Here is a 57,671-nt window from a genome sequence, read left to right on the forward strand (position 1 = left end):
ACAGCTTCCAGCCGAGGTCGCGGTGGGGGTCGAGCGTCCAGTTGATGTTCCCGCTGCCGTTGCCGACCTTGGTCGACGGGAAGACATACCAGTTGTAGACATCGCTGCGGTTGGTGGCGACCGTGTTGTAGCGCGGGAGCGTCCCGTAGCCCGCGCAGGGATAGACGCTGTTGGGGTTCGCCGGATCCGCGGCCACGTCGGGATCCACCGGCCCCGCCAACTCCTCCGACGGGTCCGTCTCGCCCGCCTGGTCGCTGGCGTCCAGCGCAGTGCCCGTCTCGGCACGGGTGTCCATGGCGCCGCCGGGCGGGGAATCGGCCGAGGCTGGCGCCAGGGGGATGAGCGCAGCGGCCAACGCGAGCGCCAGGATCCGGCGGAGGGACGGTCGGGGGCGCGTTCCAGGCATGAGGGCCTCCGGGCGGAAGGCGAACAGGGTGTGACGAGGCTAACACCCCCTGTGGGACGGGGCACCAGCCCATGGCCGGTGCCCCGTCCCCTCCCTCCGGGAGGTCCCGGCCTCAGTCCTCCAGCAGCGCGTCCACGAAGCCCTCGGCGTGGAACGGGGCCAGGTCGTCCGGGCCCTCGCCCAGGCCGATGAGCTTGACCGGCACGCCCAGCTGGCGCTGGATGGCGACGACGATGCCGCCCTTGGCGGTGCCGTCCAGCTTGGTCAGGACGATGCCGGTGATGTCCACGACCTCGGCGAAGACCTTGGCCTGGCTCAGCCCGTTCTGCCCGGTGGTGGCGTCCAGCACGAGCAGGACCTCGTCCACGGCGGCCTGCTTCTCGATGACGCGCTTGATCTTGCCCAGCTCGTCCATCAGGTTGGCCTTGTTCTGCAGCCGGCCCGCGGTGTCCACGATGACCACGTCGGCCTCCTGGTCGATGCCGGCGCGCACGGCGTCGAAGGCCACCGAGGCCGGGTCGGCGCCGTCCTCCTCGGAGCGGACGGTGTCCACGCCCACGCGGGCGCCCCACGTGGCCAGCTGCTCGGCGGCCGCGGCGCGGAAGGTGTCCGCGGCGCCGAGCACCACCTGGCGGTCCTCGGCCACGAGCACGCGGGCGATCTTGCCGACCGTGGTGGTCTTGCCCACGCCGTTGACGCCGACCACCATCATCACCGCGGGCCGGCCCTCCTTGCGGCTGGCGCTGAGCCGGCGGTCCATGGCCGGGTCGACCATCCGGACCAGCTCCTCGCGCAGCATGGCGCGCACCCGCTCGGGGTCCCGCGAGCCCTCCACGGTGACCCGCTCGCGCAGCCGGTCCACGAGCTCCATGGTGGGCTCGGTGCCGAGGTCCGCCAGCAGCAGCGTCTCCTCGACCTCGTCCCACACGTCGTCGGTGATGTCGTCCGTGGACAGCAGGGCCAGCAGGCCCTTGCCGAAGACGTTGTTGGACTTGGCCAGGCGGGCACGCAGGCGGGCGAGGCGGCCGGCCACCGGGGCCGGCGTCTCCAGTTCGCGGGCGGGCGCCTCCGGCTCGGCGAGCCCGGGCTCGGCGACGGCCGGACGGTCGGTGTCCAGCAGCTCGGAGTCCGCCGCGGCGACGTCCCCGACGACCGTCTGGTCGCCCGCAGGCTCGGCCTCCGGCCGCTCGAGGACGGCCGTCGACCCCGGGGCGGGATCGTTGGCGTCCCGGGTGGTGGGGTAGGTGCCCCGGGGCAGCTTGGGGCGCCGGTCCAGGAACCCCAGCAGGCTCAGGCCGACGACGAGGATGGCAGCGAGGGAAATCAGAATGATCGGGTCCACCGCTCCAGTCTGTCACAGCGGCGGCATGGGAGGATGGGCCGCATGGCACGCACGACGGTCGACCGGCCCCCCATCCCCCGGGAGATCAGGGTCCTCATCGCGGCCGCGTTCATCATCGCCATCGGCTTCGGGATCATCGCCCCCGTGCTGCCCCAGTACGCCCAGTCCTTCAACGCCTCCGCCACCGCCGTCTCGGCCGTGGTGTCCGCGTTCGGGCTGACCCGGCTGCTCTTCGCCCCCCTCTCCGGCCGGGCCACGAGCCGCTTCGGCGAGACGCCGACGTACATGACCGGGGTGCTCATCGTGGCCGCCTCGATGTTCCTCGTGGCCTTCTCCCAGGACTACTGGCAACTGCTCGTGTTCCGCGGGCTCGGCGGCATCGGGTCCACCCTGTTCACGGTCTCGGCGATGGCCTTCCTGGCCCGGCGGTCCCCGCCGACCATCCGCGGCCGGGTCTCCGGGGCCTACGCCTCGGCCTTCCTCGTGGGCAACATCGCCGGCCCCGTCATCGGCTCCCTGCTGGCCGTGTTCGGCCACCGCGTGCCGTTCCTGATCTACGGGACCTCGCTCGTGCTCGCGGCGGGCCTGGTGTTCGTGCTGCTGCGCGACTCCCGCCTGGCGGACCGCGGCCGTCCCGACGCGCGCCCCGAGATGCGCCTGGCCGAGGCGTGGGACAACCACTCCTACCGGGCCGCGCTGACCTCGTTCTTCGCCAACGGCTGGGCCACGTTCGGCGTCCGCAACTCGCTGACCCCGCTGCTGGCCGCCACCGCCTTCACGGGCGCCGGGCTCTGGCTGGACGGCCCGCAGGTGGCCGGCGCCGCCCTGTCCCTGTTCGCCGCCGGCAACATCGCGGCGGTGACGTTCTCCTCCCGGCTCTCCGACGTGCACGGACGCAAGCCGCTGATCATCACGGGCCTGCTGGTCGCGGCGGCCGGCACGGCCGCGCTCGGCTGGGTGCAGGACGTCTGGGCGTTCCTGGCGCTGTGCGTGCTCGCCGGGGCGGGCACGGGACTGCTCAACGCCCCGCAGCAGGCCGCCGTCACGGACATCGTGGGCCAGGACCGCAAGGCCGGGCCGGTGATGTCCACCGCGCAGATGGCCGCCGACCTCGGGGCCATCTCCGGCCCGCTACTGGCCGGGCTCGTGGTGGACGCCGCCGGCTTCGGGTGGGCTTTCGCGCTGACGGGCGGGATCCTCGCCGTGGGCGCCGCCTCCTGGGCCTTCGCCCCCGAGACGAACCTGCCGGTGCGCCCGGGCGGGCCGCGCACGGGCGCACTGCCGACGGTCAGCCCCGCGCCGCCGCCGGAGCACCGTCCAGGCGCTGGCTGATCACCGCGCTCACGCCGTCGCCGCGCATGGACACCCCGTACAGCGCGTCCGCGACCTCCATGGTCCGCTTCTGGTGCGTGATGATGATCAGCTGGCTGTCCCGCTGCAGCTCGCGGAAGATCTCCAGCAGCCGCCCCAGGTTGGTGTCGTCCAGGGCGGCCTCCACCTCGTCCATGACGTAGAAGGGGCTCGGCCGGGCCTTGAAGATGGCCACGAGCATGGCCACCGCCGCGAGCGAGCGCTCCCCGCCGGAGAGCAGGGACAGCCGCTTGACCTTCTTGCCCGCCGGCCGCGCCTCGACCTCCACGCCGGACTCCAGCAGGTTGTCCGGGTCGGTCAGGAACAGCCGGCCCTCCCCGCCCGGGAACAGGGTGGCGAAGACGTGCTGGAACTGGGCCGCCGTGTCCTCGAAGGCGGAGCGGAACACGCGCTGGACGGTGTCGTCCACGTCCTGGATGATCCGCAGCAGGTCACGGCGGCTGGCGTCGAGGTCCGCCAGCTGGGCGGTGAGGAAGCGGTGGCGCTCCTCCACCGCGGCGTACTCCTCGAGGGCCAGCGGGTTCACCCGTCCGAGCGCGGCCAGTTCCCGCTCGGCCCGGCGCAGGCGCTTCTGCTGCTCGGCGCGGTCGAAGGGCGTGGTCTCGACCGCCGGCTCCCCGCCCGGTCCCCCGTCCGGACCGTCGGCGGATCCGTCGTCCGGGCCGTCGCCCGGCGCCGCGGTGTCCGCGACCTCCGGGGTCCCCGGGGTCCCCGCGGCGCGGGCCCCGGGTTCCTCCGCCGGCGGCGCGAGCGGCACGGGCACGTCCGGGCCGTAGTGCTCCAGCAGGTAGTCCGGCGTCATCCCCAGGTCCTCGCGCGCCTTCGCGTGCAGCTGGTCGAGCCTCAGCTGCTGCTCCTGGCGCGCCATCCGGGCGGCGTGCAGCCGGTCCTTGGCGCGGGCCACCGCGGCGCGGTTCGCGTCGGCGGCCTGCTGGAGCCGCTCGCGCTCGGCGGCCAGCTCCTCGCCCTGCCGGTCCAGCCCGGCGCGGTCCCGGTCGGCCCGGGCGACGGCGGCCTCGAGCCGCTCCAGGCCGCGGGCCAGCGCGGCGGAGACCGCACCGATGCGGGCCAGCCAGGCCCGCCGGGTCCGCTCGGCGCGTTCCCGCTCGCGGTGCGCGAGCGTGGAGGCGGACACCTGCCGCCGCGCCTGCTCGGCGCGGGCGGCGGCCTGCTGCTGCACCGTCTCGGCGGCACGCAGGGCCAGCCGCGCCTCGGTCTCGCGGTGCCGGGCGGCGGCGGCGCGCTCCTCGGCCGCGTCCCGGGCGGCGGGATCGGGCTGCACTGGGGCGTCCGGTGCCGCGGCGCCCGGGCCCCCGGCCGTCGCCGCGCGCCCTGCAGGCTCCCCGTCGGCCGGCTCGCCCTCGGCCCCGGCGGCCTCGGCCTCGCGCGCCGCCCGGGCCCGGTCCTCGGCCTGCGCGACGGCGGCCGTCGCCTCCGCGAGCCGGCCCTCCAGCGCGGTGAGCTCGGCGCGCTGGCGCCGGGCGCCGTCGTCGGCATGGGCGAGTTGCTGGTGCAGGCGGGCCAGGTGCTCCGTGACGGCGGTGAAGTGGGCGTCCGAGGCGTTCAGCGCCTCGAGCGCGGCCGACTCCTCGGCGGCCGCCTCCTCGAGCCGTCCCAGCAGCCCGGAGCGCTGGAAGCGCAGCCGCTCCACCTCGTGGCCGGCCTCGGCGGCCACGCGGCCCGCCTCGTCGGCGGCCGCCTGGCGCTCGAGCCGGCTGCCGGCCCCGGCGCCGCGGGCGTCCGCCCACCCGGCGCCCAGCACGTGCCCCTCGCGGGTCGCCACGCGCAGCGGGGCGCCGTGCAGGAGCTCCGGCAGGCGCCCCGACGCCCGCCAGGCCACGGCGTCCTCCAGGTCCTCCACGAGCACGGTTCCGGCCAGCAGCCGCCGCACGGTCGTGGCGACCCCGGCCAGGTGCTCCGGGGCGTCCAGGCGGACCACCGCCACGGCGTCCACCACGCCCTCGGGCAGCCCGCCCGCCCCCTCACCGTCTCCCGCGCCGTCTCCCGCGCCGTCACCGTCCTCGGCCGCATCCCCGTCGGTCCCCGCCGGGAAGAACAGCCGCGCGTCGCCGGCCCCGGCCCCGGCCAGCCGGCCGGCGGCCTCGGCGGCCGGCCCCGGCCCGGACAGCACGAGCTCGTCCGCGGGGCCGCCGAGCGCCGCCGCGACGGCCGCCTCCCAGCCGCCCTCCACGTGCAGCAGCCCGGCCAGCGCCACGGGGGCCAGGTCCTCGAGCACCGTGACGGCCGCTCCCGGCTCCGGCTCGAGCCCCTCCGCGAGGGCGTCGCGGCGGGCCACCGCCGCCCCGTGCGCCGACTCGGCCACGGCGAGCGCCTCCTCCACGACGCGCAGCCGCTCCCGCAGGTCCTCCGCCACCTCGGCGGCCCGCTCGTAGGCGGCGTCGAGGCGCTCCTCGGAGTCCAGCGACCCGGCGAGCCGGTCCTGCTCGTCGGCGAGCTCGGCCCGCAGGGCGGCCGCGGCCTGCTCGGTCTCCGCCACCCGGGTCCGGGCCCGCTCGAGCTGGGAGCGCAGGGTGCGCGCGGTGGCCTGCGCGGCCTCCACGCGGCCGGCGGCGACGGCGGCCCGCTGGCGGCGGTCGGCGGCCTCCTGCAGCAGCCGGGTGTGGGCCTCGGAGGCCTCGCGGGCCTCGCGCTCGGCCTGCTGGCGGTGCGCGGTCGCCGCGGCGAGCTCGCCGCGGGAGCGCTCGACCTCCTCCGCGGCGGCCCCGGCGTCCGCGGTGGCGCGGTCCGCCAGTTCCGCGGCGGTGTCCGGGTCGGGACCGGCCGGGGGCGGCACCGGCTGGCGCCGGGACCGCTCGCGCTCGGCGGCGACGGCGGCCAGCGACCGGTAGCGCTCGGCCAGCGTGGAGAGCTGGTACCAGTGGTCCCGCGCCGCGGCCGAGGCCCGGGCGGCGGTGGCGGCCCGGGACGCCACGGCGGCGGCGGCCTCCTCGGCGCGCACGACGCCGGCCTCGGCCGCGGCCAGGTCCTCCTCCAGCCCCCGGTCCCCCTCGCCGAGCCGCGCCAGCTCGGCCTCCTGGCGCGCGACGTCGTCGGCCAGCAGCCGCGTGCGGGCGTCCCGGACGTCGAACTGGATCCGCTGGGCCTTGCGGGCGGTGCTGGCCTGCCGGGACAGCGGCCCGAGCTGGCGGCGGACCTCCTCGGAGAGGTCCCGGACGCGGTCCAGGTTGCCGCGCATGGACTCGAGCTTGCGGACGCTGCGCTCCTTGCGCCGGCGGTGCTTGAGCACGCCGGAGGCCTCCTCGATGAAGCCCCGGCGCTCCTCGGGGGTGGCCTGCAGGATCCGGTCCAGCTGCCCCTGCCCCACGATGACGTGCATCTCCCGGCCCAGCCCGGAGTCCGAGAGCAGCTCCTGGATGTCCAGCAGGCGGCACGCGCTGCCGTTGATCGCGTACTCGGAGCCCCCGTTGCGGAACAGGGTCCGGGAGATGGTGACCTCGGAGTACTCGATCGGCAGGGCGCCGTCCGCGTTGTCGATGGTCAGCGAGACCTGCGCCCGGCCCAGCGGGGCCCGGCCCGAGGTGCCGGCGAAGATGACGTCCTCCATCTTGCCGCCGCGCAGGTTCTTGGCCCCCTGCTCGCCCATCACCCACGCCAGGGCGTCCACCACGTTGGACTTGCCGGAGCCGTTGGGGCCGACGACGGCGGTCACGCCGGGCTCGAAGCGGAAGGTGGTGGCCGAGGCGAACGACTTGAAGCCGCGGACGGTGAGGGTCTTCAGGTACATGGACGGGAGGTCACCGGGTCAGGCGGGGATCCAACGGCGCGATAGCCACACATCGGCGACGTAGACCCGCCACAGGTACTTGACGAATTCGAGCCGGGACATCGATGCGGGGGCCTGGACGTGGCCGGCGGCCGCCGGCGTGAGCGCGGCCCACATCTCGGCCGTGAGCAACGAGGCGAACAGCGGTGCGCGATCACTGTCCAGGATCTCCCGCGCCAGTTGAGCCGCCACGACTCCGGAGAACTCCGAAGGACGCGTCGGCAGGTTCCGGTGGGGATCCTCCTCCGCCGGCGGCAACGGCGTGGACCGGGCCTCGTAGTGGGGACCGGAGAACTCCGGATCCGGGCCGGCGGCCTCGAATCGCCAGACCGACCGGTCCAGCGGCAGTTCCATCACCTCGGGCCAGAGTCGAGACAGCGCCCCGAACAGGGCCCGTTCGGACACCTTCTCCGGCATGGTCAGCGCGTCACACACCGCGGCGACCTCCGCATCGGAGATGGGGTAGGCGATCTGGGCCTCTCCCGCGTAGTGGGCGATGTGCGCATGCAGGTAACGACCGGAGCGGAACTCGCGGGCGAAGAGATACAGCTTCTCCAGCTCCGAGGCCGCGTGCACGGAGTTGAACCAGTGCTGCAGGCGGTCATCGAGGGGAGCCCGCGCCCCCTCTCCCACCAGGGATCCACCCTGGTGCATGATCGCAGACTCGATGCCCCCGGCCGGGTAGCGCAGTCGCTTGGCCATGCCACCCTTGGTCAACGGCCACTGCCCCAGCATGATGCCCTCCCCCGCACCCCCTGCGTCCGCTCCGCGGTACCGCGCAGTGTGGGGCTCGGAGGCCGGGATGCCCCCGCTCCCGGCAATCGTCAGGGCGACCTGCCCGGCGAGGTCCGCGGCATCACCCAGCTCGGGGAACCGCACTTCATGGCGCACCCCGGAGCGGTGCGCCAGGAGACGGGCCAGCCGGACATCGGCGTCCCCCTCGCGGCCGAACGTCACCGCACCCACGTCCAGGTCTCGGCCACGCAGCAGTGCCAGCATGACCCGGCTGTCCTTGCCGCCGCTGAGCCGGAGTTGGAGCCTCCGGCCGTCGAGTGCCCGCTCCGTGCGGTCCATCGCCGATGTCAGCGCCGCGGCGAGGGCCTCGGTCCCCTCCTCCAGGGTGTGCCGAGCCGAAAGCGGTCCCGTCAGTCCAGAGGGCACCTCGTGCAGGCTCACCTCCCCACGGTGGACGCACAGGGACCGATCGACGGACAGGGTCCGGACGCCGGTGAAGGGTGTCTGCCCGCTGAGGGAGTATCCGTAGAGCAGGTACTCCGTCAGGTAGTCGGTGGACAGCGACAGCGCCGACCTCGCCCCGGCGGCCATGGCCATGGCCACGAGGAGCGGACGGTTGCCGAGGAACACGTACTCGTCGGTCACCGCGTAGTGGATGGCCTCGAGGGCGGGCACCGTGTTCCAGGCCGTCACCCGGTCGAGGTACCGCTCACCGAACACGGCCGCGTACTGCCCCCAGACCGGGAGGTCATAGACGAGCCGCCCCGCGTGGCGGTACAGGGAGTCCAGGAGCTGCGCGCTCACGGGACTGCCGGCGCTCACGGACCAGTGGTCCCCCGAGGCCTGGACGCGACCGGACTCCCCGCGTCGCACGAAGGACAGGACGGCCAGGGTGCCTCTCGCAGCAGGTTCACTGATCTCCGGCACGGGGTCCAGGTCGGGGCCCAGGAAGGGTGCGTACCCGACGGCGGTTCGCTCCAGGCGCTCCCTGAGCCACGCGCTGGACCGTTTCTCCTCCAACTGGGGACGCCACAGGGTGGGGATGGCGATGACGAACTCTGACAAGGATGTGTCCTTCGATCCGGACGGACGATGTGGGTCAGCTGGAGAAGTCGGGCAGCCGATCCCCGAGACCCAGCAGCTGGCGGATCGCGGCCACGGTCCGCTCGGCCGCGTGGCCGTCGCCGTAGGGGTTGACCGCGTTCGCCATGGCGGCGTAGGCCTGCGGGTCGTCGAGCAGCGTAGACACCTCGGACACCACCCGCTCCTCGTCCGTGCCGATGAGCTTCACGGTCCCGGCGACCACGGCCTCCGGCCGTTCGGTGTTGTCACGCATGACCAGGACGGGCTTGCCGAGGCCGGGGGCCTCCTCCTGGACTCCACCGGAGTCCGTGAGGACCACGTCGCTCAGGGCGATGAGCCGGGTGAACTCCCCGTAGGCCAGCGGCTCGGTGACGATCACGTTCGCGGCACCCTCGACGGCGGGCAGGATGGCCTCCCGCACCACGGGGTTGCGGTGGGCCGGCAGCACGAAATCGACGTCCGGATAGGCGCCCGCCAGCCGGGCCAGCGCCCGGCCCACGCCGCGCATGGCGTCGCCCTGGTTCTCGCGCCGGTGCGTCGTCACCAGGACGAGGCGCCGGTCGTTGGCCGCCAGTTCCTCCAGGACCGGGTCCGAGAACGGCACCTCCTTCTCCACGACCTCGAGCAGGGCATCGATGACGGTGTTCCCCGTGACGGATATCGCCGCCGCCGGCACGGCCTCCCGCAGCAGGTTGTCCCGGCTCGTGGTGGTGGGCGCCAGGTGCAGGCTGGCCACCTGGGAGGTGATCTTCCGGTTGGCCTCCTCCGGGAACGGCGAGAACAGGTTGAAGCTGCGCAGGCCGGCCTCGACGTGGACCACGGGGATGCCGCGATTGAACGCTGCCAGGGCTCCCGCCGTCGAGGTGGTGGTGTCGCCCTGGACCACGACGGCGTCGGGCATCACGGTGTCGAAGAGTGCGTCCAGGCCCTGGATGGTGCGCGTCAGGACGCCGTTGAGGGTCTGCCGGGGCTGGATGATGTTCAGGTCGTGAGCGGGGACGATGCCGAACAGGTCGTTGACCTGGTCCAGCATCTCGCGATGCTGCCCCGTTACCGTCACCACGCAGTCCAGGCCCTCGTCCTCCTCGAGCGCCTTGACGATCGGGGCCATCTTGATGGCCTCGGGCCGGGTGCCGTAGATCGGCATGATGATGGGCATGGACATCCTCACGGGTTGCTGGGGGTCGGACACGTCGAGACGGGACGGTCAGGGGACAGCCCGGCCGCGGACACGGGCGCCATCCCGTCCGGGACGCGTCGACAGGTTCTCTGCGGGACAGACTATCCGACCGCCGTGGCGAGGCCGCGAAGGTCGGCCGAAGGCCATTCCGACGATGCTAGAGTGATCGGCGCCCTGTGGTACATCCTGACCAGTGCGCCCGGGCTGGCGCGGCAATCCGCACCGGTGGACCGGTTCTCCTGTTCCCTCGAGCGAAAGGCACGCCCCATGGCCCAGACAGGCCACCCGGACGACACGTCCACGGCCGGAGTGCGGCGGTACACGGTCGAGCGTGGCGGCCTGATCCCGGTCGGCCGGCGACCCACGCTGGGCCGCTACCTGAAGCAGCTGTGGGACTTCCGGTCCTTCATCCTCTTCGACTCCCAGTCACGCGTGGCCTCCGGCAACACCGAGGAGACCCTCGGCAAGGCCTGGATGGTCCTCAATCCGATCCTCAACGGGGCCACGTACTTCCTGGTCTTCGGCCTGTTGCTCGGCACGGGCCGGGGTGTGGAGAACTTCATCGCCTACCTCATCATCGGCGTCTTCATGTTCCGGTTCACGACCCAGTCGATCCTCAATGGAGCGCGGTCGATCAACAACAACCGCGCCATCGTCCAGGCATTCCACTTCCCCCGGGCCACGCTGCCGATCGCCACGTGCGTGCGCGAGCTGCTCGCCAATGTCCCGGCGTACGTGGTGATGTTCGTCCTCATCCTGGCCATCCCCCCGTTGGAGCCGATCACGTGGAAGTGGCTGCTGTTCATCCCCGCCGTGATCCTGCAGTTCCTGTTCAACATCGGCCTCAGCCTGCTCCTGGCCAGGATCGTCACGCAGGTCAAGGACTTCGCCCACCTCATCTCGTTCGGCACCCGGCTGTGGCTCTACCTCTCGGCGGTCTTCTACGCCGCGGACCGCTTCGCCTCGGTCCCCGTCATGATGGCGTTCATGGAGGCCAACCCGATGTTCTGCCTGCTGGACATCGCCCGCGAGGTGCTGCTCTACGATGCCCTTCCCTCGGCAGAGCGCTGGCTGGTGCTGGGCGCCTGGACCGTGGGGCTGCTGGTGGTCGGCACCGTGGTGTTCTGGAAGGCCGAGGAAGCCTACGGACGGGAGATCTGATGACGCAGAAGGACATCGCCCAGGAGACCTACCTCGACGCCGAGGAGGAGTCGGACGTCGAGGAGCCGGAGCCCACTCCCCCGCGGATCCTCGACGAGATCGCGGTGGTGGTGGACAACGTCTCCATGACATACACCGTGCGCTCCCGCCAGGAGGCCGGCACGAAGAAGACCCTGATGGACCGCGTGCGCGGCGCTTCGGGCACCCACACGGTGGACGTGGAGGCGCTCAAGCCGCTCAGCCTGGTCGTGCACCTTGGTGAGTCGCTGGGGGTGATCGGGACGAACGGTTCGGGCAAGTCCACCCTGATGAAACTCCTGACCGGTCGCATCCTTCCCACGGGCGGGTCCGTCCATGCCTCGAGCACGCCCGTCATGCTGGGCGTCAATGCCGCCCTGGTCCAGCAGATCTCTGGCCGGGACAACATCATCCTCGGCTGCCTGGCCATGGGGATGACCCGCGCCGAGGCGGACGCCAAGTTCGACTCCATCGTCCAGCTCTCCGGCCTGCAGGACGCCCTGCACCTGCCGCTTCGCTCCTACTCATCGGGCATGGCAGCCCGGCTGCAGTTCGCCATCGCCACCAGCGTGGACCCGGAGATCCTCATCATCGACGAGGCCCTGAACACAGGCGATGCCCAATTCCGCGCCCGGACCCGGAAACGACTGGACGTGCTGCGGCAGGAGGCCGGTTGCGTGTTCCTCGTCAGCCACTCCCTGGCCACGATCAAGGAGATGTGCTCGCGAGTCATCTGGCTCGAGAAGGGCGAACTGATCATGGACGGCGACCCCGAGGAGGTCACCGCGAGCTACAACCTCTATACGAAGAAGCTGGCCCAGAACAAGCCCCGTGGCGCCCGCCTGATCCGAGAGGCCCGCCAGCGCGACCTGGTGCAGGCCGACATCGCCTGGACCTGACCCGCCCATGGTGAGGTGGTCGAGCGCGGTGCCCGTCCTGCGCAACCGTGCCCGACAGGCCCGGCACACGGCGCGCGATGCCCTGGCGGTCGCCGCACGGCGCGTTTCGGCACGGCTGGGATCCACGACGGTGCCGGAGTGGGCGTGGCCGGTGCCCGACACTCCGGAGCACGGGTCCACGCCCGGGACGGGGCTGGACACGGAGGCCTTCGCGCCACAGCCGGTGTCCCCCCGGCTGCGCCGCTGGCTGCCCGTGGATCCGGCCGCTCCCCTCGTGGGCCTGCGCGTCGTCTCCGCAGGGGGACCGTCGGCCTCCGCCGAGGTCGGCTTCACCGTGGAGGCCCTGCCGGCACTGCTGGCCCGTTGGCCCGACGCGCGCGGTGCCGTCCGCGGCCATGTACCGGTCCCTGTCCTGGTCGCCGATGCCGACATCGTGCCGACCCTTCGCCGGCTCCTGCACGGCAGGAGTGGCCTGGTCGTCCAGGTGCCCGGTTCGCCGCGGCGGTCCGCACTGCTCAATGCCCTCGCCGCCGTCGTGAAGCCCCCGACCGCCAGTGATGCGTCCGCCTGGGAACTCGAGGCACGCTCCAGTGGCGTGCCGGTGTACGTCCTCGGCCAGGACGTCGATGCCCCGGCCTTGGGGTACCTGATGGCGGACACCGAGCGGCTCGGTGACGAGGGCCGGCGGGCCCGCCTGTCCGTGCTCCGCAGTTCCCCGGCGCGCGACACGGTGGCGGGCACGCCAGCGGCACCACCGCCCGGGCCAGAGTCGCGGGTCACCGTCGAGGTGGAGCCGCGCCGCGTGGTGGTGGCCGGGCACGACCTGAAGTTCGCGCGCGGACTGATCGATCACCTGGCTGGCCTCGGCCACGACGTCCGGCTCGACGAGTGGACCGGCCACCAACGCCACGACCCGGCCCGCAGCCGGCAACTGGCGCGATGGGCCGACTCCGTGCTGTGCGAGTGGGCCCTGGGCAACGCCGTCTGGTACGCCGAGCATGCACCCCCTGGCACCCGCCTGACCACCCGGCTCCACCTCCAGGAGGCGGCCCTCGACTACCCGGGGCTCGTCCGGCGGGGACGCATGGACCGGTTCGTCTTCGTGGCCGACCACGTCCGGCGCCAGGTCATCCGTGACCACCGGATCGATCCCGCGCTCACCACCGTGGTCCCCAACGCGGTGCACGTGCCGCCGCAGCCCCCGGCCCGGGCCGGGAGCGCCACCCGGGCCACCGACCGGGCGTTCACCCTCGGCCTGGTCGGCATGACCCCCGCGCGCAAGGGCCTGCACCGAGCCCTGGACCTGCTTGCCGAGCTACGGGGGCAGGATCGGCGCTTCACGCTGCGGATCAAGGGCCACCTGCCGTCGGACCAGGCCTGGATGGCGGCCCGGACGCACGAGGCGGCGTACTACCGTCGGCACTTCGCCAGGATGGAGGCCGATCCGTCGCTGAGGGGGGCTGTGCACCTCGACGACTTCGGCCATGACATGGATGGGTGGTATGCCGGGATCGGCTTCGCCCTCTCGACCTCCGACTTCGAGTCCTTCCACTTCACGCTGCCGGACGGCGCGGCCCACGGCGCCGTCCCCGTGTCCCTGGCGTGGCCCGGGGCGGACGGGCTGTACCCCGTGGACTGGCTCCATGCCTCGGTCCCTGACATGGCCGGGACCATCCGGCGGCTCGCCGGGGAGCCCGGGGCCCGGGCGGAGGCCTCCGCCCGGGCCCGGGACTGGGTGGAGTCGCACTTCGACGCCCGGCGGGTGCTGCCGGCGCTGGCGCGCGAGGTGCTCGGGGGCTAGGCCTCCGCACCCTCGAGCAGGAACTCCATCCACCGGTCGTTGACGGTGCGCAGGTCCCACTGGACAGCCCGCTGGCGCATGGCCGTGGACTGGGCCTCGAAGACCTCCGGCTGGGCGACGGCGAGGATCTGCTCCGCGGCGGCCGCGGCGTCCCGCACCACGAGGTCCTCGCCGAAGACGTCGGCGGACCCGGGCCGGTCCCACACGATCGGGAACGCCCCGGAGGCCATGCCCTCGGCGGGGGCGAGGTGGAAGCTCTCGTCGGAGCTCGGGGACAGCACGAAGCCGACCTTGCGCAGCCACGAGCCCATGTCCGGCCCGAAGGGCTCGAAGACGACGGCGTCGCGCAGCCGGTCGCTCCGGCCGATGCGGTCGAAGAAGGCCAGGTAGGCCTCCTGCTCGGCCGGCTTCTTCCACACGTGCGGGTACTCCCAGGGCAGGCGCCCGCGCAGGTGCAGGGTGAAGCGCGGGTCCTGGTCCAGCACCGCCTCCAGGGCGTCGAGCGCGCGGTCCGGGCGCTTCAGGAAGGGAACCATGCCCACGAGGCCCAGGCGGCGCGAGGCCCCCGGGAGCTTCGGCCGGGAGAGGTCGCGGGTGTCCACGGCGTTGGGGATGACGTGCACCTTGGCCGCGTCCCAGCCCGTGGCCTCGACGACCCGGCCCACCATGAGGGTGGACACGGTCAGGAGCGCGTCCACGGCCCCGAAGTCGATGTCCTGCAGCCAGGGGGCCCGGACCTCGAAGCCGTGCAGCCGCACGAGCAGCCGCTGGCCGCGCCGCTTGTGGCGCGAGTACCACACCGCGTTGCGGCCGGCCCACTCGCACAGCACCACGTCGGCGCGGGCGACCATCTCGGTGGAGTGCTGCTCGTCGTGCTCGTGCAGCGAGGGCCACTCGTCGAAGAGCAGCTCGATCCCGGCGTCCGCCTGGAGCATCTCGATGAGCTCGCCGGCGAACTTCAGGTCGTGCCCGGCGATCAGCACCCGGACCGGCTCGGCCCCGGGGCGCCGGCGCCGGGACTCGGCCGCGGCGAAGTGGCCCTCCAGGCGCCGGGCGGACTCGGAGAGGGCGTACCAGCGCACGGCGTCCTGGGCCCGGCGGCGGGCGTGCTCGAGGACCTCGGGGGCCCGGCCGAGGACCCGCACCACCTCCTGCACGCTGTCCTCCTCGAGCAGGAACGGATAGTCCTCCCCCAGGAGCGCCGCGTGCGCGGCGGTGCGGTTGAGCAGCGGCGGCGTGCCGACGGCCGCGTACTCGAGGGCCTTGGTGGACACCTCGAGGCTCGCGTCGAGTTCCGGGGAGCGCCAGCCCAGGCCGATGTCGGCCCGGCGGACGTTCTCCAGGGTCTCCTCGCGGGACATCCCCCCGAGCCAGTCCACCGAGGGGCCGCCGAGTGCCTCGCGCATCCGCGGGATCCACTGCGGGTCGTCCTTGGCCCGCTGGAACTTGTCCCCGATCATCCGCACCGTGACGCCGTGGTCCCCGTCCCCGAAGGCCTCGGCCAGCGTGCACATCTCCAGGGTGCGCCAGTCCTTGGCGAACTTGCCGGCGTAGACGAGCTCCAGGGGGCGCCCGGACAGGTCCACGGGGGGCTCGGCGTCGAGGTCCACGAAGAACTCGTCTGGGATCATGGGGTTGAGCAGGATGGTCTTGCCCGCGGCGGCGGGCACCACGGCCTCGAGGTAGGCCCGCGCGTCCTCGGTCTGGGCGAACATGCGCCGGGCCCGCTCCGCCACGAAGCCCAGTTCCGAGACGGCGTGCGTGGTGGCGTGCTCGAGCGGGTACGGCAGGTCGGTGACGTACGCCCACAGCCGCGGCGCGAGCTCCGGGTCCTCGGCCACCTGGCGGCACACGGCGCGGCCGCGGACCACGATCGCGCGCGCGCCCACGGTGGCGTCCACCTCCGCCAGCCGCCGGGCGGCGGCCTCCGGCGAGAGCTCCGCGGGCTGGCCGGCCCACAGCTCCACGGCACCGGGGCCCGCCTCGTGGACGGTCACGTGGTCCAGTCCCTGCAGCCGGCGTAGGAGACGGTCGTTGCGGACCTTGCTCTTGAGCACCACGTGCACCTGGGAACGGGTCTGCGAGAGCGCCTCGGCCATGGACACGAGCCAGATGGCCGAGCCGTCGATCACGTCCAGCACCACGTCCCCGTAGAGCAGGATGGGGCGGCGGTCCGGGTCCGGGTTCGGGGCCAGGTCCGGCCGCGGGGTCGTCTCCGTCACGAGGACACTTCCTCCTTGTGGTGGTCGGTCGGGCCGTGCGGGGCGGTCGCGCCGGTCGACACCCCGACGGGGCCGGGGACGCGGCGCGAGCGCAACGCCCGGATGAGCGGGCGGTCCACGTCCGCACCGTGGGCGGCGGTGCCGGGCAGGGCATCGTCGTCCTCGCCGGGCCGGACCACCAGGGTGGCGCGGCGGCGCAGCGTGGGCGTGGACAGCTCCAGGGTGTCGGAGGCGACCACGTAGACCATGATCGCGTTGCGACGGCACGTGGCGATCAGGTCGAAGACCTGGCGCAGCAGCCCCACTCCGCCCGCCTGGAGGGTGGAGTACCACGCTCCCGTGCGCAGGGCGTCCTCGTGGATGACGAGGGCGGTGGGCTGGGCCGCCTCGAACTCGGCACGCGCCAGCTCGGGGTGCAGGCGGGTCACGGCGAACTCCCGGCCCCACGCCGCGGCCTGCTCGGCCGTGGCGATGGCCGCGATCCTGCGCCTGCCGGCGCCGTCAGCCGCGCCGGCGGAGGACTGGTCGGCCGGCAGGCTGGCCCCGCGGGTGGCCGCGTACAGGCGGAACGAGCGCTGCGGATCGTCCCGGACGGCGGCGGCCTGGCGGCCCTTGGCCGCGGCGTTCACCACGCTCGGCTCTACCACCCCGATGGCGCGCAGCCGGTTGGCGGTCGCGGGATCCGCCGCCGCAACGGGCCGGGACGGGGCCCGGGCCGGCGGGGCGGCGGACATCCCCTGGCGCAGGGAGCGCTCCGTCCGCGCCGCCAGCAGGGCCGCCGTGAAGACCTTGAGCGCGAGGACCGAGGCCGCCGCCCCGAGCAGGCAGATGCCCGCCGCGGCGAGCCACAGTCCGGACAGCACGGCCTGGAGGGCCACGAGGACCGTGCCGAGGACCACGGCCAGGAAGGTGGCCTGGCCGAGACGGGAACCGCTGCGCAGCTTCCGGCCGAGGGTCCCGACGGCGTTCCGCGGCAACCGGGTCACGGAGCTGGGCATGGACGGGTCCTTTCGTGGACGGTCGGTGGGGTCATCGGGGGGCGGGCCTGCCGCCGGGCCGGGGCCGCGGCGCAGCTGCCGGCTCGAGCGCGGGCGGGCTCACGCCCCGGGGCCGCGGTCCACTATATCGACGTGGACGCCGAGGCCGTCATATAGCCGCGCGTAGGTCTCGGCGTTCCGGGCCCAGGTCCGGGTCTCGCGGACCCACTGGCGACCGGCAGCGCCGAACCGTGCGGCCTCGGCGGGATCGTCCAAGAGCCGTCGCAGCGCCCGCGCCAGGTCCTGCTCGCTCTCGGGCTCGAAGAGCAGCCCGGTCCGGCCCTCCTGCACCAGTTCCTCGAGGGCGGGCAGCCGGGAGGCCACGACCGGTCGCCCGACCGCCGAGGCCTCCACGGACTTCATCGGCGTGACGGTGCGGGTCACCGGCAGGTCGCGGCGCGGGACCACGAAGACGTCCAGGGCGGCGTGGTGGACGGGGGCCTCGGAGCGGTCGACGCGGCCCGGGAAGGCGCAGCGGTCCCCGATGCCCAGCTGCCGCGCCAGGACCTCGAGCCGGGGCCGGGAGACCCCGTCGCCCACGACGTGCAGCCGCAGCCGCGGATACGCCGGCGCCAGCCGCGCGACCGCACGCACGAGCAGGTGCAGGCCCTCGTAGTCCACGAGGCTGGACACGGTGCCCACCACGAGGTCCGCCGGATCCAGACCGAGCCGGGCCCGCGCCTCGTCGCGGGGCGTCGGCTCGGCCAGGAACCGCTCGTCCACCGCGTTGGGGCACACGGAGATGCGCGCGGCTTCCACGCCCGCCTCCACCAGCCGCCGGCGCATGCCCTCGCCCAGCGTCACCACCCCGTCCGCGGACCGCGCCACCTCGGCCTCCCGGGCGACGAAGCGCCGGTAGCGCTGGGAGTCCGCGGCCCCGGGGCCGTGCGCGGCCGCCCACGTGTCCGCCAGCTGTCCGCGCACCTCGTAGACCCACGGGATCCCGTAGGCGGCGGCGACGGCCCGGACCACGAGGGCGTTGGTGAAGTGCGTGGTCGTGTGCAGCAGGGCCGGCCGGAACCGCTCGACCTGCTCCGCCAGCAGGGCGGCGTACTGGTCCAGGCGGGCGGCCTGCCCCTGGGCCATCCGCCGGGGCACCAGGCGGACGTAGTCGATGCCGTCGAGGGTGTCCTGCCGGGCGCCCCAGGGGATGCCGACCTGGACGGGGTAGCCGGGGCGCGTCACGGCCCGGACCTCGAACCCGCGGTCGACCAGCGAGCGCAGGATGGCGTGGCTGCGGTGGGCGTAGCCGCTGGCGGTGTGGGGCAGGGAGTTGGTCAGCACGTGCAGCACCCTGCCCGGCACGGGGGCATAGCCGGCCGGCGCGGGGACCACGGGGACGTGGTCGCCGAAGGCGTCCCGCTCCCCCTCCAGGCGCCGGCGCAGCGCGCGGTTGCGCGGATGGACGCCGGCCAGCGCGGCGGCGGCGTCCAGGTCGCCCCGGTAGGCCGCGAGCCGGGCGGCCACGGCGTACCAGTCGGGACCGCGCCGGTCCTCGGGTACGGAACCGAGCAGCCGCTCCGCGGCCTCCGGATCGCCCCAGCCCAGCAGCGCGTCCGCCCGGTGGGCGGTCGCGCGGGCCGAGGGCCGGCGTCGGGCCCCGGCGGCGAGCGCCCGCTCGGCCCGCTCGCGCTCCCCGCGCATCTCGTGCCCGACGGCGGCCAGCACGCCGTTGCCCGGGCGCCCGGCCACGCCCAGGGCGGCGCCCAGGGGGCGCGAGACCGCGTCCGGGACGCGGCGGGAGACCTGCAGGAGCAGCTGGACGGGGTCGTCCACGACGTGCTCGGCGACGGTCTGCGCCGTGAGGCTGGCGTTGCGCGCCCACGGGACCCCCCGCAGCCGTGCGATCCGGTCCGGTACCGTCATGGGCCCCTCGTCCTCTCGTCGTCCGCCGGCCCCGGGATCCCCTGCCCCGGCCGCCGGGCCTGTCGTCCGGAGTCACCCTAGTCCACGCCGCCACGGCGGCCCGGACGGCACGGGCGCGCAGGGGCGGGCGCGGGTCTGCGATCATGAGGGGCATGAATCGTCTTCCGGGGGTCGTCGCGCTGCTCGGGCTGGCCCTCGCCGCCGGGGCCGTGGTGGCCCTCACCGTCACCTCCGCCCGGTGGGTGCTGCTGCTGTCCGCGGCGGGCACGTGGCTGGTCCTGGCCTACCTGGCGTGGACCGCCCGCGGGATCCTGCGGGAGGTGCGCACCCTGCGCGCTGGCGTGGCGGTGGGGCGGGACCGGACCGAGTCGCTCGTCCGGTCCCGGGCCGCCGACCAGCAGGCCCTGCTGGAGGAGGCCCGCGCCGAGGTCCGGGCCCTGGCCGCCCGCGTGGACGAGGCCGCCGCCACGCTCGCCGCCGGCCAGTCCGGGCTCGGGGACGAGGTCCGGGCCGCCGCGGGCGAGCTGCGCTCCGGCGTCGCGGAACTGTCCACGGACGTCGCCGCGATCGCCGGCTCCCCGGTGCTCGCCGAGTCCCCGGCCCTGGCGGCGTGGCGGTGGCTGTCCGGCCGGCGCCGCGAGGGGGTCTGCTGCCTGATGGTGGGGCCGGACGACGCCGCGGCCGTCCTGGCGCTCGCGGACGGCACCGCCGGCCGGCCCGGCGCGGCGGTCGAGGCGTGGGACCCCGCCGCCGGGGCCCCGGCGGGCGCTCCCGCCACGCCCGCGCACGCCGTGGGCGCCGTGCTCGTGGACCTCGACCGGGCGGCCGGGACCGGGGGCCGCGCGCTGGCCACCTTCCTGCGGTGGCTGCGTCCGGAGGTCCCCGTGGCCGGGTTCACCCGGGTGCCCGCACTGCTGCCCCTGCGGGCCGCCCGGCTGGGCGAGCTGGCCGACGGCGTCCTGCTGCCCGTCCCGGTCTCCGCGCACGGCGTCCGGTTCGTCCGGCACTCCGACGTCCCCCGGTCCGGGGACCATGACCACCCGACGACCGCAGGGGGACCCCGAGCAGCATGAGGATCGTCCTCTTCGACGGAATCCAGGAGGCGCACGTCGGCTCGTCCCTGGAGCGGGCCCTCGTCGCCGCCGGCCACGAGGTCTACAACACCGGCCGCTTCGGCAAGGGCTTCCTGTTCCGGGACACCGACGACTTCCTGGCGACCGTCCGACCGCACCTGGACCGCATCGCCGCCTTCCGGCCCGACTGGGTGCTGGTCTTCCGTCCCGGCTCGGCGCCGCTGCCGGTCCTGCGCGAGCTGCGCGGCACCGGGGCCGCGCTCGCCGTCTGGTTCTCCGACGACCCGGTGCCGTTCGAGCTGTCCTACGGTCCCGCCGTCGACCTGTACGACCTGGTGCTGCACTGCGGCAACGAGCGGGTCCTGCGCTTCTACGAGGAGCGCTTCGGCCGGCCGACCGGCGTGAACTTCCCGTTCTGGACCGACCACGAGGCCTTCCCCGCCGTGTACGGCCGGCAGGAGCCGGACACGACGGCGCTGTTCCTGGGCAACGTGGCCGGCCCGGTCCGGCGGGGCCGGTACGACCTGCTGGCCGGGATGCGGCACCCCGTGCGGATCTTCGGCCAGGCGGGCGAGGACCCGGCGGGGCTCGGCGGCGGCTTCCTGGACACGGACGCCGAGGTCGTCCGGGCCGGCAGCCGGGCCCGGGTGGCCCTGAACATCCCCCAGTTCTTCCGGGACCACCGCGGGCTGCGGACCTGGTTCCCGGGACTCGAGGGGCTCGGCTTCTTCGACCTGCCCAGCCGGGTCGTCCAGTACGCCGCCATGGGCCTGCCGACGATCAGCGTCGTCCCGGGCGAGTCCCGCGTCCCGGCCTTCCCCGAGCTCGTGGTGTGCGAGTCGGTCGGGGCCGCGGACGAGTGGATCGCCGAGGCCCTGCGGGACGGACGCCTGCCGGGGCTCGGCGAGCGCGTGCTGGACCGGTTCGACCGGTCCTTCTCTGCCGCCGCCCGGGTGCTCGCACTCGAGTCCCTCATGACCGACGACGGCTGGCGGTCCCTGGACGCGGCCGAGCGTGCCGTGTGGTTCCTGGGCTTCGACGGGACCGCTGCGCCCGGGGGCGGCGTGCCCGGCGGGGGCGCCGGGACCGGGCGCGACCGGGCCGGAGCCGGACCGGTGTCCGTCACCGGCGGCACCACCACCCCCACCGAGCCCGCCGACCGGGCTGACCGGGCCGCTGACCCGGCCGTCGACCCGGCCGACCTCGCCGGCGTCGTGGTGCTCCACGGCCGGGTCCCCGCCCGCTTCAGCCCCCTGGACGCGGTGCTGCGCGACCTGTGCGACGCCGGGGTCCCGCCCGTGGTCCTGGGTCCCGAGGAGCTCCCCGGGATCGTGGCCCCCGCCCCCGCCGGGTCGCCGTTCGCCACGGTCCTGGACACCGCCGCCCTGCTCGAGCGGCTCGGCACGGCCACGCCGCGCATCGTGCTGCTCTCCGAGGGCGTCGGCCTGGCACCGGAGGGCGCCGCCGCGCTGCGCGAGGCCGGCATCGCGAGCGTGTACCTGCTCCACGGCGAGCCCCTCGTCCGGGACGGGACGGCCGTCTTCGACCTCGTGGTGGGGGTGGGGCCCACCTCCGTCGAGCGCGGCTCGCTGCTGCGCGCGGCGGACAACGCCGTGCACAGCCCGGGGCTGGTGGACACCGCCTTCCTGACGGCCGTCCGCGAGCGCACCGCCCGGACCGGCCGGCCCGGGGCCACAGCGGTGCGCACGGGCGAGAACGCCCTGGCCGACTGGGTGCTGGGCTCCTTCCCCGGCCCGCGCCGCGACGTCTCCCCCGAGGACCTGGCCGCGGCGGACCCGGACGGGCTGGCAGACCTCCTGGCCCGCCCCGTGGTCTACCTGCAGCCCTCCGTGAACGGGCGCCGCCGCGCTCACCTGCCGGTCACCGCGTACGCGGTGTGCGCGAGCCCGGCCGTCGTCACGACGCGTCACCCGCCGGGCAGCCAGCAGGATCCCTTCGGCGACTGGCTGGTGCGGGCCGAGTCGCCGGCGGAGGCCGCCCGGAAGCTCGGCTGGCTCGGCGCGGCCGCCGGACCCGCCGGGACGGCCGCCGTGCTGGCCGCCCGCCACGAGGCCCTGGGGGCCCGTCCCCAGCTGGCCGCGTGGTTCCGCCGGGCCGTCGACGCGGCGCGGGGCGTCCGGGGGCGGCCGGGGGCCGACGGGGTCCGGCTCGCGGACGGCACGGACCACGCCGTCCGGCTGGACCACCGCTACGCGCTGGACACCCGCCACGTGGCCACCGGTCACGACCGGAGCCTGCGGATCCGCCTGGCCTTCGCCCACCCCGGCCTCGTCGCCGGCCTGGGGATCGGGCAAGCCGGCGTGACGGTGGCCGAGACCCGCTTCCCAGCCGGCACGGCGGACGCCGTGGACGTCACGGTGGCCGGGGTGGTGGACCCGGAGCGCGGTCCGCTGTGCGTCGAGGTCCTCGGCGATCCCCTCCACCGCTCGCCCGGTCCCGCCCGGGTGCGCGTGGCCACCCGCATCGAGGACGGCCCCGGTGTCGCCGGTGGTCCCGGCAACGCGGTGGGGGGACCGGCCGGGGAGACCGTGGACGACGGCGAGGGAGCCGGATCCCCGGGCTGGACCGCGTACCTGATGCCCCGGTCACGGGCCGCGGCGGAGCACGGCCGATGAGGCCGCCCTCGCTCGACGACCAGCGCGCTGCCCTGCGGTCCGCACCGTGCGAGGCGCCCGTGCGGTACCGGATCCTGCTGGTCCGCGGAGGCAGGCACCCCGGGGCCCCGCACGACCAGGCCGTCCTCGACGCGCTGCACTGCCTGGGACACACCGTGTTCGACCTCGACGTCGGCCGGCATCCCGCGGTCCTGGCCGGACCGGCGGCGGACGGCCCACCGGCGGGCGGCCCGGCGCCGGCCGCCGCCCGCCGGCGGTTCCACCACGAGCCGGTCACGGCCGTGGTGGACCGCTTCGCGCCCCACGTGGTGCTCCTCGCCGGCGACGGGCTCGTCCCGGACAAGGCCACGGCGCGCTTCCTGCGGGAGGCCGGTATCGCCACGGCCTGCCTGCACGACGGCCCGGGAGCGGCCGAGTCCGCCGACCTGGCCCTGCGCCCCGCCCCCGCCCTGGCCCGGGCGGACCTGCTGCAGGACCCCCTGCCCTCGCCCGGGGAGTTCGCCCGCGTCCTCGGCGCGGGCCCGTCCCCCGATCCGCTCCGGGACGAGGTCCTCGCCCACCGGTCCGCCTCCGCCCTGCCCGCGGACGTGGCCCGGCGGGCGTTCCGGCGCGTGGCGGAGGCGCACCTGTACGAGCACCGGGTGGAGGCGGTCCTCGCCGCCCTGCGTGGCCGCCGTCCCGACGCGCTGCCGGACCCCCGGGCCGGCGGGGCGCCCCGGCCGCGCACGGTCCTGTTCTCCGGCTACTACGGGGCGGGCAACCGCGGGGACGACCTGTTGCTGGAGTCGCTGCTGGCCCACCTCGAGGCCGCCCTGCCCGACGTCCACCCCGTCGTCGCCGCGGCGGACGCCGGCGAGGTGGAACGCACCCACGGCGTCCAGGCCTTCCGCCGGGCGGACCCCACCGCGGCGGAGGACCACGCCCGCCGGGCCACGGCGATGGTCCTGGGCCCCGGCGGCCACTGGCACGACTACTCCATCCGGCGGGCCGGCGGCGCCGCGGGGATGGTGCGCGGCGCCCGCGTCTCACCGGCGCACATGGCCCAGCTCCCCCTGCTGGTCTCGGCCTACGGCGGCGCCGTCCACGTCTACGGCATGGGCGTCGGCCCGCTGGCCGACCCCGCCGCCCGGGCCGCGGTCCACCTCACCGGGCGGCTGGCGCGGTCCGTCTCGGTGCGCGACCCGGAGTCCCTGGACGTGCTCCAGCCGCTGCCCGCCTCGTGGCCCGCGGAGGTCGTCGTCGCCCCCGACGCCGTCTACGGACTGGCCCTGCCCGCTCCCCGGCGCCCGGCCCCGCGCCGGCCGCCCTACCTGGCCGTGAACCTGCGGCCTTGGCTGGACGACGCCGCCGGCCGCCGCCGCCTCGTGGACGCCCTCGTGGACGGCGCCCGTCGCCGCGGGCTGGCCATCGTCGCCGTCCCCATGCAGGCCACCGATGTCCCGGTCCTCGAGGAGCTCGCGGCATGGGCACCGGAGGACGTCGACGTGGAGGTCCTGCCCCCGGGGCTGCCCCTGGACGAGTTCCTGGACGTCCTGCGCCACGCCGAGGCCCTCGTCTCCATGCGGCTGCACGCGAACCTGCTCATGCACCGGCTGCGCCGTCCGGCACTGGGCCTGGCCTACGACCCCAAGGTCCGCTCGCACTTCGTCCAGCTGGGCCGGCCGGACGCCGTCTGCGCGCTCGCGGACCCGCCCGAGCAGGTGCTCGCGGCGCTCGAGCGCCGGCTGGACGAGACGGGGCTGCCGCCGGAGACCCTGGAGCGCCTCGACGCCCTCGAGCTCGAGGCCTCCCGCCAGCTCGACCGGCTCATCGGGGCGCTCGCGGCCGAGCCACGCCGGGACCCGGACCCTGGCTGGGTCCGCCACCTGCCGCCCGCCGCGGCCCCGCGCCCGGCGCCGGCGCCCGATCCGTGGTGGCCGGCCGCCGAGTCGGTGGACCCGGGCCGGGCCGTGCTGACCTCCGGGAGCACCGTGGACGCCGCGCGCCGGGTGGAGGCCACGCGCCGCACCTCGGCGGCCGGCGACGAGATCGCGCTCGCCTCGGGGGGCCCCCGCCGGGGGGACTACGTGGAGTGGACCCTCCCCGTGGACACCGCACCCGGGGAGGGGCTGCGGATGGAGCTGTCCCTCCGCGGGGAGTGCGTGGAGGGGAGCAGGCCTGCCGGTGAGCTGGTCTACACCCTCTCCGTCGGCGGCCGCGCCCTGTTCACCCACGACGTCACGGCGTGGAACGAGCGGCAGTCCGTCTGGGTGGCCCTGCGGGCGGCGTCGGCGACCACCTCCCTCGGCCTGCGCCTGGAGGCCCTGCGGGACTGCGGGGACGGGGGCCGGGGACCGGCTGCGACCCTGGCCGTCGAGCGGGTCCGCGTCGTGCCGTGGGAGGCGCGCGGGGAGCTGGCGTGGGGGTCCTCGAGCCCCTATGCCGTGCCCGCGGACGGGGCCGACGGCACGAGCGCGCCGGGGCCGGCCTCGCCCCGCCCGTCCGCGCCCGGAGGGGCCCCGGCCCGGACACCGACGCGCCGTGCCCTGCGGAGGATCCTCCGCTGGGCACGGCGCGTCGTGCGCTGACTAGCGCGTCAGGACACCAGGGCGGGCTCGGTGCGCCACTGTCCGCGGGTGTCCACCACGGCCTTGCCGCGGGCGCGCTCGCCGAGGCCGGAGAACGCGGTGTGGTCCACCAGCAGCACGACGATGTCCGCGGCCTCCACGGCCTCGGCCGGCGGGCACAGGCGCACGTTCTCCCGCCCGGCCAGCACCGCGGGCAGCTCGTCGACGTGCGGCTCGACCGCCAGGATGGTGCTGGCCGGGAACTCCTCGGCCAGCCGGGCGGTGATGCCCAGCGCCGGGGACTCGCGCAGGTCGTCGATGTTCGGCTTGAACGCCAGGCCCAGCGCCGCGATCACCGGTGCCCGGCCGGTGGCCTGCTGCACGTCGAACGCGCGCGCCTTGACCTGGTCGATGACCCAGCCGGGCTTGGAGTCGTTGATCTCCCGGGCGCTGCGGATCAGCCGCGACTGGGCCGGGGCCGCGTCCACGATGAACCACGGGTCCACCGCGATGCAGTGCCCGCCCACGCCCGGGCCCGGCTGCAGGATGTTCACCCGCGGGTGGTGGTTGGCCAGCTCGATGAGCTCCCACACGTCGATGTCCAGTTCCTGGCAGATCATCGACAGCTCGTTGGCGAAGGCGATGTTCACGTCCCGGAAGGAGTTCTCCACGAGCTTGGCCAGCTCGGCGGTGCGCGTGTCCGTCAGCAGGATCTGCCCCTGGCAGAACGTGGCGTACAGGGCGCGGGTGCGCTCGGCGGCCTCGGGCGTGGAGCCGCCCACGATCCGGTCATTGGTGACCAGCTCGGTCATCACCTTGCCCGGCAGCACCCGCTCGGGACAGTGCGCGAACTGCAGCGACCGGGCCTCGGCCAGGTCCGGGCGCTCGGCGTAGACGACGTCCGCCAGGTGCTCGGTGGCCCCGGGCGGGGAGGTCGACTCCAGGATGATCAGTTCCCCGCCCCGCAGCTGCGGGGCCAGGCCCCGGCCGGCGGCCTCGATGTAGGACAGGTCCGCGCTCTTGTCCGCGTGGAACGGGGTCGGCACGGCCACGATGTACGCGTCCGCCGCCGGGGTCTCGGTGGAGGCCGACAGCAGCCCCTTGGACACCGCGCGGGCCACGAAGCCGTGCAGGTCCGGCTCCACGAACGGCACCTCGCCCGCGTTGACCGCGTCGACCGTACGCTGGCTCACGTCCACGCCGTGGACGCGGATCCCGTTCTCGGCCAGGATCGCGGCTGTCGGCAGTCCGATGTAGCCCAGCCCGATCACGGCAACGCTGGAAATGTCCGTCATACAGTGAATCCTTCGTTCGTCGGTCCCTGCCACGGACCGGTGGGGCCGGGGCATCGAGGATGGCCGAGCGCGGCACCGTGGCCCGGCCACGGGGCCGGTGGGTCAGTGGCGATTATAGGCCCGGGGCCTCGGTGTGCCCGACACCGCCGCCCGCGCCCGCCCCGCGCGGGGCAGCCTCCCGCGCCACCGCGGTGGCCAGGTCCACGAAGCGCCAGCCCAGCACGGGCAGGTCCGCGTGGTCGGCGATCCAGTGCCGGCCCGAGCCGTCCGTCCGCGTCGCCGCGGGGTCTGCGGCGAGGCGCCGCCACAGGGCGGCGACGGCCCCGGGCTCGGCCTCGGCGAGGTCGGCGGCGCCGGACGCCGCCAGCACCCCCGCGGCCTCGCCCGTGACCAGTCCCGTCACGTGCCGGCCCACCGCGAGCAGCTCGTAGGTCTTCGAGGGGATCGTCCAGGCGAAGCTCGGCCAGTCCGGGCGCAGCGCGACCACGCAGGTGTCCGCCCACTCGTACTGCTCCCGCAGCGCCCGGCCGTGGACGGGCCCCAGCATGGTGACCGGCCGGCCCAGGGCGTCGTTGAGCTCCTCGAGCTCCCGGCGCCGGGTGCCGGAGCCGACCAGCCGGACCTCGATCCGCTCGGGCCCGGAGCGCAGCAGCGCCGCGGCGCGGATGACGGTCTCCAGCCCCTGGCTCTCACCGTGGTTGCCGAGGTAGAGCACGTGGAGCTCCCCGGCGGGCCGCTCGCGCTGGGGCAGCGCCTCGATGTCCGCGAGCTCCACGCCGTTGCCCACCACGGCCACCGGTCCCACGCCGCGCTCGGCCAGGCGGTCGCCGAAGCCCTGCGTCACCGTCACCACCAGGTCGGCGGCGCGCTGGGTGCCCGTCACGAGCGCCTCCATGAGGCGGCTGAGGGACCCGGGCGCGGCGCCGGACTCCCGGGCGAGGTCCGGCCAGGCGTCGCGCATCTCCACCACGAGTGGCCGGCGGCGCAGCCGGGACACCGCCCAGCCGGCCACCACGGTGGGCAGGGCGGGGACGGTGACCACGACGATGTCCGGCGCCTTGGCGCGCAGCGCGACCGGGATCGCCGCCAGGGCGTGGACGACGTGCCCGAGGAACCGGCCGTCGCGCGTGGCGTCCAGCCGCCGGATGCGGGGCGTGCGCCAGATGCGCTCCCCCACCGGTCCCACGGCCGCGCGGCCGGGCCGCGAGGACCGCACCGGCTCGCCGGCACCGCCGGCGGGCGCGCGGCCGGCAGCCCGCGCGGTGGCGGGGACGGCACCGGCGTCCGGCTCGGGGACGACGACGTCGACCTCCCAGCCCGCCTCGCGGAACGACCGGACGAACGCCTGCCAGCGGCGCTGGGGCGGCGTGCGCTCGGGGAGGTAGGAGTGCGTGAGGAGCAGCAGGCGCACGGGTCAGGCCCCCGCGCACGCGGCCGCGGGCGAGGTGGGGGTCGCGCTGGCCGCCGGCTCCGTGGGGCTCGGGGTGGCCCCGGCGTCCGAGGGGGACGGGGCTTCCTCGGACGCGGTGGCGTCCGCCGAGGGCGCCGATCCACCGTCGGCGCTGGCTCCGGCGCCGTCCGGGGTCGCCGTGGCTCCTGCGCTCGATGCATCCGTGGAGGCGCTGCCGGAGTTCTCGCCGTCGTCCCCGGACCCCTCGTCCAGGAAGGAGCCGAGGTCGTCGCCGGCCAGGGCGGCCCGCAGGTCGTCCATGGCCTCGAAGTCCTGCTCGACGATCGAGGCGCCCCCGGGGCCCGCCGTCGGGGGGCCGTGCGGGATGGTGAACATGTGGATGTCGCCGCTGCGGATCCCGTTGAGCTGGAGGCCGTAGCCGGCGATGGTCGCGGCGTCCAGGCCCTCGTCCACGGTGATGAACGGGGCCAGGGCGTCCACGACGTCCATGACGCGCTGGGGGTCGGCCAGGGTCCTGGCCGTGAGCAGCCGGTCCACGACGGCCGCCACGAACCGCTGCTGGTTCTGCACCCGGTCGAAGTCCCCGCCCGCGAAGGCCTTGCGCTCGCGCACGTAGCGCAGGGCGTCGGAGCCCTCCAGGAGGACCTCGCCGCGGGGGAAGTAGGAGGGGTTGACCTGCCCGGAGGAGAAGGTGGCCGGGTTGCACACGGTGACCCCGCCCAGGGCGCTGGTGAGCCCGTTGAAGCCCTCGAAGTCGATGACCGCCAGGTGGTCCACCTGGACGCCCAGCAGGTCCTGCATCGTCTGGGTCACGAGCGGGTAGCCGCCGAGGTCGAGCGCGGCGTTGACCTTCCGCGCTCCATGCTCGGGGATGGTGACCCACAGGTCGCGCACGATCGACATGACGTACACGTCCTGCCGGTCGGCGGGGACGTGGACGAGCATCATCGTGTCCGAGCGCTGCCCCTCCTCCCCCTTGTTCTCCGCCGTGTCCCGGCCCTCGCCCCGGGAGTCCGAGCCCATCAGCAGGATGTTCAGGGCACCGTCCGGGGCCTGCTCCGTGGCGATCCCCGCGTCCACGGTCTGGCGCTTGTCGTTGAACGCCGAGGCCACCTGCCAGACGTAGACGCCGGCGACCACGAGCACCACCAGCACCAGGGCCCCGAGGGCGAGCAGGACGTTCCTCACGGTGCGGCGCCGCCGGGACGGGGCCCCGCTGGCACGGCGCGGCGCGTACTGGTCTGGGTCAGTGGAGGGCACGAAGGGTTCCTATCGACAGGGCGGATCCGTCCCATGGTAGACCGGGGCGGCCCGTCGGCCCGGGCAACGGCGTGGCCGGGGCGGACGCGGCGCCCCGCTACCAGCGGGCCCGGCGCGGCACCGGCTGGCAGCGGGGGCAGTACGAGGAGGACCGGTTCATGAAGGGCCGGCGCACGATGAGCGAGACGCGGCCCTCGGCGGCGCACCGGCGGCACGGCAGGCCGGCCCGGCCGTAGGCGTCGAGGGAGCGGTCGAAGTATCCCGACTCGCCGTTGACGTTGACGTACAGGGAGTCGAAGCTCGTCCCGCCCTGGGCGAGCGCCTCCTCCATCACCTCGTGGACGGCGGCGAGCAGGCGCGCGGACTCGGTCCGGTTGATCGTGTCCGTGGGGCGGGCATAGTGCAGCCGGGCACGCCACAGGGCCTCGTCCGCGTAGATGTTGCCGATCCCCGAGACGAGCGACTGGTCCAGCAGCGCGCGCTTGAGACCGGTCCGGCGGCCGCGCAGCCGCAGGTGCACCGCCTCGGGGTCGAACGCCGGGTCCAGCGGGTCCCGCCCGATGTGGGCCACGGAGGCCGGCAGCAGCTGGCCCGGCAGGTCGTCCGCGGGGACGAGCCGGTCCAGGAACAGCCCGCCGAAGATGCGCTGGTCCACGAACCGCAGTTCCCGCGAACGGTCCGCGTCGTCCTCGCCCGGCTCGAGCAGCAGCCGGATGCGCAGGTGCCGCGGGGCGGGGTCCGCGGGATCGTTCACGAGGAGCTGTCCGCTCATCCCCAGGTGCGCGACGAGGGCGCTGTCCTCCCCCGCCAGCGGGATCCAGAGGTACTTGCCGCGCCGCTCGGGCACGGCCAGGCGCGACCCGGCGAGCCGGGCGGCGAAGTCGTCCGGGCCGGCGCCGTGCCGTCGGGTGGAGCGGACGTCGAGGACCTCGACGGCCGAGACCGGGCGGCCGGCCGCCCAGCGCTCGAGGCCGCGCCGGACGACCTCGACCTCGGGCAGCTCAGGCACCGGCGCCCGCCGGGGTGCCGGTGCCGGGAGGGGCCGCCCCGGCCGCGGCGGAGACCAGCGGCCAGGAGCGCTCGGCCGCCTGCCGCTCGGCCTCCTTCTTGGAGGACCCGGTGCCGGAGGCGTAGGGGGTCCCGCCGACCACGAGCGTGGCGGTGAAGACCTTGTCATGGTCCGGGCCCGTGGACTCCATGCGGTACTCGATGCCGCCGAGCCCGCCGCCGGCGGCGGCCTCCTGGATGTACGTCTTCCAGTCGGTCCCGGCGCCCATCGCGAGCTCGTCGTCCAGCAGCGGCACGACGAGCCGGTGCACGAGCGCGCGCGCCTCGTCCATCCCGCACTCCATGTAGGTGGCGCCGATGAGCGCCTCCATGGTGTCCGCGAGGATGGAGTCCTTGTCCCGGCCGCGGGTGCGCTTCTCCCCCTCGCCGAGGAGGATGGCCGCGCCGACGCCGATGGACCGGGCCACCGAGGCCAGCGCGCGCGTGGACACCACGGCGGCGCGCATCCGCGCCAGGTCGCCCTCGGGCAGCGTGGGGTGGGTGCGGTACAGGTGGTCCGTGACCACGAAGCCGACCACGGAGTCCCCGAGGAACTCGAGGCGCTCGTTCGTGGGCAGCCCGCCGTGCTCGTACGCGTAGGAGCGGTGCGTCAGGGCAAGCGCGAGCGTCCCGGGGTCGATGCCGACCCCGAGACGCTCGAGCAGGTCTTCAGTTGTCGCCCGGCCGGACGCTTCCGACCGGTGCGGACCGGACGAACGGGGCGCCATGGGCACCTCAGGCGTCGGCGACCTTGCGGCCCTTGTACTCCAGGAACAACGGCGTGCCGGCCGAGTCGGTCACGACCTGCGCCTGGTGCGCCAGGCGGTAGGTGACGCGGCCGTTCTCCACGGACTTCACCAGCGGGGGCACGGTGGCCTTCCACTGCGAACGGCGGGCACGCGTGTTGGAACGGGACATCTTCCGCTTCGGAACTGCCACGGCTATCTCTCTTCTGTCTCGTCGGATGAGGTCTTCTGGTCCGGGCCGGCGGTGCCGGCCTCGGCTGGGTCCTTCGTCAGTGCAGCCAGCGCCGCCCAGCGCGGATCCAGCTGTTCGTGGACGTGGTCGTCCGGGGCGTCCTCGAGGCGGATGCCGCACTCGGGGCACAGGCCCTGGCAGTCCGGCCGGCACACCGGCTGGAACGGCAGGGCCGTCACCACGGCGTCCCGGAGGACGGGCTCCAGGTCCACGGTCTCGTGCACCACCAGGCGCTCCTCGTCCCCGCCGCCCTCGGAGGGGGCGGAGAGGAAGAGCTCCTGCAGGTCCACGGTGATCCCGTCCCGGATCGGGTCCAGGCAGCGACTGCACTCTCCCACGAGCTCGGCATGCGCCTCGCCGGTGACCAGAATGCCTTCATGGACCGCTTCCAGGCGCAGCTCGACGTCCACGGGAGAGTCCTCCGGGATGCCGATGAGCGGGGTGGACAGTGCCTCAGGGGCTGGCCACCGCTCCTCGAGGGTCCGCATGGACCCCGGGCTGCGCACCAGGTCCTTGACGGAGACCACCCAGGCGTCACTGGCCGCCGGGGACGATGACGCGGGCATCAGCATTCCTTCCGGACGGACAATGGACGACGGTTCGGACTCCGGGTGGAATCCGGGCAGGGCAGAACCCTCAGGACCGGCTCCCCAGTCTAGCCGCTCGCGACGCATCGGTCCAAATGGCGCACCGGTGGCCGGTACCGGCCGGCGCCGTCCGCCCCGGACGGCGCCGTGCGCGCTCAGAGGGTCGCGGCGAACTCCTTGAGCCAGGGCCGCAGCTCGGGGCCCAGGTCCTCGCGCGCGCTGGCCAGCTCGATCACGGCCTTCAGGTAGCTGAGCTTGTCCCCCGTGTCGTAGCGGGTGCCGCGGAAGACCACGGCGTGCACGCCGAAGCCCTCGCCCGTGCCCTCGGCCAGCACCTGCAGGGCGTCGGTCAGCTGGATCTCGTTGCCGCGGCCCGGGCCGGTGCGCTGCAGGATCTGGAACACCACGGGGTCCAGCACGTAGCGGCCGATGACGGCCAGGTTGGACGGGGCGTCCTCGGCGGCCGGCTTCTCCACGAGACCGGTCACGCGGACCACGTCCTCGGACGCGCCGGGCACCGGCTCCACCTCGGCCACGCCGTAGGCGGAGATGTTCTCGCGCGGCACCTCCATGAGGGCCACCACCGAGCCGCCCCGCTCCTGCTGCACGTCGATCATCCGCTGCAGCAGGTGCTCCCGCTCGTCGATCAGGTCGTCGCCGAGCAGCACGGCGAAGGGCTCGTTCCCCACGTGCTGGCGGGCGCACAGCACGGCGTGGCCCAGCCCCTTGGCGTCCACCTGGCGGATGAAGTGGATGTCCCCGAGGTTGGTGGCCTCCTGGATCTTGTCCAGCTTGGAGAAGTCGCCCTTGAGCTCGAGCGTGCGCTCGAGCGCCGGCACCCGGTCGAAGTGGTCCTCCAGCGCCCGCTTGCTCCGCCCCGTGACCATGAGCACGTCGTCGAGGCCGGCGGCGCGGGCCTCCGAGATGACGTACTGGATGGCCGGCTTGTCCACCACCGGGAGCATCTCCTTGGGCATGGCCTTGGTGGCCGGCAGGAAGCGGGTGCCCAGCCCCGCGGCGGGGATGACGGCCTTGTGGGTGCGTGAGGTCCTCGAGCGATCAGTCATGGGGGCAGGATAACCCGCCGAGGTGGACGCCCGTCGACCGGCTCTCCACGGGGCGACCGCGCAGGTCAGGCGCCGGTGGACTCCGCGAGCCGGCGCATCACCGCGCGGGGGACGAACTCGGAGACATCCCCGCCGAGCTGGCTGACCTCCTTGATGAGGGAGGAGGACAGGTGCGCGTAGCGACCGTCCGTGGGCAGGAACACCGTCTCGACGCCGGTGAGGTGCCGGTTCATGGCGGCCATGGGCATCTCGTAGTTCAGGTCCGTGGTGTTGCGCAGGCCCTTGATGATCGCGTTGGCCCCGGCCTTGCGGCAGAACTCGGCCAGCAGGCCGTCGCCCATGGGCACCACGGAGATCCCCTGGAGGGAGGAGACGGTCTCGCGGATCATCTCGATCCGGGTGTCCGCGTCGAACCGGTGGCTCTTGGCGTAGTTCGTGGACACCGCCACGATGATCTCGTCGAAGAGGTTGGACGCCCGCGCGATCACCTCCACGTGGCCGTTGTGCAGGGGGTCGAAGGATCCGGGGCAGACAGCGCGGCGCATGGACCGAACATACTATGGGGACGCATGGGAACCACAGCCGACCGCACGCCCCCGGACCGGGCCGCCCCGGGCGGGCCCGCCACCACCGCCCCGGCCGCCGGCGACCCCGTCGGCGCCCCGGGTCCCCGCCCCGCGCACCGGCCCTGGCAGCGGGGCGCCGCGGCGGCCGGGCTGCTCGCCGGTGACGCCCCGACCCCGACCGTCTTCGAGACGATGACCGGACTGGCCCGGCGGCACGGGGCCGTCAACCTCGGCCAGGGCTTCCCGGACGCCGACGGCCCGGAGTGGATCCGCGCGCGGGCCGCCGAGGCCGTGCGCACCGGGGCGGACCTGGCGAACCAGTACGCCCCCGGGGTGGGCCTGCCCGTGCTGCGGCAGGCGATCGCCGGCCACCAGCGGCGCCACCACGGGCTGGACCCGGACCCGGACCGCGAGGTGGTCGTGACCACGGGGGCCACCGAGGGGATCGCCGCGGCCCTGCTGGCGCTCGTCGGACCCGGGGACGAGGTGGTGGCGTTCGAGCCGTTCTACGACTCCTACGCCTTCGTCACCGCGCTCACCGGCGCCCGCCTGGTCACCGTGCCCCTGGAGCCGCCGCACTTCCTCCCCGACCCCGAGGCGTTCGCCCGGGCCCTGACGCCGCGCACGCGGCTGGCCGTGCTGAACGTCCCGCACAACCCCACGGGGGCCGTCCCGGACGGGGCGCTGCTGGGTCGGCTCATCGCGGCGTGCGCCCGGCACGACGTGCTCGTGCTCAGCGACGAGGTGTACGAGCACCTCGTCTACGAGGGGCGCCACCACCCGGTGGCCGCCGTGCCCGGCGCGTGGGAGCGCACCCTGACGGTCTCCTCCGCCGGCAAGAGCTTCTCCCTGACCGGCTGGAAGGTGGGCTGGGTGACCGGCCCGGAGGAGCTCGTGGCCGCGGTGCGCTCCGTCAAGCAGTACCTGACCTACTCCTCGGGGCCCGCCTACCAGCTGGCGGTCGCGGAGGCGCTGGCGGAGGGCGACGCCTTCCTGGCCGAGCAGCGGGACCGGTACCGGCGGTCCCGGGACCGGCTCGTGGCCGGGTTGCGGGCCGCCGGACTCGACCCCGTGGTGCCCGCCGCGGGCTACTTCACGGTGACGGACCTCGCGCCCCTGGGCCTGCCGGACGCCGCGGCCGCCGCCGGCGCGTTGGCCGCCCGGGCCGGCGTCGTGGGCATCCCGGTGAGCGCGCTGTGCCGTCCCGGGGCGGCGCCGGCGCCCGCTGGCGCTCCGGGCCCCGGTCACGGCGGGAACGACGGCGGCGGCGCGGCCGGGCACGCCGCGGCGCCCCCCGCGGGGCTGCGGTCCTGGATGCGGTGGGCGTTCTGCAAGCGCCCCGAGGTCATCGAGGAGGCGGTGCGCCGGTTCGCGGCGCTGCCCGGCGCGCTCTCCCCCGGGGCCTAGGGAGCCTCCACCGTCCCCGGTGCCCCGGCGGCCTCCGGCTCATCGGCGCGCAGGCAGAAGTACAGGCGGGTCTCGCCGTAGTCGCGCCACTCCAGCGGCTCCATCCCGGCCGGCCAGTCCGGCTCGGCCGACCGGGCCGAGCGCTCGAGCACGAGCAGCCCGCCGGGGACGAGGACGGCCGCGATGCGCCCGAGGGTGGCGGCGAGGGCCGGGCCCTCCAGCGGGTAGGGCGGGTCGGCGAGCACGAGGTCCCAGGGCCCGGCCCCGGTCCCGCCGGCCAGGACGTGGTCGACGGCGCCCGCCGCCACCTCGACGACCGGCCGCCCCAGCCGCCGGTTGAGCTCGGCGGCGTTGCGCCGGCACACCGCGGCGGCCCGCCGGTCCCGCTCGACGAGCAGGACGCGGTCCGCGCCCCGGCTGGCCGCCTCCCCGCCGAGCGCGCCGGAGCCGGCGAACAGGTCGGCGACGGCGGTGCCCTCCAGCCAGCCGCGCGTGGCGAGCCAGGAGAACAGCGCCTCCCGCGTCCGGTCGGTGGTCGGCCGCGTCCCGTCCCCCGGGACGGAGGCCAGCTGCAGTCCGCCGGCCCGGCCGGCGATGATCCTCGGCATGTGTGGTCCTCTCAGCCCTTCTGCAGGTACTCGCCGCTGTCCTGGTGCCCGGCCTCCCACGCGCGGACCGCCTCGGCCAGGGCGGGGTGCCCGGCCAGCGTCCCGTCCGGCGCCTGGTGCTCGGCCACCCAGCCGGCGGACAGCTCGATCAGGTCGGCATGGCGCAGCACCTTGAGCACCCTCAGGCGGCTGCCGCCGTGCTGGGCGGCGCCGAGCACGTCCCCCTCGCCGCGCTGCTGCACGTCCGCCCGGGCGATCTCGAGGCCGTCCTGGGTGCCGGCCACGACCTCGAGCCGCTCCACGGCGGGGTGCCCGTCCGGCAGCCGGGTGGCGAGCAGGCAGGTCGAGGCCGCCGGCCCGCGGCCCACGCGGCCGCGCAGCTGGTGCAGGGTGGACAGCCCGAACGCGTCCGCGTCGAGGATGGCCATCACGGTGGCGTTGGGCACGTCCACGCCCACCTCGACCACGGTGGTCGCCACGAGGACGTCCACGTCCCCGGCGACGAAGCGGGCCATCGTCTCGGCCTGGAGCTGCTGGTCCTGGCGCCCGTGCAGCCCGGCCACGCGCGCGCCGCGCAGTGCCGGCAGCGAGGCCAGGCGCGGGACCATGTCCTCCACCGCGGCGTCGTGCCGGCGATCGCGCGCGGGGGCGGGGCCGCCCGCGCCCTCGCCGCCGTCGGCGCCGTCCGGGCCGGCCAGGTCGCCCCCGCCCTCGTCCGCGTCCGCGGCGTCCGCCGGGTCGATCTTGGGGCAGACCACGAAGGCCTGGCGGCCCGCGGCCACCTGCTCGGCGATGACCTCCCACACCCGGGCGATGATCCGCGGCCCGTGGGCCATCCGGGCCAGGTGGGTGGCCACGGGCCGGCGGCCCGAGGGCAGCCCGGGCAGCACCGTGAGGTCGAGGTCGCCGAACACCGTCATGGCCACGGAGCGCGGGATCGGGGTGGCGCTCATCACCAGCAGGTGGGTGCCGGGATTGGCGCGGCGCAGCGCCTCGCGCTGGTCCACGCCGAAGCGGTGCTGCTCGTCCACCACGGCCAGGCCGAGGTCGGCGAACTGCACGGTGCCGGAGAACAGGGCGTGGGTGCCGACCACCAGCCCCGCCTGCCCCGAGGCGATCCGCAGGAGGGCCTCCCGGCGCTGGGCCGCGGGCATGGAGCCGGTCAGCAGGACGACCTCGGTGGCCGGCCCGTCCGGCGCGTCGAGGCGCCCGGCCCGGGCGAGCGGGCCGAGGACCTCCGTCAGGGAGCGGTGGTGCTGGGCGGCCAGCACCTCGGTGGGGGCCACGAGCGCGGCCTGGCCGCCGGCGTCGACCACCTGCAGCATGGCCCGCAGGGCCACGAGGGTCTTGCCGGAGCCGACCTCGCCCTGCAGCAGCCGGCTCATCGGCCGGTCGCCGGACAGGTCCGCGGACAGCGCCTGCCCCGCGGAGACTTGGCCGGGGGTCAGGGTGAAGGGCAGCTGCCGGTCGAGGGCGGCGAGCAGCCCGTCCGCGGCCGGCGGCCGGGCGACGGCCCGCCCCGAGGCCGCGGCCTGCCGGCGCACGGCCAGCGCGCCCTGCAGCACGAGCGCCTCCTGCAGCGCGAACCGCCGCAGCGCCCGCCGGGCCTCCCGCACCTCGAGCGGTCGGTGCACGTCCCGGTAGGCCTGGGCGAGCCCGGGCAGCGGCACGGCGTCGTCCGAGCCCTCCTCCAGCAGCCCGGCCGGCACGGGGTCCACGACGCCGGCCCAGTCCAGCGCGTCGAGGACGGTGGCGACCGAGCTGCGCAGCACCCAGCTGGGCACCTTCGCGGTGGCCGGGTAGAGCGGCACGGGGGCCAGGTCCTCCCGGCCCGGTTCCTCGGACTCGTCCAGCACGGTGAAGTCGGGGTTGTTGAGGGTCAGCGCGCCCCGGTACAGCACGGTCCGGCCGTGGAACATGGCGCGCAGTCCCGGCCGCAGCCGGCGCTGGGCGTCGTAGCCGTTGAAGAAGGCCATGTCGAGCGAGGCCGGGCGGGCGGTGTCGTCGTCGGTGACGGTGACGTCCACGATGAAGCCGCGGCGCGAGTGCATGGGCCGCCGGTCCACGGAGACCACCCGCGCCACCACCGTGACCTGCTCCCCCACCGGCAGGGAGGCGATCGGGGTCATCTCCCCGCGCTCGATCCAGCGGCGCGGGAAGTGCTCCAGCAGGTCCTGGGCCGTCTCCAGCCCCAGCTCCCGCCCCAGCCGCTGGCCGGTCTTCCCGCCCAGGAGCCGGTCCAGCGGCTGCCGCAACGGGTCCGGGCTCACCGGGGCTGCTCCGGATCGCGCAGGGCGGTGATGACGAGGTTCTCCGGGTCCCCGGCGCGGCGGACCAGCGCGACGGCCGCCTCGCGGTCCTCCACGTGGGCGTGCACGCGCCAGCGGACGGGGCCCTCGCCGTCGCCCGTGGCGTCCACCGGGCTCATGATCACCGAGTCGCCGACCTCGTTGAGCTCGAACCGCAGGGTGGCGGCGGCCAGCGGCTCCAGGGAGATGCTGCACATCAGCTCGAAGCCCACCGGGAGGTCACGGTCCCGGTGGATGTGCGGGTCCTGCGGGGCGAAGCCGTGCAGGCCGTCCAGCAGGCCGGGGTCGATCCCCGTGCCGGCCACGGTGGCCCGCAGCGAGTCCAGCACGAGCAGCAGGCCCATGCCGCCGGCGTCCACCACGTGGGCCTCCGCCAGGGCCGGCAGCTGGCCCTCGGTCTGGACCACGGCACTCCACGCGGCCGCGACGATCGCGTCCAGCGCCCCGCCGAGCTCCTTGCGGCCCATCGCCTGGTCGGCCGACAGGCCGGACCGGGCCGCCACGTACTCCGAGGCGGCCCGGGCCGCGGCCGCGAGCACCGTGAGCATGGTGCCCTCCTGCGGGTCCGAGAGCGCGGCCCACGCGCTGGTCCGGGCCCGGTCCAGCGCCACCGCCAGCGTGGGGGCCGCGAGGCGCTCGTGGCCCGTGAGCGGCTCGGACATCCCGATGAGGATGACGGCCAGCAGCGTGCCGGAGTTGCCGCGGGCCTGGTCCAGCGCGGCGCGGCCGGCCACGGACAGCAGGGCCCCGACGTCCTCGGTCGTCTCGGCCTCCAGCGCCGCCCGGGCGGCGCGCACGGTGCCGTACAGGTTCGTCCCGGTGTCCCCGTCCGGGACCGGGAAGATGTTGATCGCGTCCATGCGGTCCGAGGCGTTGCCCAGGGCCGTCTCGGCCAGCGCGAGCCACTGGTGGACCCGCGAGGCGGGCCGCGGTCGGGGTGTCTCGTCGTCCGCGCTCATGAGCGGCGGCTCACCGGAGTCGCATACCCGTCAGGGCCTTCTGCTCGCCCGCGCCGCGGCGGGACGTGGGCTGGCCGTCGGAGGAGGGCCGGCCGCCGCCGGAGGAGCGCCGGCCGGTGGCGACCTGGGCCGGGTCCGACTCGTAGGCGTACTGGTAGGCGTAGTAGGCCCCGCGCCGGCTCGGCACGCGGGTCAGGACGAGGCCCAGCAGGCGCGCCTCCACGGACGCGAGGCTGTCCAGGCCGCCCTGGAGCTGCTCGCGGTGCACGTAGCCGTCCACGCGGTGCACCAGCATGACGCCGGAGGTCATCGCGGCCAGCACGCTCGGGTCGGTGACCGGCTGCAGCGGCGGGGCGTCGAGCAGCACCACGTCGTAGCGGCCCTCGAGCTGGCGCAGCAGCCGGCGCATCGCCTCGGAGCCGAGCAGCTCGGAGGGGTTCGGCGGGATCTCGCCGGAGGTGATGACGTCCAGCTCACCGTCCGGGCCCCACGACTGCACGGCGTCCTCGAGGTCGACCTGCCCGGAGAGGATCGTGGACAGGCCCACGGCGCCCTCGAGGCCGAGGGTCTTGGCCACGCGCGGACGGCGCAGGTCGGCGTCGATGACCAGGACCCGGCTGCCGGACTCGGCCAGCATGATCCCGAGGTTGCACGTGGTGGTGGTCTTGCCCTCGCCGGGGATGGAGGAGGTGACCACGACCGACTGGGTGCCGCCGTCGACGTTGGTGAACTTCAGGTGGGTGCGCAGCTGCCGGTAGTTCTCCGCGCGCGGGTCGAACTGGTCGTCCAGGGAGATGAGCGGCTCCTCCTCCGCGCCCTTGTGGTCCGGGAAGGAGCCGAGCACGGGGGCGTCCGTGATCCGCTCGACGTCCTCGCGGCTGCGGATCCGGGAGTCGAGCAGGCTGCGCAGCAGGGCGAACGCCACGCCGAGGGCGGCGCCCACCACGAGGCCGAGGACGAGGTTCAGGGCCACCCGCGGGCTCGAGGGGGACAGCGGCACGGCGGCGGCCTCCACCACGGACAGGTCCACGATCGGGTCGTTGCCGCCCTCGGGGTCCTCCACCTCGTAGACGGTGGTGATCAGCGACTCGGCCACCGCGTTGGCGATCCGGGCGGCCTGGGCCGGGTCCTGGTCGCTCGCGGTGAGGTTGATCAGGACGGTCTGCGGCGGGGCGGTGGCCTCCACGGCGGCGGCCAGGCCGGCGGCGGAGGTGTCCAGGCCCAGCTCGTCGACGACGGGCTGCAGCACGCGCGGGCTCGTGGCGAGGGTGACGTAGGACGTGACGCGCTTCTCCGAGAAGCTGGAGCCCTGCAGGATGTCGGTGGCCGTCTCCCCCGAGTTCACGGCCACGAAGATCTGGGTCCGGGCGGTGTAGGTCGGCTTGGTCAGCGCCGTGGCGCCGGCGGCGACGGCGACGCCCAGGAGGGTGATCAGCAGAATCGACAGCCAGTTGTTCCGCAGGATCCGGATGTAGTCGCGCAGGTCCAAGTCGCGATCCTTTCTCGTGGTGGTACCGGTCACTGACCGGCTCGATAGGACGCCATCTCGTCCTGGGCCAGCGCCTCGCCGATCTGCTCGATCGCCTGCTCGTCGGGCCAGACGACCGATTGCCCCCCGGCGCGCCCGATGCCCCTCGTGGGCACCGTGAACATCTCGACGTCGTCCGCGCGCAGGTCCGTCATGGTCCGGCCGATCGCGACCATCTCGCCCGCATCGAGGGAATCGTCCACCGTCAGGTAGGGAGACAGCCCGGTGACCATGTCCGTGATCCTACCCGGGTTCGCCAGCGTCTCCGGCGTCAGGACGCGCTCGGCGACGGCCTTCAGGAACAGTTGCTGGTTGGCGACGCGCGAGTAGTCCCCGTCCGCGAACGCGTAGCGCTCCCGCACGAAGGCCAGGGCCGTCTCCCCGTCCATGACCTGGGGACCGGCCGGGAAGACGTCCCCGTGGCCGGACTCGAACGCGCGCGGGTTGTCGATCTCCACGCCGCCCAGCGAGTCCACGAGCCCCCGGAAGCCCTCGAGGTCCACCGCGACGACGTGGTCGATCCGCGCGCCGAACATCGACTCCAGGGTCTGCACCGCCTTCGGCACGCCGCCGAAGGAGTAGGCCGAGTTGAGCTTGTGGGTGCCCTCGTCCGGGATGTCCACCCAGAGGTCGCGCATGACGGACATGACGTACACCCGGCTGCGGTCCCCCGGCACGTGCACCCACATCATGGTGTCCGAGCGGCCGGACTGGGGGACGCCGGGGAGTTCCTCGGTCTCGCCGGAGCCGCCGCCCGAGTCGGCGCCGAGCAGCAGGATGTTGACCGGCTCGTGCCGGCCCTCGCGGGCCTCCGCCTTCCCGGGCCGGGCGGTCTCGTCCGGGAAGGCCGACTCGAACTTCTGGGTGCCGTGGTCGAACGTGGTGGCGAGATTGGAGAGGTACCCGACGGCGACCACCCCGGCCCCGAGCACGAGCGCCAGCACCAGGCCCAGGACGATCCACGCCGTCCGCCGGCGGCGGCCCCGCCGGGTGCCCCCGGGGCCCTCCCCGCGGGGGGCCGGGACGTCGGGGGGCACGGGCTGAGACACGGGGGGTCCTCCGGGGTGCGGGCGCGGTGGTCGGTCCTGGGTCGGCGCACGCCCCCGGGGTCCCCGCCCGAACAGCCCCTCGTCAGGCGTGCGTGATCCATGCTACGGCACCGCTCCGGGACCCCGGCGTAGGCTGGACGGATGCGTCACGACGGCCCGACCGGCAGCCTCCTCCCCCGCCCGCGGCCCCGCCGGCGGCCCGCCGCGCGGCCGGGGGTGCCCCCGGCCTCCCCGCGGCCCGCGCACGCCCGGGCGCTCACCGCGCTCGCGGCGCTCGGCGGGGCCGCCGTGCTCGCCGGCTGCTCCGCGCCGGTCGCCGACGTCGAGCCGGCCCCGGAGGCCACGGACCCGCTGTGCGCCGAGGCGATGGTCTCCCTGCCGGACGCCGTGGCCGGCCACGAGCGACGCGAGACGGACAGCCAGGCGACGGCGGCCTGGGGGGACCCGGCGGCCGTCATCCTGCGCTGCGGGGTGCCCACCCCCGGCCCGACGACGGAGCACTGCGTCACGGCCAACGGCGTGGACTGGGTGACCCGGGACGACGGCGAGTTCTGGACCCTGACGACCTACGGTCGCACGCCCGCGATCGAGGTCCTCTTCGACGACACCCGCGCCGGCTCGAGCTCCGTCATGGTGGACCTGGCCTCCGCGGTCGCCCGCGTCCCGGCGAGCGGCGGGTGCACCTCCGCGCCCTCGCAGACCATCCCGGGCGCCTCGCCGTCCCCGTGACCGGCGCCGGCCCGGCCGGGTGTCCGTCCGGCCGGCCCGTCCGGGCCGCTAGTGCAGCCCCGTCCCGCGCTCGAGGGCGAGGGACAGCAGCTCGTCGATGAGCGCCGGGTACGGCAGCCCGGAGCGCTCCCACATGGCCGGGTACATGCTGATCGGGGTGAACCCGGGCATGGTATTGATCTCGTTGATGACGAAGCGGCCGTCCGGGGTGTAGAAGAAGTCCACGCGGGACAGGCCCTCGGCGTCCACCGCGTCGAAGGCGCGCACGGCGAGCCGGCGCACCTGGTCGATCGCCTCCTCCGGCAGGTCCGCGGGGCAGGACAGGTCCGCGGCGGTGTCGTCCTGGTACTTGGCCTGGAAGTCGTAGAACTCGTGCTCGGAGGCCCCGGCGTGGACCACGATCTCCCCGGGCAGCGAGGCGCGCGGCGCCTCGGTGCCGTGCCCGTCCAGCACGGCGCACTCGATCTCGCGGCCCACGATCCCGGCCTCGACGACGACCTTGGGGTCCAGCTCGCGGGCCACGCACACCGCGGTCCGCAGCCCGTCGCGGTCCGTCACCCGGCTGATGCCCATGGACGACCCGGCCCGCGCGGGCTTGACGAACAGGGGGTAGCCGAGCGCCTCGGCCCGGTCCAGCGCCGCCTCGGGGGCGCTGCGCCAGTCGCGGTCCGTGATGGTCTCCCACGGGCCCACGGCCAGCCCGGCGGCGGCGAAGGCGATCTTCATGAAGTGCTTGTCCATGCCCACCGCCGAGGCGAGCACGCCCGGGCCCACGTAGGGCACGTCCGCCATCTCCAGGAGCCCCTGGATGGTGCCGTCCTCCCCGAAGGGCCCGTGCAGCAGCGGGAACACCACGTCCACGGGACCGAAGGACTCGGAGGTGGTGGCGCAGCGCAGCTCGTGGCCGCCGTCGGGGCGGGCCCCGAGGACGACCGGGTGCTCGGGCTCGGGCACGGAGGGCAGCTCGGGGCCGCCCAGGCCCCACTCGCCCGGGTCCGCGGCGACGGCGTTCCAGCGCCCGCCCGTGGTGATGCCCACCGGCACCACCTCGTACCGGTCCGGGTCCATGGCCTTGAGCACGCCGGCCGCGGTGATACAGCTGATGGGGTGCTCGCTCGAGCGGCCGCCGAACAGCACGAGCACCCGGAGCCGGCCGTCCCGTCCGGTCCCGGGGTGGCGTGGGCCCGACTGGCGTGTGGAGTCCTCGGTCACTGTCGTCCTTCCGGTTTGAGGTCCCGGGCCAGCAGGAGCCCGGCGAGCGTGCCGACGTCCAGCCGGCCCGCGATGACGGCGTTCATGGCCTCGCTGATGGGCATCTCCACCCCGTGGCGGCGGGCCAGGTCGACCACGGCCGACACGGACTTGATGCCCTCGGCGGTCTGGCGCAGCCGGGCGGTGGCCTCCTCGACCGTGAGCCCCTGGCCCAGCAGCCGGCCGGCGCTGCGGTTGCGGGACAGCGGCGAGGCGCACGTCGCCACGAGGTCCCCGAGGCCGGCCAGCCCCGCGAGGGTCTCGGCCTGGCCGCCCAGCCGCTCCGCGAGCCGCGCGGTCTCCGCGAGCCCGCGCGTGATGATCGAGGCCTTGGAGTTGTCCCCCAGTCCCTGGCCGTCGCAGATGCCCACGGCCAGCGCGATGACGTTCTTCACCACCCCGCAGATCTCCACGCCCACCACGTCCGTGTTGGTGTAGGGCCGCAGGTAGCGCCCGGCGACGCGGGTGGCGACCCACGCGGCGGTCTCCGGGTCGGCGGAGGCGACCACGGTGGCGGTGGGCTCCTCCCGGGCGATCTCGAGGGCCAGGTTCGGTCCCGAGACCACCGCGAAGCGCTCGGGCGAGAGCCCCAGGCCCTCGGTGCACAGCTCGCTCATCCGCGCGTCCGTGCCGCGCTCGAGGCCCTTGACGAGGGACACCACGACGGCGTCCGGGGACAGCACCCCGCGCAGGGCCGGCAGGTGCCCGCGCACCTCCTGGGCCGGGATGGCCAGGACCACGAGGCCGGCGCCCTCGACGGCGGCGGCGAGGTCCGTGGTGGCCGTGAGCGCCGGCGGCAGGGCGATGCCGGGCAGGTAGTCCTCGTTGCGGCGGCGCACGGTGATGTCCTCGGCCACCTCGGGCCGGCGCGCCCACAGCACGATCCGCGGGTCGGCGACGCCGCGCTCGGCCGCGCTGTCCGCCAGGACCTTGGCGAAGGTGGTCCCCCAGCTGCCGGCGCCGATGACCGCCACGCCCTCGGGGCGCGTCCGGGACGCGCCAGCGGTGGCGGGCGCCGCCGTCGGGTCCGCTGCCGTCCCGGCGCTCACGGGCGGCCCGGTTCCCGCGGCCCGGCCTCGCGCTGCCCGGTGCGGGGGTTCCAGCGCCCCGCGGGGGCCGGCTCGCCGCGCAGGACCTCGAGCTCGGCGGTGATCGCGGACATGATCCGCTCGCTCGCCGCGTCCAGCACGGAGCGCGTCAGGGCCGAGCCCCGCAGGTCCTCGAGGGACACGGGGGCCCCGACCCGGATGCGCGCGGTGCGGCGCGGGCGCACGGAGGGCACCTTCGCGGTGCGCGGCAGCACGTCTTGGATCCCCCACTGGGCCACGGGCACCACGGGCACCCCGGTCTTGAGGGCGAGCCGGGCGGCCCCGGTCTTGGCCTTCATGGGCCACAGGCCGGGGTCCGAGGTGAGCGTGCCCTCGGGGTAGATGATGATGGCCCCGCCCTCCGCCAGCACCGCGTCGGCGGCCACGAGCGAGTCGTTGCCGCCGCGCGCGCGGTCCACCGGGATCTGGCGCATCGCGCCGAGCAGGCCCCCGACCACGGGGATCTGGAACAGCTCGGCCTTGGCCAGGAAGTGCGGCAGGTGGCCCTGGTTGTACACGAAGTGCCCCATGGCCAGCGGGTCCAGGTTCGAGACGTGGTTGGCGCACACGATGAACCCGGTGTCCGGCAGGTGCTCCGTGCCCTCCCAGTCCTTGGCCATCAGGGCGTTCAGGACGGGGCGGACGAGGAAGGACGCGGCGAGGTATCCGGCGCGGAGCCCGGTGGATGCGGTCACGGCCCTCCCCCTAGCGGACGGTGCCGGCGAGCTCGCCGGTGCTGCTGAGCTCCACGTCGGCGCCCAGGCCGGTCAGCTTGTCCATGAACCTCTCGTAGCCGCGGTTGATGATCTCGATCCCGGTGGCGTGGGAGGTCCCGCGGGCGGCGAGGGCCGCGATGAGGTGCGAGAACCCGCCGCGCAGGTCCGGGATGTCGAAGTCGGCGCCGCGCAGTTCCGTGGGGCCGGAGATGACGGCCGAGTGCAGGAAGTTGCGCTGGCCGAAGCGGCAGGGCACGGAGCCCAGGCACTCGCGGTGCAGCTGGATGTTCGCGCCCATCCGCACGAGCGCGTCGGTGAAGCCGAAGCGGTTCTCGTACACGGTCTCGTGCACGATCGACACGCCCTTGGCCTGCGTCAGGGCCACGACGAGGGGCTGCTGCCAGTCGGTCATGAACCCGGGGTGCACGTTCGTCTCGAGCACGAGCGGCTTGAGCGGCCCGCCGGCGTGCCAGAAGCGGATGCCCTCGTCGTCCACGTCGAACTCCCCGCCGACCTTGCGGTAGGTGTTCAGGAAGGCGGTCAGGTCGCGCTGCATGGCGCCCTCGACGTAGATGTCGCCCTGCGTCACGAGCGCCGCGGAGGCCCAGGAGGCCGACTCGTTGCGGTCCGGGATGGCACGGTGGTTGAACCCGGAGAGCTCGGAGACGCCCTCGATGCGGATCGTGCGGTCCGTCTGGACCGAGATGATCGCGCCCATCTTCTGCAGGATCGCGATCAGGTCGTGGATCTCCGGCTCGACGGCGGCGCCCTTGAGCTCCGTGATGCCCTCGGCCTTGACGGCCGTCAGCAGCACCTGCTCGGTGGCCCCGACGGACGGGTAGGGCAGGTCCAGCTTGGCCCCGGTGAGGCCCCGCGGCGCCGAGATGTGGATGCCGCCGGGGCGCTTCTCCACGACCGCTCCGAAGCTGCGCAGCACGGTGAGGTGGAAGTCGATCGGCCGGTCGCCGATCCGGCAGCCGCCGAGGTCGGGGATGAACGCCTCGCCGATGGAGTGCATCAGCGGGCCGCAGAACAGGATCGGGATGCGCGAGTCGCCGGCGTGGGCGTCGATCTCCGAGCTCGTGGCGGACTTGGTGTCCGAGGGGTCCAGGGTCAGGTCACCGGAGACCGGGTCCTTGGACACCTTGACCCCGTGGACGGAGAGCAGCCCCGTGACGATGTCCACGTCCCGGATCTCGGGGACGTTGCGGAGCACGGACGGCTTGCTGCCCAGCAGTGAGGCCACCATGGCCTTGGGCACGAGGTTCTTGGCACCGCGCACGTGGACGCGGCCCTCGAGCGGCTTGCCGCCGTGGATCGTCAGCAGATTTCCCATAGACAGTGGCTATCCTCCGTGGCCCGCCGGGTCGGGCCGTGTCGTCGTGGCGGATCCGCTGGGGAGAAGTGCCCGGCGACGCGGATCCGCCCTCCAGCATACGGCCCGGAGCGGCTCAGGCCGTGCGGGCCGGCAGCGTGGCGGGCTTGAAGGCGGGCCGTGCCGCCTCGTAGTCGGCGATCTCCTGCTCGGTGCGCAGGGTCAGCCCGATGTCGTCCAGGCCCTCCATCAGCCGCCACCGCGTGTAGTCGTCGATCTGGAAGCCCGCGGTGACCGCGCCGCAGGTGACCGTGCGCGAGGCCAGGTCCACGGTGACCTCCGTGCCCGGGTGGTTCTCGAGCTCCTTCCAGATCAGCTCGATGTCCTGCTGGGCCACCTCGGCGGCCACCAGGCCCTGCTTGCCGGCATTGCCGCGGAAGATGTCGGCGAACCGGGCGGAGAGCACGGCGCGGAAGCCGTAGTCCTTCAGGGCCCAGACCGCGTGCTCGCGCGAGGAGCCGGTGCCGAAGTCGGGGCCCGCCACGAGGACGCTGCCGGCCGAGTACGGCTCCCGGTTCAGGATGAAGTCCGGGTCCTTGCGCCAGCCGGCGAACAGGGCGTCCTCGAACCCGGTGCGGGTGATGCGCTTGAGGTAGACGGCCGGGATGATCTGGTCCGTGTCCACGTTGGACTGCTTCAGCGGCACGCCGACGCCGGTGTGCTGGGAGAACGGCTCCATGTCAGGCCTCCTGGGTCTCGGGCTGGCGGGCGGTCAGGTCGGACGGCGAGGACAGCGTGCCGCGGATCGCGGTCGCGGCGGCCACCACGGGCGAGACCAGGTGGGTCCGGCCGCCCTTGCCCTGGCGGCCCTCGAAGTTGCGGTTGGAGGTGGAGGCGCAGCGCTCCCCCGGGGCCAGCTGGTCCGGGTTCATGCCCAGGCACATGGAGCACCCGGCGAAGCGCCACTCCGCGCCGAAGTCGGTGAACACGCGGTCCAGCCCCTCGGCCTCGGCCTGCAGGCGCACGCGGGCCGAGCCCGGCACCACGATCATGCGCACGTCCTCGGCCTTGGACTGGCCCTGGATGATCGCCGCGGCGGTGCGCAGGTCCTCGATCCGGGAGTTGGTGCACGAGCCCAGGAAGACCGTGTCCACGCGGATGTCCTTCATCGGCATCCCGGGGGTGAGGTCCATGTACTCCAGGGCGCGCCGGGCGGCGGCCTGGGCGTTGGGGTCCTCGAAGTCCTCGGGGACGGGCACGGTGTCGTTCAGGGAGACGCCCTGGCCGGGGTTGGTGCCCCACGTCACGAAGGGCTCCAGCGCGTCCGCGTCCAGGAACACCTCGGCGTCGAAGGCCGCGCCCTCGTCCGTGGCCAGCGAGCGCCAGTACTCGACGGCGGCGTCCCAGTCCTCGCCCTGCGGGGCGTGCGGGCGGCCCTTGAGGTACTCGAAGGTGGTCTCGTCCGGGGCGATCATGCCGGCGCGGGCGCCGGCCTCGATGGACATGTTGCAGATCGTCATGCGCGCGTCCATGGACAGCGAGCGGATGGCCGAGCCGCGGTACTCCAGCACGTAGCCCTGCCCGCCGCCGGTGCCGATCTTGGCGATGACGGCGAGGATGATGTCCTTGGCGGTGACCCCCTCGCGCAGGGTGCCCTCCACGGTGATCGCCATCGTCCGGAACGGCTTGAGCGGCAGCGTCTGGGTGGCCAGCACGTGCTCCACCTCGGAGGTGCCGATGCCGAAGGCCAGGGCGCCGAACGCGCCGTGGGTGGAGGTGTGCGAGTCGCCGCACACCACGGTCATGCCCGGCTGGGTCAGGCCCAGCTGCGGGCCGACCACGTGCACGATGCCCTGCTCGGCGTCGCCGAGGGAGTGCAGGCGGATGCCGAACTCGGCGGCGTTGTCCCGCAGCGTCTGGATCTGCTTGGCCGAGACCGGGTCCGCGATCGGCTTGTCGATCTCCAGCGTGGGGGTGTTGTGGTCCTCGGTGGCGATCGTCAGGTCCGGCCGGCGCACGGGACGGCCGGCCAGGCGCAGCCCCTCGAAGGCCTGCGGACTGGTGACCTCGTGCACGAGGTGCAGGTCGATGTAGAGCAGGTCCGGGGTGCGGGCCTCGCCCTGCCCCTCGCCGGGCACGACCACGTGGTCCTGCCAGACCTTCTCGGCGAGCGTGCGCGGTGCCGCCGCGCCGGTTGCGTCGTGTGCCATCTCAAGTCCTTCCGCCACTGACCCCCTCACTGTCGCACCACGCCGCTCGGGCCGACCAGCGGTGCGGTGGTAATCTCACATAATGAGACGGTAGTATCACAGTATGGACATCACCGCTCCGGACGCCGCCCCGGCCGGCGACGACGCCCCCGCACCCCGGCTGCACGCCCTCCACCGGCCCAGCGGGGTGGGCGTGGTGGACAAGTCGGCCGCGATCCTCGACGCGCTCGAGGCGGGTCCCACGAGCCTGGCCCAGCTCGTGACGGCCACCGGCATCGCCCGGCCCACCCTGCACCGGCTGGCCTCGGCGCTCGTGCACCACCGCCTCGTGGCCCGCGACCTGCAGGGCCGCTACATCCTCGGCAGCCGGCTCTCGGAGCTGGCCTCGGCCGCCGGCGAGGACCGGCTGACCACCGCCGCCGGCCCCGTGCTGTCCCGGCTGCGCGATGCCACCGGGGAGAGCTCCCAGCTGTTCCGCCGGCAGGCCGACAGCCGCGTGTGCGTGGCCAGCGCCGAGCGCCCCGTGGGACTGCGGGACACGATCCCGGTGGGCACGCGCCTGTCCATGAAGGCCGGCTCGGCCGCCCAGGTGCTGCTCGCGTGGGAGGACCACGAGCGGCTCGTGGAGGGTCTCACGGGGGCGGTGTTCACGCCGACCGTCCTGGCCGCCGTCCGCCGCCGTGGCTGGGCGCAGTCCCTGGGCGAGCGGGAGCCCGGGGTGGCCTCGGTCTCCGCGCCGGTGCGCAGCCCGAGCGGACGGGTGATCGCCGCCGTGTCCATCTCGGGACCGATCGAGCGGCTGACCCGGCAGCCGGGCCGGGTCCACGCCGAGACGGTGGTGCGGGCGGCGCACAACCTCACCGAGCTCATCCGGTCCGCCGAGGCCCCGGCCGGCTGAGGCCTCGGCCGGCTGAGGCCGCACCGGCGCCGTCGCGCGCCGAGCGTCCCCGGGAGGGCCGGCCCCGGGCGACCGCGACCGCGCCGGGAAGTTCTCCCCGCGTTGGCCTGCCGTTGGCCGGGGGATGGCCTGCAGGCCGATTGGGGGCCTATCGTGCGGCTGAGGGCCCCTGCTCCGGGCGGGTGGCCTGCACCGTTCCCCGACCGGACAGGACCGAGACCGATCGTGACCACCACCGCCGCGCCGTCCCTGCACGCCTCCACCACCGACCCGCTGCGGATCGCGGTGATCGGGACGGGGTACCTGGGGGCCACGCACGCGGCGTGCATGGCGGAGCTGGGCTTCGAGGTGCTGGGGGTGGACGTGGACCCGGCCAAGGTCGAGGCGCTCTCCCGCGGCGAGCTGCCCTTCCACGAGCCCGGCCTGGCCGAGCTGCTGAGGCGGCACGTGGCCTCGGGCCGGCTGCGGTTCACCACCTGCTACGAGCAGGCCGGGGCCTGGGCGGACGTGCACTTCATCGGGGTGGGCACCCCGCAGCGGCCCGGGGAGTCCGCGGCGGACCTGCGCTACGTGGACGCCGCGGTGACCGCGCTGGCCGGGCACATCACCCGGGACGCGCTGGTGGTGGGCAAGTCCACGGTGCCGGTCGGCACCGCCGCCCGGCTGGCCGGCCTGCTGGCCGAGACGCGGGCGGCCAACGGGCTGCCCGGACGGGTGGAGCTGGCCTGGAACCCCGAGTTCCTGCGCGAGGGGTTCGCGGTCCAGGACACCCTGTCACCGGACCGGCTCGTGGTGGGGGTGGCCAGCGACCACGCCGAGCAGGTGCTGTGCCGGGTGTACGCCGACGCCGTGGCCGCCGGCACCCCGTGGATCCGCACCGACTACGAGACCGCCGAGCTGGTCAAGGTCGCCGCGAACGCGTTCCTGGCCACGAAGATCAGCTTCATCAACGCCTTCAGCGAGATCACCGAGGCCGTGGGCGGGGACATCGGCACCCTGGCCGACGCGATCGGCCACGACCCGCGCATCGGCCGGCGCTTCCTCAACGCCGGGGTCGGCTTCGGCGGCGGCTGCCTGCCCAAGGACATCCGCGCCCTGCAGGCCAGGGTGTCCGAGCTCGGCCTGGACCGCACCATGCGCTTCCTGGCCGAGATGGACGACATCAACCTGCGCCGCCGGGACCGGGTGGTGGACCTGGCCGTGCAGGTGCTCTCCCACGACCGCGACGGCGTCACCCGCTGCACCGCCAACGGCGGGTCCGGGCACGTGCCGGACCCGGTCTCCGTGCAGGTGCTCAACGGGGCGCGGATCGCGATGCTGGGCACCACGTTCAAGCCCGACTCCGACGACGTGCGCGACTCCCCCGCCCTGGACGTGGCCAACCGGCTCTACACCGCCGGTGCCGAGGTGTCCGTGTACGACCCGAAGGGCAATGCCAACGCCGCCGCCCGGTTCCCCCGCCTGGGCTACGTGGACACGTGCCGGGAGGCCATCACCGGGGCCGACCTCGTCATCCTGCTCACGGAATGGGACGAGTTCCGGGCCCTGGACCCGGACCACGTCGCCACGTTCGTGAACCGGCGCAACATCGTCGACGGGCGCAACGTGCTCGACCCCACCGCCTGGCGCGAGGCCGGGTTCACCCTCGCCGCCCTGGGCCACCGCTTCGCCCCGGACACCGGCCGCGGGGGCTGAGCCGGCCCCGGGCCCGTCGGCGGGTGCCGGCCGCACCTCCGACGGGACCCGGGGTCGTCCCGGCCCTCCCGCCGGCGGGGCTCAGAAGTGGTCCCAACCGCCCCCGCCGGCGGGTGCGCCCGTGACCCCGTCCGGTGCCCCCGGCGAGCCGAGCAGCAGCCGCCCGATGCGGCGGAAGCCCGCTGGCGGCGGGGTGCCGGCGGGCAGCACGGCGAGCAGCCCGTAGTCCTCGCCGCCCGCGGCCACCCAGTCCCCGGCGTCCGCCCCCAGGGCGCGCGCCAGCGGCTCCAGCACTGCCGCCTCGGCCCGGATCCACTCCGGGTCCAGTTCCACGCGGCGGCCGTTCGCGGCGGCCAGGCGACCGGCGTCCTTGAGCACCCCGTCGGAGACGTCCATCATGGCCAGCGCCCCCGCCCGGGCCGCCACCCGGCCGGAGCCGAGCACGGGCCGCGGCCGCCACTGGCGACCGGCCGCGAGCGCCGCCAGCCGGTGCACCCCGGGTCCGGGGGCCGGAGCGGCCGACGATCCCGTGCCGCCGGCGCCGAGCCGCTCCAGCAGCTCCGCCCGCGGGGTGTCCAGGACCGCCAGCCCGGCGGCGGACCAGCCGGCGTGCCCGCACAGCACGAGGTCGACCGGCCGGTCCGCCGGCACCCCGCGGGGAAGGGTGCGCCGCACGGGGGGCCGGCCGCCGAGGTCGCCCGTGGCCGTGATGGCCAGCGTGATGCGGTCGTCCGAGCCGAGGTCCCCGCCCACCACCCGGCAGTCCCGCGCCCCGAGGTGGCGCACGGCCCCGGCGATGCCCGCGGCCAGCCCGTCGACCCAGGCCACGGGGGTCCGCCCCGGCATGGTCAGCGCCAGCAGGATCCCGGTGGGCGTGGCACCCATCGCGTTGACGTCCGAGAGGTTCTGGGCGGCGGCCTTCCAGCCGGTCGCATGGCCGGCGGCGAAGTCCGCGCGGGCCCCGCGGCGGGACGCCTCGGCGGGCCAGCGCAGCCGGAAGTCCCGGTCCTGCGCCATGGCGTCGGTGGTGATGACGAAGCGGCCGTCGGGGGCGGCCACCACGGCGGCGTCGTCCCCCGGGCCCACCGTGCCCTCCGGCCAGTCGCCGGCGGCCGGGACGGTCGCGAAGCGCCGCTCGAGCACGCGCAGGACGCCCGCCTCGCCGAGCCCGCCGACGACGGCCCCGCACCCGGGCACCGGGGCGTTCAGTGCTTCCCGCTGGCCGCCGCCAGCGCCTCCCGGAACCGCCCGTAGCGGGCGATCTCCTCGCGGACGGGCGCCACGACCCGCTCCTCGGTGACGCGCGCGATCGAGGCGCGCAGCCGGCGTCGGGCCCGGCGCGCCCGGGACCGGCCCGCGAGGCGCACGAGGGGTGCGCTCAGCAGGGACAGCAGCAGCCCGGTGAGCAGCCCGCCGAGCAGCAGCAGGGTGGGCAGCGGGAAGCCCTCCACGTCCGGGGCCGGCGGCAGGCGGAACTGCAGGTAGGCGGCGAGCGCCAGGCCGCCGAGCCAGGCCGCTCCCGCCACGGCGGCCAGCAGTGCGAGCCACTGCAGCACGTTGACCACGTGCCACCACCACGAGCCCACCCCGGCGCGCAGGTCGGTGGCGGTGATCGCCTGGTCGAGGGCGTCCGGCAGCGCCTCGGCGTGGCTGCGGGCGGCCCGGCGGGCCGCGGAGCGCCACGCGTCGGGGGCCCCGGCGCTCGCGGCGTCGGCGAAGGCGCGGATCGCCCCGTCGGCCTGGGCGCGCTGCGCGGGGCTGCGTTCGGGCAGCGACGTGCGGTGCAGCCGCGGGTCGTCGGGCGCGGGCCCGGACCACTCCCCCGTCCCGGTCCGGTTCGCCCCGCCGGCACCCCGGCGCAGGCCCAGCCGGCGCAGCGGGTCCTGGCGCGTGCGGGCCAGCCAGCGCAGCACGGGCCACCCGGTGCGGCGCGTGGCCTCGAGCCGGTAGGACCGCTCGACCGCGCGCACCACGGTCCCGGCCCCGGAGGCCTCCGCGAGGGCGTCCACCAGCCGGTCCTCGGCCGGGGTCCCGACGCCGGCCGGGACGCCGGCCGCGTCCCGGTCGCCGAGCGCGCGGGCGGCGGTGCGCACGTCCGAGAGCAGTCGCTCGGTCGCGGCGGAGCGCTGCGCGGCGACCTCGGCGATCGCCTCCCGCACGGCGTCGACCCCGGCCCCGGTGGTCGCCGAGACGGGATGGACGGGCACCCGGTCCAGCCCGTCCCGGGCGAGGATGTCCCGCAGCGAGGCCACCACCCGGTCCACGTCCCGCGGGGCCAGCCGGTCGACCTGGTTCAGCACCACGAGCGTGACGGCCCGGTGCGCGGCGAGCGGCTCCAGGAACTCCCGGTGCAGGGCCGCGTCCGCGTACTTCTGCGGGTCCACGACCCACACGAGGACGTCCACCTGGCCGACGAGCCGCTGGACGACCTCCCGGTGTCCCGCGGCGATCGAGTCGAAGTCCGGCAGGTCCAGCAGGATCAGGCCACCCGAGGGACGGCGCCCGCCCCACCGGGTGGTCAGCTCGGCGCCGGCGGCCGGGCCGTCCAGCAGGTGCCGCCGGTCCACCCCGAGCCAGTCGAGCAGGGGCCCGGAGCCCTCGGCGCCCCACACGGCGGCCAGGGGCTCGGACGTGGTCGGCCGGGTGGCGGCGGCCCGGGCGAGGGGATGTCCCGTGACGGCGTTGAACAGGCTGGACTTGCCGGAGCCGGTGGCCCCGAAGAAGCCGACCACCGTGTGCTCGGCGGAGAGCCGGCGCCGCTGGCCGGCTCGCTCCACCACCTGCCGGGCCCCGGCGAGGGCCTCCTCCGGCACGCGGCCCGCGGCGAGCCCCGCGGCCTCCTCGAGGGCCGCGAGCTTGCGCTCCAGGGGCACGGCGTCTCCGCGCCGGGACGGCGACGCGGCGCTCATGCCCGCTCTCCCCGGCGCTCCGGCCCGACCGGGTCCGGTCCCGGCCCGGTCCCCTCCGGCCTTGTCCCCGCCGGATCGGTCCCGGCCGGATCGGTCCCGGCCGGCCCCACGCCGGCGGGCCCGGGCCCGGCCAGCCGGCGCAGCGACGGCACGAGGGCGCGCAGCCGCGCGGTGTCCTCCGCCGGTCGCACGCCCTCCAGAAGGTCCGTGAAGCGGCGCGCGTCCTCGTCGAGCAGCGCGTCCACGCGCGCCGCGAGGTCGGCCTGGGAGCGGCGGGCGAGGCGGCGCACGGCGTCCTCGCCGAAGATGGACTCCAGCAGCTTCTGGGCCACCACCGCGGTGCCGCCGGCGATGCCCACCTCGATGCCGAGCAGCCCACCGGTGGAGGCGAAGGAGACGATCATCAGGGTGACGGCCACCCCGTTCACGCCCAGGGCGGACAGCCGCGCCGCGGTGCGCTTGCCGGCCCCCTCGGCCTCGATGAGCCGGATGAGGTCCTGCTGCCAGTCGCGGATCTGGCCGGCGGCGCGGTCCGGGAAGTCCTCCGGCACGCGGGACAGGTCCCGTCCCTCCACCAGCCCCCGCCCGGCGGCGTCCTGGCGCCAGCGCTGCTCGGACTCCTCGGCGGCCGCGGCGGCCTGCTCCACGAGGACGGCGTGCAGCCCCGTCTCGATCGCGGTGCCGACCTCCTCCGGCGGTGCGGGACGGCCCGTGAGGAACGCCGTGAGCCGGTCCCGCAGCCGCCCGATCCCGGACTCGAGGGAGCGGAAGAACTCACCGGTGCCCACGAAGTCCTGCCAGCGGCTCAGCACCTCCCCGCGCAGCAGCGTGCCGTCGTGCGTGGCGGACAGGACGCCCTGGCGGGCCTGCCCGTAGGCGGAGGCCACGTCGTCCGCGAGCCGGGCGGCCGCGCGGCGCTGGTCGTCCTCGGCCTCGGCCAGGGACTCCGTCCTCGCCGCGAGCTGCCGCACCACGCCGTTGAGCGTGCGGCGGGCCACCGCGGAGCGGGACCCGGCGTCCGCCGCGATCGAGGCCAGCCAGTCCTGCAGGGGCCGGACCGCGTCCGCGGGGAGCATGCCGTCCTCGTCCAGCGGGGACTCGGCCACCACGAACAGCTCGGCCCCGCCCAGGCCGCGCCGCCCCAGCAGGGCGCGCAGGTCCGCGGCGACCTCCTCCTCCACGCCGGGGGGTACGCGGTCGAGGACGACCGCCACCGTGATGTCCCGGGCGGCGGCGTCCAGCAGGACCTCCCACGGCACGGCGTCGGCGTAGCGGTTCGCGGTGGTGACGAAGATCCACAGGTCGGCGGCGGAGAGCAGCTGCGCGGCCAGTCGGCGGTTCTCGTCCGCGATCGAGTCGATGTCCGGGGCGTCCAGCACCGCCAGGCCCGCCGGCAGCCACGGCTCGCCGACGAGCACGAGGGTCTCCGTGGCCGCCGGGTCCGGGTCCACCCCGGCGCGGTCCGCCGGCACGGGGCCGCCGGCCCCCGCGCGGTGTCCGGTGGTCCGGGACAGGCCCGGCAGCACCCGGGCCGTGGTGAACCACTCCACGTCCCCCGGGTGGTGCAGCAGGATCGGCTGCCGCGTGGTGGGGCGGATGGCGCCGGCGCGCGTGACGGGGTAGCCCACGAGGGCGTTGACGAGGGTGGACTTGCCGGCCCCGGTGGAGCCGCCGACGACGGCCAGCAGGGGCGCGTCCAGGCTGCGGTAGCGCGGCAGGACGTAGTCGTCGAGCTGGTCGGCCGCGGCCCGGCGCTGCGCCTCGGCGCGCGCGGCCCCGTCGATCGCGAGCGGGAGGCTGACGAGGTCCAGTTCCGCGCGCAGGCGACCGAGGACGTCCACGGCCTCGGCGGCGACCCGGGGCGCGTCCGCCGGCCGCTCGCCGTCGGGTGCTCCTGCGGTGCTGGGCGTGCTCGGTGTGCTCACCGTCCCATCATGGCACTGTCCCGGCGCCCCGCCCGATGGCGGCCGCCGGAGCGGCCGCCGTGGTGGTGCCGTGTCCGGGAACGCGAAAGGCCCGGTCCAGTGGACCGGGCCTTTCGGCTGTGGTGACCCCAGCGGGATTCGAACCCGCGTTACCGCCGTGAGAGGGCGGCGTACTAGGCCGCTATACGATGGGGCCGTCACCGTTGTCCTGGACTCCGCGCCTTCCGGCGTGGCCTCCCGGGCAACTCCATGAGTATTTCATACTCTCCCCGCTTCCACCAAATCGGTGGATCCGGGGCTGGTCTCCACCGCATTCGGTGGATTCCGCTGGGGTACCAGGACTCGAACCTAGAATGACGGTACCAGAAACCGTTGTGTTGCCAATTACACCATACCCCAATGGCTGTCAAGTGAATCTCCCGGTCTCGCGGGATCCCCTTGGGCCATCCGCACCGGATCTCTCCGGCACGGGTGTTTACTATACCGGTGTTTCGCCGGGATGCCAAAACGGCGTCCCGGCGGGGGCGCGCCCCGCCCCCCGCGGCGTCCCGGCACCGTGCCGGGACGCCGCGGGGAGAGCTCAGGAGGCCGTCGAGACGCCCTGCTCCGCGGCGAAGCGGTCGATCCGGGCGAGCGCGGAGTCCCGGCCGAGGATCTCGAGGGACTCGAACAGCGGCGGGGACACCTTCTTGCCGGACACGGCCGTGCGCACGGGCCCGAAGGCCTGCCGCGGCTTGAGGCCCAGGCCGTCGATCAGCGCGGACCGGAGGGCCTCCTCGATCACCGCGGTGGTCCACTGCCCCTCGGGGATCCCGGAGAGCCCGGACCGCGCGGCCGCCAGGGCCGCGCCGAGGTCGGCGGGCATCCCCTTGAGGGCCCCGTCCGCCGTCGTGACCTGCTCGTCCTCCTGGAACAGGAAGGCGAGCATGTCCACGGCCTCGCCCAGCAGGGCGACGCGCTCCTGCACGAGCGGCGCGGCGGCGTCGAGGATCTCCCCCTGGCGCCGGGTGAGCGGGTCGGACACCAGGCCCGCGGCCCGCAGGTGGGGCACCAGGCGGTCGCGGAAGTCCGCGCCGTCCAGCAGGCGCACGTGCGTGCCGTTGATGGCCGTGGCCTTCTTCTCGTCGAAGCGGGCCGGATTGGCCAGCACGTCGTGGACGTCGAAGTGCTCCACGAACTGCTCGCGCGTGAAGATGTCCTCGTCCGCGGACAGGGACCAGCCCAGCAGCGCGAGGTAGTTCAGCAGCCCCTCGGGGATGAACCCGTGCTCGCGGTGCAGGAACAGGTTGGACTGCGGGTCGCGCTTGGACAGCTTCTTGTTGCCCTCGCCCATGACGTAGGGCAGGTGGCCGAACTCCGGCAGGTACTTGGCCACGCCCACCGCGTGCAGCGCGCGGTACAGGGCGATCTGCCGCGGGGTGGAGGAGAGCAGGTCCTCGCCGCGCAGCACGTGGGTGATCTCCATCAGGGCGTCGTCCACGGGGTTGACGAGCGTGTACAGCGGCGAGCCGTCGGCGCGGACCACCACGAAGTCCGGCACGGAGCCGGCCTGGAAGGTGATGTCCCCGCGGATGGTGTCCGTGAAGGTGATGTCCTCGTCCGGCATGCGCAGGCGCAGCACCGGCTGGCGGCCCTCGGCGCGGAAGGCCGCGGCCTGCTCCTCGCTCAGGTCCCGGTCGAAGCCGTCGTAGCCCAGCTTGGGGT

At 75.1% G+C, this 57,671-nt stretch carries 42 protein-coding genes, 2 tRNA genes and 1 pseudogene (2 of these 45 cut by a window edge); 11 read left to right on the plus strand and 34 right to left on the minus strand.

Annotated elements, in window-relative coordinates; all coding sequences use genetic code 11:
* A protein-coding gene (locus E7744_RS09330; protein ID WP_168199791.1) for an alginate lyase family protein crosses the window boundary here: on the minus strand, positions 1-295 show its 5' end (the start). Its footprint begins 1,574 nt before the window's first position; 295 of the gene's 1,869 nt are visible here — the first part of the coding sequence; its start codon is at positions 293-295; its stop codon lies beyond the left edge, outside the window.
* A gap of 223 nt (positions 296-518) precedes the next feature.
* A complete protein-coding gene (gene ftsY, locus E7744_RS09335) occupies positions 519-1,748 on the minus strand; it encodes a signal recognition particle-docking protein FtsY (RefSeq protein WP_137773876.1) in 1,230 nt (409 codons plus the stop codon).
* A 42-nt stretch (positions 1,749-1,790) separates the two neighbouring features.
* On the opposite strand from ftsY, the gene E7744_RS09340 reads away from it, so the two are divergent.
* Positions 1,791-3,080, plus strand: a complete 1,290-nt coding sequence (locus E7744_RS09340) for an MFS transporter (protein WP_137773877.1) — start codon at positions 1,791-1,793, stop codon at positions 3,078-3,080.
* On the opposite strand, the gene E7744_RS09345 is transcribed toward E7744_RS09340, so the two are convergent.
* From E7744_RS09345 to wecB, 3 genes are read right to left on the minus strand one after another with little or no spacing between them, the layout of a single operon-like run.
* The gene (locus E7744_RS09345; RefSeq protein ID WP_137773878.1) at positions 3,037-6,864 is read right to left on the minus strand and encodes a chromosome segregation SMC family protein; all 3,828 of its coding nucleotides are present in this window, start codon (positions 6,862-6,864) and stop codon (positions 3,037-3,039) included. The genes E7744_RS09340 and E7744_RS09345 overlap by 44 nt on opposite strands.
* Before the next feature lie 18 nt (positions 6,865-6,882).
* Positions 6,883-8,703, minus strand: coding sequence for a hypothetical protein (locus E7744_RS09350; RefSeq protein WP_137773879.1), 1,821 nt, complete (start codon positions 8,701-8,703; stop codon positions 6,883-6,885).
* Between the two features lie 34 nt (positions 8,704-8,737).
* Positions 8,738-9,880: a non-hydrolyzing UDP-N-acetylglucosamine 2-epimerase gene (wecB, locus tag E7744_RS09355; RefSeq protein WP_137773880.1), complete on the minus strand. Its 1,143-nt coding sequence runs from the start codon at positions 9,878-9,880 to the stop codon at positions 8,738-8,740.
* Positions 9,881-10,168: 288 nt separating this feature from the next.
* On the opposite strand from wecB, the gene E7744_RS09360 reads away from it, so the two are divergent.
* The 3 genes from E7744_RS09360 (at position 10,169) to E7744_RS09370 (ending at position 13,780) form a co-directional block, all read left to right on the plus strand.
* On the plus strand, positions 10,169-11,062 hold the full coding sequence (locus E7744_RS09360) for an ABC transporter permease (RefSeq protein WP_137773881.1): 894 nt from the start codon (positions 10,169-10,171) through the stop codon (positions 11,060-11,062).
* The gene (locus tag E7744_RS09365) at positions 11,062-11,979 is read left to right on the plus strand and encodes an ABC transporter ATP-binding protein (protein ID WP_137773882.1); all 918 of its coding nucleotides are present in this window, start codon (positions 11,062-11,064) and stop codon (positions 11,977-11,979) included. The genes E7744_RS09360 and E7744_RS09365 overlap by 1 nt, the downstream gene beginning before the upstream one ends.
* 151 nt (positions 11,980-12,130) lie before the next feature.
* The gene (locus tag E7744_RS09370; protein WP_137773883.1) at positions 12,131-13,780 is read left to right on the plus strand and encodes a glycosyltransferase family 4 protein; all 1,650 of its coding nucleotides are present in this window, start codon (positions 12,131-12,133) and stop codon (positions 13,778-13,780) included.
* Here the strand turns inward: E7744_RS09370 and E7744_RS09375 are convergent.
* From E7744_RS09375 to E7744_RS09385, 3 genes are all read right to left on the minus strand, one after another.
* Positions 13,777-16,002, minus strand: coding sequence for a glycosyltransferase (locus tag E7744_RS09375; protein ID WP_246858381.1), 2,226 nt, complete (start codon positions 16,000-16,002; stop codon positions 13,777-13,779). The genes E7744_RS09370 and E7744_RS09375 overlap by 4 nt on opposite strands.
* Complete coding sequence (locus tag E7744_RS09380) at positions 15,999-17,000, minus strand: hypothetical protein (protein ID WP_137773884.1); 1,002 nt, start codon at positions 16,998-17,000, stop codon at positions 15,999-16,001. The genes E7744_RS09375 and E7744_RS09380 overlap by 4 nt, the downstream gene beginning before the upstream one ends.
* Positions 17,001-17,099: 99 nt before the next feature.
* The gene (locus E7744_RS09385; RefSeq protein ID WP_137773885.1) at positions 17,100-18,905 is read right to left on the minus strand and encodes a glycosyltransferase family 4 protein; all 1,806 of its coding nucleotides are present in this window, start codon (positions 18,903-18,905) and stop codon (positions 17,100-17,102) included.
* Between the two features lie 152 nt (positions 18,906-19,057).
* Between E7744_RS09385 and E7744_RS09390 the strand changes: the two genes are divergently transcribed.
* The 3 genes from E7744_RS09390 to E7744_RS09400 are packed head-to-tail and all read left to right on the plus strand — an operon-like array spanning position 19,058 to position 25,181.
* The gene (locus E7744_RS09390; protein ID WP_137773886.1) at positions 19,058-19,978 is read left to right on the plus strand and encodes a hypothetical protein; all 921 of its coding nucleotides are present in this window, start codon (positions 19,058-19,060) and stop codon (positions 19,976-19,978) included.
* On the plus strand, positions 19,975-22,614 hold the full coding sequence (locus E7744_RS09395) for a hypothetical protein (RefSeq protein ID WP_137773887.1): 2,640 nt from the start codon (positions 19,975-19,977) through the stop codon (positions 22,612-22,614). Before E7744_RS09390 ends, E7744_RS09395 begins: the two co-directional genes overlap by 4 nt.
* Positions 22,611-25,181, plus strand: coding sequence for a polysaccharide pyruvyl transferase family protein (locus E7744_RS09400; RefSeq protein ID WP_137773888.1), 2,571 nt, complete (start codon positions 22,611-22,613; stop codon positions 25,179-25,181). The genes E7744_RS09395 and E7744_RS09400 overlap by 4 nt, the downstream gene beginning before the upstream one ends.
* Before the next feature lie 8 nt (positions 25,182-25,189).
* Here the strand turns inward: E7744_RS09400 and wecC are convergent, their stop codons facing one another.
* The 9 genes from wecC to coaD all read right to left on the minus strand — a co-directional run bounded on the left by wecC (position 25,190) and on the right by coaD (position 33,350).
* Positions 25,190-26,455 (minus strand): UDP-N-acetyl-D-mannosamine dehydrogenase, encoded by a 1,266-nt coding sequence (wecC, locus tag E7744_RS09405; protein WP_137773889.1) that lies wholly within the window; start codon positions 26,453-26,455, stop codon positions 25,190-25,192.
* A 112-nt stretch (positions 26,456-26,567) separates the two neighbouring features.
* The gene (locus E7744_RS09410) at positions 26,568-27,866 is read right to left on the minus strand and encodes a glycosyltransferase family 4 protein (protein ID WP_137773890.1); all 1,299 of its coding nucleotides are present in this window, start codon (positions 27,864-27,866) and stop codon (positions 26,568-26,570) included.
* Between the two features lie 3 nt (positions 27,867-27,869).
* Positions 27,870-29,126 carry an LCP family protein gene (locus tag E7744_RS09415; RefSeq protein WP_137773891.1) on the minus strand — a complete coding sequence of 419 codons (1,257 nt, stop codon included), beginning with the start codon at positions 29,124-29,126 and terminating at the stop codon, positions 27,870-27,872.
* Between the two features lie 97 nt (positions 29,127-29,223).
* Positions 29,224-30,135: a bifunctional DNA-formamidopyrimidine glycosylase/DNA-(apurinic or apyrimidinic site) lyase gene (gene mutM, locus E7744_RS09420; protein WP_137773892.1), complete on the minus strand. Its 912-nt coding sequence runs from the start codon at positions 30,133-30,135 to the stop codon at positions 29,224-29,226.
* Positions 30,128-30,901, minus strand: a complete 774-nt coding sequence (gene rnc, locus E7744_RS09425) for a ribonuclease III (RefSeq protein ID WP_137773893.1) — start codon at positions 30,899-30,901, stop codon at positions 30,128-30,130. The genes mutM and rnc overlap by 8 nt, the downstream gene beginning before the upstream one ends.
* A 7-nt stretch (positions 30,902-30,908) precedes the next feature.
* Entirely contained in the window at positions 30,909-31,112 is a 204-nt protein-coding gene (gene rpmF / locus E7744_RS09430) for a 50S ribosomal protein L32 (RefSeq protein WP_137773894.1), read from the minus strand.
* Between the two features lie 2 nt (positions 31,113-31,114).
* Positions 31,115-31,717 carry a DUF177 domain-containing protein gene (locus tag E7744_RS09435; protein WP_137773895.1) on the minus strand — a complete coding sequence of 201 codons (603 nt, stop codon included), beginning with the start codon at positions 31,715-31,717 and terminating at the stop codon, positions 31,115-31,117.
* A gap of 176 nt (positions 31,718-31,893) precedes the next feature.
* On the minus strand, positions 31,894-32,805 hold the full coding sequence (galU, locus tag E7744_RS09440) for a UTP--glucose-1-phosphate uridylyltransferase GalU (protein WP_137773896.1): 912 nt from the start codon (positions 32,803-32,805) through the stop codon (positions 31,894-31,896).
* Positions 32,806-32,870: 65 nt separating this feature from the next.
* Positions 32,871-33,350 (minus strand): pantetheine-phosphate adenylyltransferase, encoded by a 480-nt coding sequence (coaD, locus tag E7744_RS09445; protein WP_137773897.1) that lies wholly within the window; start codon positions 33,348-33,350, stop codon positions 32,871-32,873.
* Between the two features lie 24 nt (positions 33,351-33,374).
* Here coaD and E7744_RS09450 point away from each other — a divergent pair, with 24 nt between their 5' ends.
* The gene (locus tag E7744_RS09450; RefSeq protein ID WP_137773898.1) at positions 33,375-34,778 is read left to right on the plus strand and encodes an aminotransferase class I/II-fold pyridoxal phosphate-dependent enzyme; all 1,404 of its coding nucleotides are present in this window, start codon (positions 33,375-33,377) and stop codon (positions 34,776-34,778) included.
* Here E7744_RS09450 and rsmD read toward each other — a convergent pair.
* From rsmD to E7744_RS09475, 5 genes are read right to left on the minus strand one after another with little or no spacing between them, the layout of a single operon-like run.
* Positions 34,775-35,386: a 16S rRNA (guanine(966)-N(2))-methyltransferase RsmD gene (gene rsmD, locus E7744_RS09455; RefSeq protein ID WP_137773899.1), complete on the minus strand. Its 612-nt coding sequence runs from the start codon at positions 35,384-35,386 to the stop codon at positions 34,775-34,777. The genes E7744_RS09450 and rsmD overlap by 4 nt on opposite strands.
* 11 nt (positions 35,387-35,397) lie before the next feature.
* Positions 35,398-37,656, minus strand: a complete 2,259-nt coding sequence (locus E7744_RS09460) for an ATP-dependent DNA helicase RecG (RefSeq protein WP_137773900.1) — start codon at positions 37,654-37,656, stop codon at positions 35,398-35,400.
* Positions 37,653-38,654 carry a DAK2 domain-containing protein gene (locus tag E7744_RS09465; protein ID WP_137773901.1) on the minus strand — a complete coding sequence of 334 codons (1,002 nt, stop codon included), beginning with the start codon at positions 38,652-38,654 and terminating at the stop codon, positions 37,653-37,655. Before E7744_RS09465 ends, E7744_RS09460 begins: the two co-directional genes overlap by 4 nt.
* A 10-nt stretch (positions 38,655-38,664) precedes the next feature.
* On the minus strand, positions 38,665-40,143 hold the full coding sequence (locus tag E7744_RS09470; protein ID WP_137773902.1) for a polysaccharide biosynthesis tyrosine autokinase: 1,479 nt from the start codon (positions 40,141-40,143) through the stop codon (positions 38,665-38,667).
* 29 nt (positions 40,144-40,172) lie between these two features.
* Positions 40,173-41,231: an LCP family protein gene (locus tag E7744_RS09475; RefSeq protein ID WP_246858382.1), complete on the minus strand. Its 1,059-nt coding sequence runs from the start codon at positions 41,229-41,231 to the stop codon at positions 40,173-40,175.
* 141 nt (positions 41,232-41,372) lie between these two features.
* Between E7744_RS09475 and E7744_RS09480 the strand changes: the two genes are divergently transcribed.
* Positions 41,373-41,960 carry a DUF3515 domain-containing protein gene (locus E7744_RS09480; protein WP_137773903.1) on the plus strand — a complete coding sequence of 196 codons (588 nt, stop codon included), beginning with the start codon at positions 41,373-41,375 and terminating at the stop codon, positions 41,958-41,960.
* Positions 41,961-42,008: 48 nt separating this feature from the next.
* On the opposite strand, the gene E7744_RS09485 is transcribed toward E7744_RS09480, so the two are convergent.
* The 6 genes from E7744_RS09485 to leuC form a co-directional block, all read right to left on the minus strand.
* Positions 42,009-43,103 carry a D-alanine--D-alanine ligase family protein gene (locus E7744_RS09485; protein ID WP_371415396.1) on the minus strand — a complete coding sequence of 365 codons (1,095 nt, stop codon included), beginning with the start codon at positions 43,101-43,103 and terminating at the stop codon, positions 42,009-42,011.
* 65 nt (positions 43,104-43,168) lie between these two features.
* Positions 43,169-44,185: an NAD(P)H-dependent glycerol-3-phosphate dehydrogenase gene (locus tag E7744_RS09490; protein ID WP_137774966.1), complete on the minus strand. Its 1,017-nt coding sequence runs from the start codon at positions 44,183-44,185 to the stop codon at positions 43,169-43,171.
* Positions 44,186-44,256: 71 nt separating this feature from the next.
* Positions 44,257-44,994: a 1-acyl-sn-glycerol-3-phosphate acyltransferase gene (locus tag E7744_RS09495; RefSeq protein WP_137773905.1), complete on the minus strand. Its 738-nt coding sequence runs from the start codon at positions 44,992-44,994 to the stop codon at positions 44,257-44,259.
* A 10-nt stretch (positions 44,995-45,004) separates the two neighbouring features.
* Complete coding sequence (gene murA, locus E7744_RS09500; protein ID WP_137773906.1) at positions 45,005-46,351, minus strand: UDP-N-acetylglucosamine 1-carboxyvinyltransferase; 1,347 nt, start codon at positions 46,349-46,351, stop codon at positions 45,005-45,007.
* Between the two features lie 115 nt (positions 46,352-46,466).
* Positions 46,467-47,069, minus strand: a complete 603-nt coding sequence (gene leuD, locus E7744_RS09505) for a 3-isopropylmalate dehydratase small subunit (protein WP_137773907.1) — start codon at positions 47,067-47,069, stop codon at positions 46,467-46,469.
* 1 nt (position 47,070) lies between these two features.
* Complete coding sequence (gene leuC / locus E7744_RS09510; RefSeq protein WP_137773908.1) at positions 47,071-48,540, minus strand: 3-isopropylmalate dehydratase large subunit; 1,470 nt, start codon at positions 48,538-48,540, stop codon at positions 47,071-47,073.
* A gap of 103 nt (positions 48,541-48,643) precedes the next feature.
* Between leuC and E7744_RS09515 the strand changes: the two genes are divergently transcribed.
* Positions 48,644-49,438 (plus strand): IclR family transcriptional regulator, encoded by a 795-nt coding sequence (locus E7744_RS09515; RefSeq protein WP_246858383.1) that lies wholly within the window; start codon positions 48,644-48,646, stop codon positions 49,436-49,438.
* A gap of 225 nt (positions 49,439-49,663) precedes the next feature.
* Positions 49,664-51,133, plus strand: coding sequence for a UDP-glucose/GDP-mannose dehydrogenase family protein (locus tag E7744_RS09520; RefSeq protein WP_256376010.1), 1,470 nt, complete (start codon positions 49,664-49,666; stop codon positions 51,131-51,133).
* 81 nt (positions 51,134-51,214) lie between these two features.
* On the opposite strand, the gene E7744_RS09525 is transcribed toward E7744_RS09520, so the two are convergent.
* The 6 genes and pseudogenes from E7744_RS09525 to gltX form a co-directional block, all read right to left on the minus strand.
* A complete protein-coding gene (locus E7744_RS09525) occupies positions 51,215-52,330 on the minus strand; it encodes a thiamine-monophosphate kinase (RefSeq protein WP_246858384.1) in 1,116 nt (371 codons plus the stop codon).
* 8 nt (positions 52,331-52,338) lie between these two features.
* Complete coding sequence (locus tag E7744_RS09530) at positions 52,339-54,042, minus strand: GTPase family protein (protein ID WP_137773909.1); 1,704 nt, start codon at positions 54,040-54,042, stop codon at positions 52,339-52,341.
* Positions 54,039-55,967, minus strand: a complete 1,929-nt coding sequence (locus tag E7744_RS09535) for a dynamin family protein (RefSeq protein ID WP_371415336.1) — start codon at positions 55,965-55,967, stop codon at positions 54,039-54,041. The genes E7744_RS09530 and E7744_RS09535 overlap by 4 nt, the downstream gene beginning before the upstream one ends.
* 120 nt (positions 55,968-56,087) lie before the next feature.
* Positions 56,088-56,163: transfer RNA gene (locus tag E7744_RS09540), tRNA-Glu, on the minus strand.
* A gap of 131 nt (positions 56,164-56,294) precedes the next feature.
* A tRNA-Gln gene (locus E7744_RS09545) sits at positions 56,295-56,366 on the minus strand.
* A gap of 181 nt (positions 56,367-56,547) precedes the next feature.
* Positions 56,548-57,671 (minus strand): annotated as a pseudogene (gene gltX, locus E7744_RS09550) (glutamate--tRNA ligase) (it continues 423 nt past the right edge of the window).

It is taken from the genome of Citricoccus sp. SGAir0253, from assembly GCF_005877055.1.
In the GTDB taxonomy this organism is placed as follows: Bacteria; Actinomycetota; Actinomycetes; order Actinomycetales; family Micrococcaceae; genus Citricoccus.

Excerpts from the sequence above, each read along its gene's own strand:
- E7744_RS09390 (WP_137773886.1), top strand. The coding sequence starts at position 19,058 with ATGAATCGTCTTCCGGGGGTCGTCGCGCTGCTCGGGCTGGCCCTCGCC.
- leuC (WP_137773908.1), bottom strand. The coding sequence starts at position 48,540 with ATGGCACACGACGCAACCGGCGCGGCGGCACCGCGCACGCTCGCCGAG.
- E7744_RS09465 (WP_137773901.1), bottom strand. The coding sequence starts at position 38,654 with ATGAGCGCGGACGACGAGACACCCCGACCGCGGCCCGCCTCGCGGGTC.
- E7744_RS09385 (WP_137773885.1), bottom strand. The coding sequence starts at position 18,905 with ATGACGGTACCGGACCGGATCGCACGGCTGCGGGGGGTCCCGTGGGCG.
- E7744_RS09360 (WP_137773881.1), top strand. The coding sequence starts at position 10,169 with ATGGCCCAGACAGGCCACCCGGACGACACGTCCACGGCCGGAGTGCGG.
- murA (WP_137773906.1), bottom strand. The coding sequence starts at position 46,351 with ATGGGAAATCTGCTGACGATCCACGGCGGCAAGCCGCTCGAGGGCCGC.
- leuD (WP_137773907.1), bottom strand. The coding sequence starts at position 47,069 with ATGGAGCCGTTCTCCCAGCACACCGGCGTCGGCGTGCCGCTGAAGCAG.
- E7744_RS09400 (WP_137773888.1), top strand. The coding sequence starts at position 22,611 with ATGAGGCCGCCCTCGCTCGACGACCAGCGCGCTGCCCTGCGGTCCGCA.
- E7744_RS09435 (WP_137773895.1), bottom strand. The coding sequence starts at position 31,717 with ATGCCCGCGTCATCGTCCCCGGCGGCCAGTGACGCCTGGGTGGTCTCC.
- E7744_RS09340 (WP_137773877.1), top strand. The coding sequence starts at position 1,791 with ATGGCACGCACGACGGTCGACCGGCCCCCCATCCCCCGGGAGATCAGG.
- E7744_RS09480 (WP_137773903.1), top strand. The coding sequence starts at position 41,373 with ATGCGTCACGACGGCCCGACCGGCAGCCTCCTCCCCCGCCCGCGGCCC.
- E7744_RS09515 (WP_246858383.1), top strand. The coding sequence starts at position 48,644 with ATGGACATCACCGCTCCGGACGCCGCCCCGGCCGGCGACGACGCCCCC.
- wecC (WP_137773889.1), bottom strand. The coding sequence starts at position 26,455 with ATGACGGACATTTCCAGCGTTGCCGTGATCGGGCTGGGCTACATCGGA.
- coaD (WP_137773897.1), bottom strand. The coding sequence starts at position 33,350 with ATGCGCCGCGCTGTCTGCCCCGGATCCTTCGACCCCCTGCACAACGGC.
- galU (WP_137773896.1), bottom strand. The coding sequence starts at position 32,805 with ATGACTGATCGCTCGAGGACCTCACGCACCCACAAGGCCGTCATCCCC.
- E7744_RS09345 (WP_137773878.1), bottom strand. The coding sequence starts at position 6,864 with ATGTACCTGAAGACCCTCACCGTCCGCGGCTTCAAGTCGTTCGCCTCG.
- E7744_RS09380 (WP_137773884.1), bottom strand. The coding sequence starts at position 17,000 with ATGCCCAGCTCCGTGACCCGGTTGCCGCGGAACGCCGTCGGGACCCTC.
- E7744_RS09530 (WP_137773909.1), bottom strand. The coding sequence starts at position 54,042 with ATGAGCGCCGCGTCGCCGTCCCGGCGCGGAGACGCCGTGCCCCTGGAG.
- rsmD (WP_137773899.1), bottom strand. The coding sequence starts at position 35,386 with ATGCCGAGGATCATCGCCGGCCGGGCCGGCGGACTGCAGCTGGCCTCC.
- wecB (WP_137773880.1), bottom strand. The coding sequence starts at position 9,880 with ATGCCCATCATCATGCCGATCTACGGCACCCGGCCCGAGGCCATCAAG.
- E7744_RS09365 (WP_137773882.1), top strand. The coding sequence starts at position 11,062 with ATGACGCAGAAGGACATCGCCCAGGAGACCTACCTCGACGCCGAGGAG.
- E7744_RS09450 (WP_137773898.1), top strand. The coding sequence starts at position 33,375 with ATGGGAACCACAGCCGACCGCACGCCCCCGGACCGGGCCGCCCCGGGC.
- E7744_RS09395 (WP_137773887.1), top strand. The coding sequence starts at position 19,975 with ATGAGGATCGTCCTCTTCGACGGAATCCAGGAGGCGCACGTCGGCTCG.
- rnc (WP_137773893.1), bottom strand. The coding sequence starts at position 30,901 with ATGGCGCCCCGTTCGTCCGGTCCGCACCGGTCGGAAGCGTCCGGCCGG.